The sequence below is a fragment of the Gemmatimonadales bacterium genome, from assembly GCA_035502185.1.
Taxonomy (GTDB): domain Bacteria; phylum Gemmatimonadota; class Gemmatimonadetes; order Gemmatimonadales; family JACORV01; genus Fen-1245.
This window is the reverse complement of the sequence record DATJUT010000025.1, coordinates 1-52,839: the sequence shown is the minus strand read 5'-3', so window position 1 is coordinate 52,839 and position 52,839 is coordinate 1. Positions and strand designations below refer to the sequence as shown.

At 72.7% G+C, this 52,839-nt stretch carries 56 protein-coding genes and 1 tRNA gene; 44 read left to right on the top strand and 13 right to left on the bottom strand.

From position 1 onward, the window contains the following. The 43 genes from VMF70_03525 to dapF form a co-directional block, all read left to right on the top strand. The coding region (locus tag VMF70_03525) for a proton-conducting transporter membrane subunit (protein HTT67078.1) at positions 1 to 914 on the top strand (914 nt) is incomplete at its 5' end. A 6-nt stretch (positions 915 to 920) separates the two neighbouring features. Next, positions 921 to 2,618, top strand: a complete 1,698-nt coding sequence (locus VMF70_03520) for an NADH-quinone oxidoreductase subunit M (protein ID HTT67077.1) — start codon at positions 921 to 923, stop codon at positions 2,616 to 2,618. A gap of 2 nt (positions 2,619 to 2,620) precedes the next feature. After that, positions 2,621 to 4,144, top strand: coding sequence for an NADH-quinone oxidoreductase subunit N (locus tag VMF70_03515; protein ID HTT67076.1), 1,524 nt, complete (start codon positions 2,621 to 2,623; stop codon positions 4,142 to 4,144). Between the two features lie 38 nt (positions 4,145 to 4,182). Beyond that, on the top strand, positions 4,183 to 5,565 hold the full coding sequence (locus tag VMF70_03510) for a phosphomannomutase/phosphoglucomutase (protein ID HTT67075.1): 1,383 nt from the start codon (positions 4,183 to 4,185) through the stop codon (positions 5,563 to 5,565). Next, entirely contained in the window at positions 5,562 to 8,222 is a 2,661-nt protein-coding gene (locus VMF70_03505) for a UPF0182 family protein (GenBank protein HTT67074.1), read from the top strand. Before VMF70_03510 ends, VMF70_03505 begins: the two co-directional genes overlap by 4 nt. 46 nt (positions 8,223 to 8,268) lie before the next feature. After that, positions 8,269 to 9,213 carry a carbamate kinase gene (locus tag VMF70_03500; protein HTT67073.1) on the top strand — a complete coding sequence of 315 codons (945 nt, stop codon included), beginning with the start codon at positions 8,269 to 8,271 and terminating at the stop codon, positions 9,211 to 9,213. After that, positions 9,213 to 10,361, top strand: coding sequence for an ADP-forming succinate--CoA ligase subunit beta (sucC, locus tag VMF70_03495; GenBank protein HTT67072.1), 1,149 nt, complete (start codon positions 9,213 to 9,215; stop codon positions 10,359 to 10,361). Before VMF70_03500 ends, sucC begins: the two co-directional genes overlap by 1 nt. Then, positions 10,358 to 11,227 (top strand): succinate--CoA ligase subunit alpha, encoded by an 870-nt coding sequence (gene sucD / locus VMF70_03490; GenBank protein HTT67071.1) that lies wholly within the window; start codon positions 10,358 to 10,360, stop codon positions 11,225 to 11,227. The genes sucC and sucD overlap by 4 nt, the downstream gene beginning before the upstream one ends. Further along, the gene (locus VMF70_03485) at positions 11,224 to 12,132 is read left to right on the top strand and encodes a CBS domain-containing protein (GenBank protein HTT67070.1); all 909 of its coding nucleotides are present in this window, start codon (positions 11,224 to 11,226) and stop codon (positions 12,130 to 12,132) included. The genes sucD and VMF70_03485 overlap by 4 nt, the downstream gene beginning before the upstream one ends. Positions 12,133 to 12,139: 7 nt before the next feature. Continuing rightward, entirely contained in the window at positions 12,140 to 12,550 is a 411-nt protein-coding gene (gene ndk / locus VMF70_03480; protein ID HTT67069.1) for a nucleoside-diphosphate kinase, read from the top strand. A 62-nt stretch (positions 12,551 to 12,612) separates the two neighbouring features. Further along, positions 12,613 to 13,116, top strand: a complete 504-nt coding sequence (locus VMF70_03475) for a DUF177 domain-containing protein (protein ID HTT67068.1) — start codon at positions 12,613 to 12,615, stop codon at positions 13,114 to 13,116. A 3-nt stretch (positions 13,117 to 13,119) separates the two neighbouring features. Further along, positions 13,120 to 13,302, top strand: coding sequence for a 50S ribosomal protein L32 (gene rpmF, locus VMF70_03470; GenBank protein ID HTT67067.1), 183 nt, complete (start codon positions 13,120 to 13,122; stop codon positions 13,300 to 13,302). Continuing rightward, complete coding sequence (gene plsX, locus VMF70_03465; protein ID HTT67066.1) at positions 13,299 to 14,303, top strand: phosphate acyltransferase PlsX; 1,005 nt, start codon at positions 13,299 to 13,301, stop codon at positions 14,301 to 14,303. The genes rpmF and plsX overlap by 4 nt, the downstream gene beginning before the upstream one ends. Next, positions 14,300 to 15,286, top strand: a complete 987-nt coding sequence (locus VMF70_03460) for a beta-ketoacyl-ACP synthase III (protein HTT67065.1) — start codon at positions 14,300 to 14,302, stop codon at positions 15,284 to 15,286. Before plsX ends, VMF70_03460 begins: the two co-directional genes overlap by 4 nt. Continuing rightward, on the top strand, positions 15,199 to 16,299 hold the full coding sequence (gene fabD / locus VMF70_03455) for an ACP S-malonyltransferase (protein ID HTT67064.1): 1,101 nt from the start codon (positions 15,199 to 15,201) through the stop codon (positions 16,297 to 16,299). The genes VMF70_03460 and fabD overlap by 88 nt, the downstream gene beginning before the upstream one ends. After that, a complete protein-coding gene (gene fabG / locus VMF70_03450) occupies positions 16,296 to 17,036 on the top strand; it encodes a 3-oxoacyl-[acyl-carrier-protein] reductase (protein ID HTT67063.1) in 741 nt (246 codons plus the stop codon). The genes fabD and fabG overlap by 4 nt, the downstream gene beginning before the upstream one ends. Before the next feature lie 40 nt (positions 17,037 to 17,076). Continuing rightward, positions 17,077 to 17,319 (top strand): acyl carrier protein, encoded by a 243-nt coding sequence (locus VMF70_03445; protein HTT67062.1) that lies wholly within the window; start codon positions 17,077 to 17,079, stop codon positions 17,317 to 17,319. Further along, positions 17,319 to 18,560, top strand: a complete 1,242-nt coding sequence (fabF, locus tag VMF70_03440; protein ID HTT67061.1) for a beta-ketoacyl-ACP synthase II — start codon at positions 17,319 to 17,321, stop codon at positions 18,558 to 18,560. Before VMF70_03445 ends, fabF begins: the two co-directional genes overlap by 1 nt. Before the next feature lie 13 nt (positions 18,561 to 18,573). Next, positions 18,574 to 19,716, top strand: a complete 1,143-nt coding sequence (gene mqnE, locus VMF70_03435) for an aminofutalosine synthase MqnE (protein HTT67060.1) — start codon at positions 18,574 to 18,576, stop codon at positions 19,714 to 19,716. Beyond that, complete coding sequence (locus VMF70_03430; protein HTT67059.1) at positions 19,716 to 20,537, top strand: menaquinone biosynthesis protein; 822 nt, start codon at positions 19,716 to 19,718, stop codon at positions 20,535 to 20,537. The genes mqnE and VMF70_03430 overlap by 1 nt, the downstream gene beginning before the upstream one ends. Before the next feature lie 2 nt (positions 20,538 to 20,539). Continuing rightward, on the top strand, positions 20,540 to 21,568 hold the full coding sequence (gene mqnC / locus VMF70_03425; GenBank protein ID HTT67058.1) for a cyclic dehypoxanthinyl futalosine synthase: 1,029 nt from the start codon (positions 20,540 to 20,542) through the stop codon (positions 21,566 to 21,568). After that, on the top strand, positions 21,565 to 21,972 hold the full coding sequence (locus tag VMF70_03420) for an AIR carboxylase family protein (GenBank protein ID HTT67057.1): 408 nt from the start codon (positions 21,565 to 21,567) through the stop codon (positions 21,970 to 21,972). The genes mqnC and VMF70_03420 overlap by 4 nt, the downstream gene beginning before the upstream one ends. Further along, positions 21,969 to 22,457, top strand: a complete 489-nt coding sequence (ispF, locus tag VMF70_03415) for a 2-C-methyl-D-erythritol 2,4-cyclodiphosphate synthase (protein ID HTT67056.1) — start codon at positions 21,969 to 21,971, stop codon at positions 22,455 to 22,457. Before VMF70_03420 ends, ispF begins: the two co-directional genes overlap by 4 nt. A 53-nt stretch (positions 22,458 to 22,510) precedes the next feature. Further along, positions 22,511 to 23,071: a DedA family protein gene (locus VMF70_03410; protein HTT67055.1), complete on the top strand. Its 561-nt coding sequence runs from the start codon at positions 22,511 to 22,513 to the stop codon at positions 23,069 to 23,071. Continuing rightward, positions 23,061 to 23,969 carry a site-specific tyrosine recombinase XerD gene (gene xerD / locus VMF70_03405; protein ID HTT67054.1) on the top strand — a complete coding sequence of 303 codons (909 nt, stop codon included), beginning with the start codon at positions 23,061 to 23,063 and terminating at the stop codon, positions 23,967 to 23,969. Before VMF70_03410 ends, xerD begins: the two co-directional genes overlap by 11 nt. 58 nt (positions 23,970 to 24,027) lie before the next feature. Next, positions 24,028 to 24,765 carry a hypothetical protein gene (locus tag VMF70_03400; GenBank protein ID HTT67053.1) on the top strand — a complete coding sequence of 246 codons (738 nt, stop codon included), beginning with the start codon at positions 24,028 to 24,030 and terminating at the stop codon, positions 24,763 to 24,765. A gap of 8 nt (positions 24,766 to 24,773) precedes the next feature. After that, positions 24,774 to 25,364, top strand: a complete 591-nt coding sequence (locus VMF70_03395) for an aminodeoxychorismate/anthranilate synthase component II (GenBank protein ID HTT67052.1) — start codon at positions 24,774 to 24,776, stop codon at positions 25,362 to 25,364. Positions 25,365 to 25,494: 130 nt separating this feature from the next. Further along, positions 25,495 to 26,244, top strand: coding sequence for a 3-deoxy-manno-octulosonate cytidylyltransferase (kdsB, locus tag VMF70_03390; GenBank protein HTT67051.1), 750 nt, complete (start codon positions 25,495 to 25,497; stop codon positions 26,242 to 26,244). A 1-nt stretch (position 26,245) separates the two neighbouring features. Continuing rightward, positions 26,246 to 27,925 (top strand): CTP synthase, encoded by a 1,680-nt coding sequence (locus VMF70_03385; GenBank protein ID HTT67050.1) that lies wholly within the window; start codon positions 26,246 to 26,248, stop codon positions 27,923 to 27,925. Further along, on the top strand, positions 27,925 to 28,752 hold the full coding sequence (gene kdsA, locus VMF70_03380) for a 3-deoxy-8-phosphooctulonate synthase (protein ID HTT67049.1): 828 nt from the start codon (positions 27,925 to 27,927) through the stop codon (positions 28,750 to 28,752). The genes VMF70_03385 and kdsA overlap by 1 nt, the downstream gene beginning before the upstream one ends. Beyond that, a complete protein-coding gene (locus VMF70_03375) occupies positions 28,745 to 29,302 on the top strand; it encodes an HAD hydrolase family protein (GenBank protein ID HTT67048.1) in 558 nt (185 codons plus the stop codon). The genes kdsA and VMF70_03375 overlap by 8 nt, the downstream gene beginning before the upstream one ends. After that, the gene (locus VMF70_03370) at positions 29,286 to 30,266 is read left to right on the top strand and encodes a KpsF/GutQ family sugar-phosphate isomerase (GenBank protein HTT67047.1); all 981 of its coding nucleotides are present in this window, start codon (positions 29,286 to 29,288) and stop codon (positions 30,264 to 30,266) included. The genes VMF70_03375 and VMF70_03370 overlap by 17 nt, the downstream gene beginning before the upstream one ends. Next, entirely contained in the window at positions 30,263 to 30,826 is a 564-nt protein-coding gene (gene lptC, locus VMF70_03365) for an LPS export ABC transporter periplasmic protein LptC (GenBank protein ID HTT67046.1), read from the top strand. The genes VMF70_03370 and lptC overlap by 4 nt, the downstream gene beginning before the upstream one ends. Before the next feature lies 1 nt (position 30,827). Further along, the gene (locus VMF70_03360) at positions 30,828 to 32,369 is read left to right on the top strand and encodes a hypothetical protein (protein ID HTT67045.1); all 1,542 of its coding nucleotides are present in this window, start codon (positions 30,828 to 30,830) and stop codon (positions 32,367 to 32,369) included. Then, complete coding sequence (lptB, locus tag VMF70_03355; GenBank protein HTT67044.1) at positions 32,366 to 33,559, top strand: LPS export ABC transporter ATP-binding protein; 1,194 nt, start codon at positions 32,366 to 32,368, stop codon at positions 33,557 to 33,559. The genes VMF70_03360 and lptB overlap by 4 nt, the downstream gene beginning before the upstream one ends. Further along, positions 33,556 to 35,010, top strand: coding sequence for an RNA polymerase factor sigma-54 (rpoN, locus tag VMF70_03350; protein HTT67043.1), 1,455 nt, complete (start codon positions 33,556 to 33,558; stop codon positions 35,008 to 35,010). Before lptB ends, rpoN begins: the two co-directional genes overlap by 4 nt. Further along, positions 35,007 to 35,996 carry a glycosyltransferase family 2 protein gene (locus VMF70_03345; GenBank protein ID HTT67042.1) on the top strand — a complete coding sequence of 330 codons (990 nt, stop codon included), beginning with the start codon at positions 35,007 to 35,009 and terminating at the stop codon, positions 35,994 to 35,996. Before rpoN ends, VMF70_03345 begins: the two co-directional genes overlap by 4 nt. After that, entirely contained in the window at positions 35,993 to 36,604 is a 612-nt protein-coding gene (locus tag VMF70_03340; protein HTT67041.1) for a class I SAM-dependent methyltransferase, read from the top strand. Before VMF70_03345 ends, VMF70_03340 begins: the two co-directional genes overlap by 4 nt. Positions 36,605 to 36,644: 40 nt before the next feature. Beyond that, positions 36,645 to 37,823: a glycosyltransferase family 4 protein gene (locus VMF70_03335; protein HTT67040.1), complete on the top strand. Its 1,179-nt coding sequence runs from the start codon at positions 36,645 to 36,647 to the stop codon at positions 37,821 to 37,823. Continuing rightward, positions 37,816 to 38,733: a lysylphosphatidylglycerol synthase domain-containing protein gene (locus VMF70_03330; GenBank protein HTT67039.1), complete on the top strand. Its 918-nt coding sequence runs from the start codon at positions 37,816 to 37,818 to the stop codon at positions 38,731 to 38,733. The genes VMF70_03335 and VMF70_03330 overlap by 8 nt, the downstream gene beginning before the upstream one ends. Next, entirely contained in the window at positions 38,717 to 41,104 is a 2,388-nt protein-coding gene (locus VMF70_03325) for a YfhO family protein (GenBank protein ID HTT67038.1), read from the top strand. The genes VMF70_03330 and VMF70_03325 overlap by 17 nt, the downstream gene beginning before the upstream one ends. Beyond that, on the top strand, positions 41,097 to 41,819 hold the full coding sequence (locus tag VMF70_03320) for a polyprenol monophosphomannose synthase (GenBank protein ID HTT67037.1): 723 nt from the start codon (positions 41,097 to 41,099) through the stop codon (positions 41,817 to 41,819). The genes VMF70_03325 and VMF70_03320 overlap by 8 nt, the downstream gene beginning before the upstream one ends. Beyond that, positions 41,816 to 42,673: a diaminopimelate epimerase gene (gene dapF / locus VMF70_03315; GenBank protein HTT67036.1), complete on the top strand. Its 858-nt coding sequence runs from the start codon at positions 41,816 to 41,818 to the stop codon at positions 42,671 to 42,673. Before VMF70_03320 ends, dapF begins: the two co-directional genes overlap by 4 nt. A gap of 567 nt (positions 42,674 to 43,240) precedes the next feature. Here dapF and VMF70_03310 read toward each other — a convergent pair. Beyond that, on the bottom strand, positions 43,241 to 43,609 hold the full coding sequence (locus VMF70_03310) for a hypothetical protein (GenBank protein HTT67035.1): 369 nt from the start codon (positions 43,607 to 43,609) through the stop codon (positions 43,241 to 43,243). Between the two features lie 329 nt (positions 43,610 to 43,938). Here VMF70_03310 and VMF70_03305 point away from each other — a divergent pair, with 329 nt between their 5' ends. Then, on the top strand, positions 43,939 to 44,802 hold the full coding sequence (locus tag VMF70_03305; protein ID HTT67034.1) for a hypothetical protein: 864 nt from the start codon (positions 43,939 to 43,941) through the stop codon (positions 44,800 to 44,802). A 63-nt stretch (positions 44,803 to 44,865) separates the two neighbouring features. Here the strand turns inward: VMF70_03305 and VMF70_03300 are convergent, their stop codons facing one another. The 12 genes from VMF70_03300 to VMF70_03245 form a co-directional block, all read right to left on the bottom strand. Next, complete coding sequence (locus VMF70_03300; protein ID HTT67033.1) at positions 44,866 to 45,579, bottom strand: hypothetical protein; 714 nt, start codon at positions 45,577 to 45,579, stop codon at positions 44,866 to 44,868. Positions 45,580 to 45,754: 175 nt separating this feature from the next. Next, positions 45,755 to 45,829: transfer RNA gene (locus VMF70_03295), tRNA-Arg, on the bottom strand. Between the two features lie 100 nt (positions 45,830 to 45,929). Then, on the bottom strand, positions 45,930 to 46,229 hold the full coding sequence (locus VMF70_03290) for an acylphosphatase (GenBank protein ID HTT67032.1): 300 nt from the start codon (positions 46,227 to 46,229) through the stop codon (positions 45,930 to 45,932). Then, positions 46,226 to 46,879, bottom strand: coding sequence for a DedA family protein (locus VMF70_03285; GenBank protein HTT67031.1), 654 nt, complete (start codon positions 46,877 to 46,879; stop codon positions 46,226 to 46,228). The genes VMF70_03290 and VMF70_03285 overlap by 4 nt, the downstream gene beginning before the upstream one ends. Then, entirely contained in the window at positions 46,872 to 47,528 is a 657-nt protein-coding gene (locus VMF70_03280; protein ID HTT67030.1) for a protein-L-isoaspartate(D-aspartate) O-methyltransferase, read from the bottom strand. The genes VMF70_03285 and VMF70_03280 overlap by 8 nt, the downstream gene beginning before the upstream one ends. Continuing rightward, positions 47,525 to 48,274: a 5'/3'-nucleotidase SurE gene (surE, locus tag VMF70_03275; protein HTT67029.1), complete on the bottom strand. Its 750-nt coding sequence runs from the start codon at positions 48,272 to 48,274 to the stop codon at positions 47,525 to 47,527. Before surE ends, VMF70_03280 begins: the two co-directional genes overlap by 4 nt. After that, positions 48,271 to 48,999: a glycosyltransferase family 2 protein gene (locus tag VMF70_03270; GenBank protein HTT67028.1), complete on the bottom strand. Its 729-nt coding sequence runs from the start codon at positions 48,997 to 48,999 to the stop codon at positions 48,271 to 48,273. The genes surE and VMF70_03270 overlap by 4 nt, the downstream gene beginning before the upstream one ends. Next, positions 48,992 to 49,357, bottom strand: a complete 366-nt coding sequence (locus VMF70_03265) for a MerR family transcriptional regulator (protein HTT67027.1) — start codon at positions 49,355 to 49,357, stop codon at positions 48,992 to 48,994. Before VMF70_03265 ends, VMF70_03270 begins: the two co-directional genes overlap by 8 nt. A 2-nt stretch (positions 49,358 to 49,359) precedes the next feature. Beyond that, positions 49,360 to 50,361: an NAD(P)H-dependent glycerol-3-phosphate dehydrogenase gene (locus VMF70_03260; protein ID HTT67026.1), complete on the bottom strand. Its 1,002-nt coding sequence runs from the start codon at positions 50,359 to 50,361 to the stop codon at positions 49,360 to 49,362. Next, positions 50,358 to 50,978: a glycerol-3-phosphate 1-O-acyltransferase PlsY gene (gene plsY / locus VMF70_03255; GenBank protein HTT67025.1), complete on the bottom strand. Its 621-nt coding sequence runs from the start codon at positions 50,976 to 50,978 to the stop codon at positions 50,358 to 50,360. The genes VMF70_03260 and plsY overlap by 4 nt, the downstream gene beginning before the upstream one ends. Next, positions 50,978 to 52,288, bottom strand: a complete 1,311-nt coding sequence (gene der, locus VMF70_03250; protein HTT67024.1) for a ribosome biogenesis GTPase Der — start codon at positions 52,286 to 52,288, stop codon at positions 50,978 to 50,980. Before der ends, plsY begins: the two co-directional genes overlap by 1 nt. 89 nt (positions 52,289 to 52,377) lie before the next feature. Beyond that, positions 52,378 to 52,839 (bottom strand): DUF512 domain-containing protein (locus VMF70_03245; protein ID HTT67023.1); only part of this gene is annotated, 462 nt, incomplete at its 5' end.

Genomic DNA, 52,839 nt, shown 5'->3' with positions numbered 1-52,839 from the left:
TGCTGTTCCTGGGGGCGGGCAGCGTGATCCACGTGCTGCACCGCGCCTACCACCACACCCACCGCACAGCCGACGCCCAGGACATGCGCAACATGGGCGGGCTGATGGCGTACCTCCCGTGGACCTCGCGGGTGATGTGGGTGGCGACGCTGGCCATCGCGGGCATTCCCCCGCTGGCCGGCTTCTTCTCGAAGGACGAGATCCTCGGCGCAGCGTTCGCGCGCGGGGCGGCGGACCCGTTCTACCGGGTGGTGTGGGCGTTCGGGCTCGTGGCGGCCTTCCTCACCGCGTTCTACATGGCGCGGCTGATGCTGTACACGTTCCACGGCCCCAACCGAACCGGCGACCTGGAGCGGCCGCACCTGGCGGAGGCGCCGTGGGTCATGACCTGGCCGCTGGTGGTGCTGGCGGGGCTCACGGTCCTGGGGGGCGCGCTCAACCTGCCGCACGTCGGCACGCTGCACCGCTGGCTGGAGCCGGTCACCGAGCGGAGCGCGGCGCTGCTGCCGAACCTCGCGCCGGCCACCGGGGTCGAGATCGGGCTGATGGTGCTGGCGGCGCTCATCGGGGTCGGCGGCATCTGGCTCGCGACCCGGATCCTGAGACCCGAGGCCCTGGTGCCGCCCGAGCGCGCGCCCGCCGAGACCGGGTTCGCGAAGCTGCTGCTGGAGAAGTACCGCGTGGACGAGCTGTACGACACGGTCATCGTGCGGCCGCTGGTGTGGCTGGCGCGGGTGGTCCTGTGGAAGGGACTGGACGCCGGCATCATCGACACGGCGGGCGTGAACGGCTCGGCCGCCGTGGCCCGCGGCCTGGGCTGGCTCGGGAGCCGCCTGCAGACGGGGCAGGTGGGCACGTACGTCTTCTTCTTCGTGGTCGGAGCCGTCGCGCTGCTCGCGGCGCTGCTCCGCTAGGGCACCGTGATCGCGCTGCTGGCCTCGCTCCACTACGCCCGCTGGGCGCTCAGTGCCCTGCTGCTGATCCCCCTCGTGGGAGCGCTGGCGATCTGGCCGGCGCAGGCATCCGCCGCCAGGCGCATCGCGCTGTGGGTCGCGGTGGTCGAGTTCGTCGTCTCGCTGGGCCTGTGGTGGGCGTACGATCCGGCGATGACCGGGATGCAGGTGGGCGGCTGGCTGCCCTGGATCCCGGCGTGGGGCATCACCTACCGCGTCGGCATCGACGGCATCTCCCTGTTCATGGTACTGCTCACGACCTTCCTGATGCCGCTGGCGGTCCTGGGCAGCTGGTCGGGCATCACCCGGCGCGAGAAGGGCTACTACGCGCTGCTGCTGGTGCTGGAGACCGGGATGCTCGGCGTGTTCGTCGCCACCGACCTGTTCCTGTTCTACGTGTTCTGGGAGATGATGCTGATCCCGATGTACTTCATCATCGGGATCTGGGGCGGCAAGGGACGGCTGTACGCGAGCATCAAGTTCTTCATCTACACCTTCCTCGGCTCGCTGCTGATGCTGGTGGCGATCCTGGTGCTGTACTTCAACGCGGGGCGCTCGGCCGGCGGGCTGTACTCCTTCGCCTACGAGCACGTGCTGCGCTACGCGACGCTGCCGGTCTCGACCCAGTTCTGGCTGTTCGGGGCCTTCTTCCTGGCGTTCGCGATCAAGGTGCCGATGGTCCCGTTCCACACCTGGCTGCCCGACGCGCACGTCGAGGCGCCCACGGCGGGCTCGGTGATCCTGGCCGGGATCCTGCTCAAGATGGGGACGTACGGCTTCCTGCGGTTCGCGCTGCCGCTGTTCCCGGCCGTCGCCATGCAGCGGACCGTGAGCGCGATCGTGGTGACCCTGGCGGTGGTGGGCATCATCTACGGCGCCCTGGTGGCGATGGTGCAGCCCGACTTCAAGAAGCTGATCGCCTACTCGTCGGTGAGCCACCTCGGCTTCGTGGTCCTCGGCATCTGGGCGCTCACGGTCCAGAGCGTCCAGGGCGCGCTGATGGTCATGATCAACCACGGGATCTCGACCGGCGCGCTGTTCTTCCTGGTGGGCATGATCTACGAGCGCCGGCACAGCCGGCTGGTGGCCGACTTCGGCGGCATCGCCAGGGTGGTGCCCGCCTACGCGGCGGTGCTGACGCTGGTGAGCCTGTCGTCGATCGGGCTGCCGGGCACCAACGGCTTCGTGGGGGAGTTCCTGGTGCTGCTGGGGACGTTCCGCACCCATCCCGTCGCGGCCGCGATCGCCGCGACCGGCGTGATCTTCGCGGCGGCCTACCTGCTGTGGGCGCTGCAGCGCGTGATCTACTACAAGCTCGACAAGCCCGAGAACCGTGAGCTGACCGACCTCACCGGCCGGGAGTGGGGCGTGCTGGTGCCGCTGGTGGCCGTGATCCTGTGGCTCGGGCTCGCGCCCGGCCCGGTGCTGCGGCGCATGGAGCCGTCGGCGCGGCAGTTCATCGCGGCGGTGCACGGCCGCTCGGCGCCCGCGGTGGCCGAGGCGGCAGCCCGCGAATCCGTGCGGGCGGCGCACGCAACGACGGCGTCGCCGGACGCAGCCTCCTCCAGCGTGGTGGCACTGGCGGCACCGGCCGGGCTCGTGCGGGCGGCGCGCGCAGCGCCTTCGTCCCGCGACAGCGCCGCCACGGGCGCGAGGCTCCCGTAGCCATGCCGCTCGATCTGGATCGCGCCGCGGGCCTGTTGCAGGCCGCCCTCCCCGAGGTCGTGCTCACGGTCTGGGCGATGCTGCTGCTCCTCGACGCCGCCTGGCACCACCGGGAGCCGGGAGCCCAGCGGCGGTCCGGGATGCTGGCCCTAGCCGGCCTCGCGCTCGCCGCGGCCGCCACGGTGTGGCTGTGGGCCTCGGGTGCCCGCGTCGTGGGACTCCCCACCAGCCTGGCGCTCGATCCGTTCCGCTACGCGGTGGACCTCATCGTCCTGCTCGCGGCCGCCCTGGCGATCCTGCTGTCGGTCGACTACCTCGAGCGCGAGGGGATCCGGATCCCCGAGTACCACGTGCTGATCCTGTTCGCGACCGTGGGGATGATGCTGCTCGCCGGCGGCGAGGACCTGTTCGTGCTTTTCCTCGGCCTCGAGCTGATGTCCATCTCGGTATACGTCCTCTCCGGGATCGACCGCCGCAGCCCGGTCGGCGGGGAGGCGGCGCTGAAGTACTTCCTGCTCGGGGCGTTCGCCTCCGCGTTCCTGCTGTATGGCATCGCGCTGCTGTACGGGGCCACCGGCACGACCAAGCTGTACCTGATCGCGGCTCAGATCGGGCCGCTGCAGCTCGAGCACCACCCGATGCTGCTCGCCGGCCTCGCGCTGCTGCTGGTGGGCTTCGGCTTCAAGGTGGCCGCCGTGCCGTTCCACATGTGGACGCCCGACGTGTACGACGGCGCGCCCACGCCGGTGACCGCCTTCATGTCCACGGCGGTGAAGGCCGCGGCGTTCGCCGCCCTGGTGCGGATCCTGCTCCAGGCGTTTGCCGGCGTGCACCCGGCCTGGGAGCAGGCGCTGTGGTGGCTGGCCGCGGTCACGATGGTGGTGGGGAATCTGATCGCGCTGGCCCAGCGCTCGGTCAAGCGGATGCTGGCGTACTCCAGCATCGCGCACGCCGGGTACCTGCTGACCGCGCTGGTGGCCTGCTCGACCGCGGGGGCCGCGGCGTTCCTGTTCTACCTGCTGTTCTACACGCTGATGACCGTGGGCGCCTTCGCGATCCTCGCCCTCAAGGGCCGCGCCGGCGAGCGCGACGTGCTGATCGACGACCTGGCCGGGCTGGCGGAGTCGCATCCCTGGCTCGCCTTCGGGATGGCGGTGTGCATGCTCTCCCTGCTCGGGTTCCCGGGCACCGCGGGCTTCATCGGCAAGTGGTACATCCTGGTCACCGCCACCGGCGGCGGCTACGGCGTCCTGGCGGCGATCCTGGTGCTGACCAGCGTCGTGTCGGCGGGGTACTACCTGCCGGTGGTGATGGCGATGTACATGAAGCCGCGGAGCCACGACCTGGCGCACGCCGGCGTGCTCGTGCCGCGGCTGGTCGGCGTCACGCTGACCGTGATGGTGGTGGCGCTGCTCGTGTTCGGGTTCTGGCCCAATGCGGCGCTCGCCGCCGCACGCGCCGGCTCGCACGCGTTCCTGCCGGCCGGGGTCCCGACCATCTCGGCACCCGTCCCGGTCGGCAACTAGGGAGGCCGGCCGCGCCGGCGGCCGGAGACCGCACCTCGATGCGCATCGATCCCGTGATCTTCCGCCAGTACGACATCCGGGGCACCGTCGGCGCCGACCTCACGCCCGACGTCGCCCGCGCGGTGGGCGCCGCCGCCGGGTCGGAGGCGCGGGAACGGCTCGGCCGCCCCGCGACCGTGGCGGTCGGCCGCGACAACCGTCCCAGCGGCGCGGAGCTGCTGGCGGCGCTCACCGGGGGCCTGGTGGCCACCGGCACCAAGGTGCTCGACGTCGGCCCGGTGCCGACGCCGGCCCTGTACTTCGCGATCCACCACCTCCAGGCCGACGGCGGGGTCCAGGTCACCGGCTCGCACAACCCGCCGGAGATGAACGGCTTCAAGTTGGTCCTCGGCGGCCTGCCGTTCGCCGGCGACGACATCCAGACGCTGCGCGAGCGCATCGAGCGGGATCGCTTCGCCACGGGCAAGGGCACGCGTGCCGCCCACGACGTGCTGGAGGCGTACCGCCGGGAGATCGTCACGCGCATCGGGGCGCTCGCGCGGCCGCTCCACGTGGTGGTGGACTGCGGCAACGGCGTGCCCGGCCTGACCTACCCGGATGCGCTCGAGGCGCTCGGTGCGCGGGTGGACCGCCTGTATTGCGAATCGGACGGCCGCTTCCCGCACCACCACCCGGATCCGACCGTCCTCGCCAACCTGCGCGACCTCCAGGCACGGGTGGCCGCCGCGCACGCCGATGCCGGCATCGCGTTCGACGGGGACGGGGACCGCATCGGCGCGGTGGACGAGGGTGGCACGGTCCTGTTCGGCGACCAGATCCTCGCGCTGCTGGGGATCGACCTCGTGCAGCGACTCGGCAAGGGCCGCGAGGTGATCTTCGACGTGAAGTGCTCCGACGCGCTGGTCGAGGCCCTCGAGAGCGCCGGCGCCAAGCCGACGATGTGGATGACGGGCCACTCCTTCATCAAGAAGAAGATGAAGGAGAGCGGCGCCGTCTTGGCCGGCGAGATGAGTGGCCACATGTTCTTCGGCTTGCCCGACTACCTCGGCTTCGACGACGCCCTGTACGCCGCCGCGCGGCTGCTCAAGATCCTCGCCGGCCAGCCCCGGCCGCTCTCGGCCCTGCGCGCCGCCCTGCCGCAGTACGTCTCGACGCCGGAGATCCGCGTGGAGTGCGCGGAGGAGCGGAAGCCGGCGATCGTCGCGGCGGCCGCCCGCTACTTCGGCCAGCGCTATCCGACGGTCACGATCGACGGTGTGCGCTGGCGCACCGGCGAGGGGTGGGGGCTGATCCGGGCGTCGAACACGCAGCCCCTCCTGGTGCTGCGGTTCGAGGCCCGCACCGAGCCGTCCCTGGCCGCCATCCGGCGCGAGGCGGACCAGGTGCTGCGCGCCGAGGGGGTCGGCGGCCTCGGGTCATGAGCCGCCGGCGGGTGGTACTGTACGCCGTCGCGGCCGTGCTGCTCCTGCTGTTCGGCGGCCGCTGGGTCGCCATCCGCTTCACCGAGGCCTCGTGGTACGCAGATCTCGGCCTGGGCCGCCTGTACCGCTTCCGCCTGGTCCACGACACCCTGTGGCAGGTGGCCGTGGCGGCCGCCGCCACGGCGTGGTACGCCCTGCAGACGCTCGCGGTCTACCGCTCCATCGGCGCGGTCCACCTGCCGCGCCGCGTCGGCAACCTCGAGATCGCCGAGGCCGTGCCGCAGCGGGTGCTGCGCTGGATCGCCATCGCACTCGCCGTGCTGCTCGGCCTCGTCACGGCCGCCACCTTCACGGATCTGCCCGACCTGATCACGCTGTACCGCGCCGCGGTCCCGCTGGGATTCGTGGAGCCGGTCCTGGGCCGCGACGCGTCCTTCTACCTCGCCAAGCTCCCGCTGCTCGAGGCCTTGCACCTGGCGGCGCTGCTGCTGGTGGTGTTCGGGGCCTTCGTGGCCACGGCGCTCTATGCGATGACCGGCAGCATCACGGTCGCGGGGCGGCGGCTCCGGATGACCCCGCACGCCCGCGGGCATCTGCTGGCGCTGGCAGCCCTGCTCGCGCTGGTGGTGGCCTGGGGATTCCAGCTCGACGCCTACGGCATCGTCGCCGGCGGCGGGAGCGCGGACGGGGCCCTGGACGTCGCCGATCGGGCGATCCGGGTCCCGGCCGCCACGGCCCTCGCCGCCCTGGCGCTGGTGGTGTCGGCGGGCACGGCCGCGATGATGCGCTGGAGCCGCCCGGGCTTCCTGGTCGGGATGTGGGCCGCGCTCGCGATCGGCGCCCTGGTCGGACGATACGCCGCGCCCTACCTCTCCGACGCCTGGCGCGGGCAGCCGGACCCGGCCGTCGCGCTCGGCCTCGCGCAGTACGCCGATCGGTACTCGCGGGCCGGGCTCGGCATCCTGACCGGCGTGCGGGACGAGCCCGGGCCCTCGGCATCCGCGGTGCCCGCCGAGAGCCTGGAGGCCCTGCGCCGGGGCCTCGAAGGGCTGTCGCCCTGGGACGGCGAGCCGGGGCTCCTCGATGCCGCGCTCGAGGCGGCGGCGGGAGATTCCTCGCGCAAGGACGCCTGGAGCACGACCCTCGACCGCTACGCCGGTCGGGGCACGCCGCCGGTGCTGGTGGCGCTGGCCGTCCCCGAGACGGACGTGCTGGCGCTGCGGCGCGCCGGCCGGCCGGCGGACTGGGCGACGCTGCATCGCGGCGCGCTCACCTGGGCGGGGGACCCGGTGGCGCTCGCCGCCGCCGCGCCGCCCGACGGCCAGCTGCGCTACTTCGAGGAGCTGAGTCCGCCGGGCCCGGCGCTCGTCTCGCCCACGCCGGTGGACCGGGGGGCGGGCCGCATCCGCTTCCTCGCCCACGGGGCGGAGCCCGCCGTGGTCGGGCCCGACGAGCCGGCGGCCCCGGGCTCGCCGGCCGGCCTGCGGCTGAGCGGGCAGCTGCGCCGGCTGCTTCTGGCCTGGGCGCTGCAGGCGCCGCCGCTGCTGGACCGGCGCACGAGCATGGCGGACCGCCTGCTCATCTGGCGCGACGTCCCCGACCGGCTGGCGCGGCTGTACCCGTTCACGACCTTCGACCCGCCGCGCGCGGTGCTCGCGGGCGGCCGGCTGTTCTGGCTCGCGGACGGGTACCTCGCATCGGCCCGCTTCCCGCTGGCGGACCACGTGGTCTGGAACGGAGACGAGGTCAACTTCCTGTGCGCGCCCTACGTCGCGGTCGTGGACGCGGTGAGCGGGGCTACCCGGCTGTTCCTGCGGCCCCCGGACTCGCCGTTCGCGGCTCGACTCGCGGCCGGCGCGGGCGCCACCCCCTTGCCGAGCGACAGCCTCGACCCCGACCTGCGCCAGCACCTTGGCTACCCCGAGGGACTGTTCGTGGCGCAGGCCCAGATGCTCGCCCGGCACCGCGGGGACACGGGCGGCGCGGCGCGCCCCTGGATCCTGGCGCCGCCGGCGGCCTCCGCGCCCAAGGGAGCGGAGCCCGCGGTGCCGCGGCCTACGCTCGCGCTGCTGGCCCTGGCCGCCGAGCCGCCGCGATTGTGGCGGATGCTGCCGTTCGCCGACGGCTCGGGCAACGCCCTGGTCGGGATCCTGGCGGGGGCGGCGCGCCCGGACGGCGGCCTGGCGCTGCGGCTGCTGCGGCTCCCGGCCGACCGGTTCCCCACGCCCGCCGCGGCCCAGAGCCGGATGTCGCTCCCGCCGGGGATGGTGGGCGCCGCGGCGGAGGCGGCCGGCTCCGCGGGCGCCGTGCGGCGCGGCCAGCCGCTCCTGCTTCCCGCGGCGGGAACCGTCGCCTACGCGCAGTTTCTGTTCGCCGCATCCGGGGCGAACGCACCGCTGATGCCCCGCTCGCTCACGGTGCTCGCGGCCGGCCGCGTCGGCACCGGCGACGACGCACCGAGCGCCGTGCGGGCGCTCGGTGCCGCCAGGGAGGGGCCCGCCGCCGACGCTCGCGCCAGCACCGCGATCGCCGAGGCGCGGGCGGCGTTCCTGGCACTCGATACCGCCGCGCACCGCGAGGACTGGGTGCGGTTCGGCCGCGCCTGGCAGGCACTGCGCCGGGCGCTGGGCATCGACACCACGCCGCGGCGGCCTTGAAGACCGTGCGCGCCGTCCCTAGGTTCGGCTCCCTGCCGGAGGCCTCGTGACGGGACAGACGCTCGTCGTCGCCCTGGGCGGCAACGCGCTGGCGCCGCCGGGCGAGCGCGCCACCATCGCCAACCAGTTCCGCCACACGCGCGAGAGCCTCGCCCCCATCGTGGACCTGGCGCGCGAGGGGTGGCGGATCGCGGTGGTGCACGGCAACGGCCCCCAGGTCGGCGATTCGCTGGCGAGGAACGAGCTGGCCGCCCACGACGTCGAGCCCCTGCCGCTCGGCGTGCTGGTCGCCGAGACCGCGGGCTGGATCGGCTACATGATCCAGCAGTCGCTGCAGAACGCCCTGGAGCGGGCGGGGATCGCGCGCGAGGTGGTCACGGTCATCACCCAGACCCTGGTCGCCCGCGACGATCCGACGCTCGCGGCGCCGGTGAAGCCGATCGGCCACGCCCTGTCGCCCGAGCGCCGCGCGCGCCTGGTGGCGCAGGACATTCCCGTGGCGGCGGACCCGCTCGGCCGGTGGCGGCGGCTCGCGGCGAGCCCGATCCCCATCGGTGTCGTGGAGGCGCCCGTCGTCCGGCGGCTGGTCGAGCAGGGCACGATCGTCGTCGCCGCGGGGGGCGGCGGGCCGCCGGTGTATCGCGATCCGGTGCTGCGGACCGAGGGCGTGGACGCGGTGGTCGACAAGGACCGCACGGCCGCCATCCTGGCGCGGGAGCTCGGAGCGGACTTGCTGCTCATTCTCACCGACATCGACGCGGTCTACCGGGACTACGGCACGCCGCGTGCAGCACCGATACGCCGCATCACGGCCGCCGAAGCGGAAAGACTGCAGGCGGCCGGGCAATTCGGGGCGGGGAGCATGCGCCCCAAGGTCGAGGCCGCCGTCGCCTTCGCCCGCACGGGCGGCCGGGCGATCATTGCGGAGCTGAGCCAGGGACTGGCCGCGATCCGCGGCGAAACGGGTACCACCATCCTGCTCGAGGACTGATGAACATACACGAGTACCAGGCCCGTGAATTGCTGGCGCGCGCGGGGATCGCCGTGCCGCCGGGCATCGTGGCCACGACCGCGGCGGAGGCCAAGCGCGCGATGGAGCGGCTGGGTGTCCCGAAAGTCGTCGTCAAGGCCCAGGTGCACGCGGGCGGCCGCGGGAAGGCCGGCGGGGTGAAGCTCGCCGCGACGCCCGAGCAGGCCGAGCGCTTCGCGTCCCAGATCCTGGGGATGAAGATCAAGGGCCTGACGGTCACCAAGGTGCTGGTGGTGCCGGCGACCGACATCGCCAGCGAGGCCTACGTGGGCGTGATCGTGGACCGCGTGACGCATTCGCCCGTGTTCATGGTGAGCCCGGCCGGCGGCATCGACATCGAAGAAGTCGCGGCCAAGACGCCCGAGAAGATCTTCAAGACCACCGTGGACGCGCGCTACGGGCTGCTGCCGCACCAGGCCATGGCCCTCGCGTTCCGGCTCTACCGCGACCTGGGGCAGGTGCGCCAGGCGGCGGACATCCTCCAGAAGCTGTACCGCGCGTTCGTGGACGCGGGCGCCTCGCTGGCGGAGATCAACCCGCTGGTGGTGACGCCGAAGGGCGAGGTGGTGGCGCTCGACGCCAAGATCGCGGTGGACGACAACGAGCTGGAGCGGCGGCCGGCGATCGAGGCGCTGCGCGACGTCGCCGCGGAGAACCCGATGGAGGTCCAGGCCCGCGAGGCGAACCTCACCTACATCAAGCTCGACGGCAACGTGGGCTGCTGCGTGAACGGCGCCGGCCTCGCGATGGCGACGATGGACCTGGTGAAGTACTACGGCGGCGACCCGGCCAACTTCCTGGACATCGGCGGCTCGTCGAACCCGGAGAAGGTCGTGACCGCGCTCAAGATCATCACGGCGGACGCCAACGTGAAGGCGATCCTGTTCAATATCTTCGGCGGCATCACCCGCTGCGACGACGTGGCCAACGGCATCGTGGCGGCGACCAAGCAGTTCAAGGTGGACCGCCCGCTGGTGATCCGCCTGACGGGCACCAACGAGGCGGAAGCGGTGAAGATCCTCGAGGGCGTCGGGATGCGGGCCCTCACCGACATGGACGCCGCGGTGGAGCAGGCGGTGAAGCTGGCCAAGGGAGGGGCGGCGGCGTGAGCATCTTCGTCGACAAGAGCACCCGGCTGCTGGTGCAGGGCATCACGGGCCGCGACGGCTCGTTCCACACCCGGCAGATGATCGCGTACGGGACCCCGGTCGTGGCGGGCGTGACGCCCGGCAAGGGCGGGCAGAAGTTCGAGGAGCGGGTCCCGATCTTCGACACCGTCGCCGAGGCCGTGGCGGCCACCGGCGCCAATACGTCGGTGATCTACGTGCCGGCCCGCTTCGCCGCCGACGCCGTGTTCGAGGCGGCCGACGCCGGCGTCAAGCTGGTGGTGTGCATCAGCGAAGGCGTGCCGGTTCTCGACATGACGCGGGTCTGGCCGTTCCTGGCCGAGCGCGGCGTGCGGCTGATCGGGCCCAACTGCCCGGGCATCATCTCGCCGGGCGCCGCCAAGGTGGGCATCATCCCGGGGAACATCTGCGCCAGCGGCCCGGTGGGCGTCGTGTCCCGCTCCGGGACCCTGACCTACGAGGTGGTCTTCCAGCTCACCCGCGCCGGCCTCGGCCAGACCACCTGCGTGGGCATCGGCGGCGACCCGATCATCGGCACCAACTTCATCGACTGCCTCGACGCGTTCGAGGCGGACCCCGCGACCCGGGCCGTCGTGATGATCGGCGAGATCGGGGGCACCGACGAGCAGAGCGCCGCCGAGTTCGTGAAGCAGAAGATGAAGAAGCCGGTGGTGGGGTTCATCGCCGGCCAGACCGCGCCGCCGGGCCGCCGGATGGGGCACGCCGGCGCCATCATCTCGGGCAGCTCGGGCACGGCCACCGAGAAGATCGCGGCGTTCGAGCGGGCCGGCATCGCGGTGATGAAGCGGCCCGCCGACGTGGTGTCGCTGGTGAAGCCGAAGCTGTGAGGCTCGCCGATCTCCTCGACCGGCGGCGGGTGGTGGTGCCGCTGGAATCCCGGAGCGTGCGCGAGGCCACGACCCAGCTGGCGCGGGCGCTGGCCAGCGCCGGCGCCGTCGCCGACGAGGCGCGGCTGGGCGAGATCCTCCAGAGCGAGTGGCCGGAGGACGTGGTGATGGTCGGCGGCCGCGCCTTCCTGCCGCACTTCCGCACCGACGCCGCGGCGGAGCTGGCCCTGGCGATCGGCGTCGCCCCGCAGCCGATCTGCCGCTCCAACGATCCCAACCGCTGCGCCAGGGTCGTGGTGCTCATCGTGGCCCCCACCCGGGATGCGTCGGAGTACCTGCGGGCGATGAGCGCGGTCGCCCGCGCCCTCGCCTCCGACGAGGTGCTGGCCGGCCTCCACGCGGCCCGCTCCCCGGACGACGTGCTCGCGCTCGCCGGCTTGCGCGAGACGCCCGTGCCCGCCGACGTGACGGTGCGGGACCTCATGACGATGAGCGTGACGACGGTGGGCCCCGACACCACCCTCAACGAGGCGGCCCGCGTGATGCTGGGCCGCGGGGTCCGGGCGCTCCCCGTCACCGGGGACAACGGGGAAGTGCTCGGCCTCCTGACCGACGGGCACCTGCTCAAGCACCTCCTGCCTCAGACCGTGCAGCAGCTGTCCACCGGCCAGATGAAGGCCGTCAAGCGGCGCACCACGCGCGCCTCGCCCACCTCGCCGCGCGACCTGCCGGTGCGCGAGGCGATGGACCGCACCGTCCTGTGCCTGGCGGAAGACCAGACCATCGCGGACGTGGCCGCGCTGATGCTCGCCAAGGACGTCGACCGCTTTCCCGTCACGCGCGATGGAGCCCTGGTCGGCTTCCTGACGCGCGGCGACATCGTCCGCAAACTCCTGGGGTACTGACCAGCCGATGCTCACCCTCGCGATCATCAAGCCCGACGCCATGGCCTCGGGCAAGGCGGGGAAGGTCCTCGCCCACCTGGAAGCCGCCGGCTTCCGGATCCGCGCCGCGCGCCTGGTGCGCCTCGCCGTGCCGCAGGCCGAGTCGTTCTACGCCGTCCACCGCGAGCGGCCGTTCTTCCGGCCGCTCGTCACGTTCATGACCTCGGGGCCGTGCCTGCCGCTCGCCCTCGAGCGCGACGATGCCGTGGCGAAGCTCCGCGAGGTGATCGGCGCCACCGACCCCAGGGAGGCCGCGGCGGGCACGGTCCGCGCGCTCTACGCCGAATCCAAGGAGCGCAACGCGATCCACGCCTCCGACAGCCCCGAGAACGCCGCCCGCGAGGTGGCCTTCTTCTTCTCCGACTTGGACTTGGGGTGAGGCCTCGCGCTGGTCTGCCGCATCGTTGACCCAAGTCTGACAAGGAGTTAGCTTCACCGGCCATGTTGCGTATCGACCTCGCGGCGGTGCGCGAGGGCCCGGTCGCCGTCGCCGACCGGATCGCCCCGGACGACCCGCTCGTGGCGGCCACCGGCCTGGCGCTCGCAACCCCCCTCGCCGTGGCCGGCCGGCTCAGCAGCGCCGGTGAGGGCAGGTTCTACTTGCAGGCGTCGATCGAGACCGTGGTCAGGGCGGAGTGCCGCCGCTGCCTGACGCCCGTGGACGTCCCGATATCAGAATCGCTCGGCCTGGTGTTCGTGACCGAGGAAGACGCCGCCGACGAAGACGACTGCTACCTCGTGCCCCGGCGCTCGGCCGTCCTGGACCTCTCCGAGGCCGTGCGGGAGGAGTTGCTGCTGGCCGCCCCGCAGTTCGTCGAGTGCCGCGAGGACTGTCGCGGCTTGTGCAAGCGCTGCGGCGCCGATCTGAACGCCGGCCCGTGCGGCTGCAGCACCGAGATGGACCCGCGGTGGGAAGCGCTCACGAAGTTACCTCGAGGGGAATGAAGCATGGCTGTCCCGAAGCGAAGGACATCGAAGTCCAAGAAGCGGATGCGCCGTACGCACTTCAAGGCCCAGGCCCCGACGCTCTCTCCTTGCCCGAAGTGCGGCGAGATGCGCATCCCGCACCGCGTGTGCCCCAACTGCGGCTACTACAAGGGCGAGAGGCGGATCGAGATCGAGGACGAGTGATCCGGATCGCCATCGACGCGATGGGGGGCGACCACGCCCCGGCCGTGCCGGTCGCCGGGGCCGCCCTCGCCCTCGGCGAGCTGCCGGACGACGTCACGGTCCAGCTCGTGGGCCAGCAGCGGCTCGTGGAGCGGGAGCTGGAGCGGCACGCGGTGGACCGCGACCGCCTCCAGGTCATCGACGCTCCCGAGACCATCGCGATGGGCGAGAAACCACTTCACGCGATCAAGTCCAAGCGTAATTCCTCCATCGTGTTAGGCATTGGCCTGCAGAAGACCGCCCAGTCCGATGCCTTCATCAGCGCCGGCAATACCGGCGCGGTGATGGCGGGTTCGACCCTGATCCTCGGCCTGTACGACGGGTTTGGGCGGCCCGCCATCGGGACCACGTTCCCCACCAGCCGGCAGTCGGTCCTGGTGCTGGACGCCGGGGCGAACGTGGACTGCACGGCCGCGGAGCTGGTGGGCTTCGCGCACTTGGGCGTGCTGTACGCGCGGGACGTCATGGGCCGCACGAACCCGGCGGTGGGACTGCTCAACATCGGCGAGGAGGAGGAGAAGGGCAGCGCGGCCGCCAAGGAGGCGTACGGGCTCCTCCGGGCGAGCGGCCTGCCGTTCATCGGGAACGTGGAGGGCCGGCACATCCTGCTCGGCCGCTCGGAGCAGGGCGACTTCGACGTGGTGGTGTGCGATGGTTTCGTGGGCAACGTGCTGCTCAAGTTCTACGAATCGCTGGGGCGCCTGTTCCACGCGCTCGCGGAGCGCGAGCTGGGCGCCGAGGCGGTGGCGGGGGAGGCGATGTCGCGGATCTGGCGCGCACTGGACTACTCGGAGTACGGCGGGGCCCCGCTGCTCGGCGTGCGGGGCGTCTCGATCATCTGCCACGGCCGCTCCACGGCCAACGCCATCCGCCACGCCATCCGCCTGGCGGTGGACGCCGCGCAGCACCAGCTCGTGCAGCACATGGCCCGCGAGTTCGCCGTGACCGGACCGGCGACGTGAACCGACCCGAATTCGCCTTCGCCGGCCTGGGCTCCTACGTGCCGCCCAAGGTGCTGACCAACGCCGACTTCGAGCGGATGCTCGAGACCTCGGACACCTGGATCCGCGAGCGCACCGGGATCCGGGAGCGCCACATCGCGGGTCCGGACGACACCACCGCGGGGATGGCGCAGAAGGCGAGCCTGAAGGCCCTGGAGGAGGCCGGCCTGGGCCCGCTCGACGTGGACCTGCTGGTGGCGGCGACGGCGACGCCCGACCGCCTGCTGCCCTCGACGGCGTGCGACGTCCAGGCGCTGCTGGGCGCCCGGAACGCCACGGCGTTCGACGTCGGCGCGGCGTGCCCCGGGTGGATCTACGCGCTGGTGGTGGCCGAATCGATGCTGATCGCGGGGCGCGCCCAGCGGGCGCTGGTGATCGGCACCGAGAAGCTGAGCGCGATCACGGACTACACCGACCGCTCCACGGCGGTGCTGTTCGGCGACGCGGCCGGGGCCGTGGTGCTGACCCGGGGCGACGGCTCGCGCGGCATCCTCTCGACCTATCTGATGAGCGACGGGACGCTGGGCGACCTGCTGCACCGTCCGGGCGGCGGGGCGCTCCACCCACCCGACGAGGCGCTGCTCAAGGACCGGAGCTACTACCTCAAGATGGCCGGCCGCGAGGTGTTCAAGGCGGCGGTGCGCGCGATGGCGGACGCGGCCAGCAAGGCGCTGGAGCGCGCCGGCGTCACCGGCGCCCAGGTGGACCTGCTGGTGCCGCACCAGGCGAACATCCGGATCATCGAGGCCACCGCGAGCCATGCCGGCATCCCGATGGAGCGCGTGTACGTGAACGTGGACCGCTACGGCAACACCAGCTCGGCGTCCATCCCCCTGGCGCTGGACGAGGCCCGGCGGTGCGGGCGGCTCCAGCCGGGGATGATCACGCTGCTGGTGACGTTCGGAGCGGGCTTCACCTGGGGCGCGGTGGTCCTGAAGTGGTGAAGGCGCCGGGCGCGCGTTCACCTGCGTCGGAGGCCTCTGTCGCGCCGCCCACTCGGTCTAGCCCCGGGCCGAGGGCCGCCGCGGCCCTGCTCTGTCCGGGGCAAGGCTCGCAGCGCGTCGGGATGTCGAAGGACCTCGCGGACGCGTTCCCCGAGGCGCGGTCGGCGCTGGAGGCGGTGGACGAGGCGCTGGGCTTCCGGCTCTCGGCCGTGATGTGGGAGGGCCCGGAGGACCTGCTGACCCGCACCGACCATGCGCAGCCCGCGATCCTGGCGCACACGGCGGCGGTGTGGGCCGTGGCCGGGCCGAAGCTGGCAGGTCGGGTGGCCGGCGCGGCGGGACACTCCCTGGGCGAGTACAGCGCCTACGTCGCGGCGGGCGCGGTGGGCGTGGCGGACGCGGCGCGCCTGGTGCGGCGGCGCGGCGAGCTGATGCACGAGGCCGGGACGGCGCGGCCGGGCACGATGGCCGCGGTGATGGGCCTGGCGCCCGACCGCGTGGCGGCCGCGTGCCGCGAGGCGAGCGGCGCGGGCGGCGTCGCGGTGGCCGCGAACCTCAACGCCCCCGATCAGGTCGTGATCTCGGGCGATCCGGCGGCGGTGGCGCGGGCCGGCGAGCTGCTCAAGGCGGCCGGTGCGAAGCGGGTGATCCCGCTCAAGGTGAGCGGCGCGTTCCACTCGCCGCTGATGGAGCCGGCCGCCGCGCGTTTCGGCGCGGCGCTGGCGGCGGCGCCGCTCGTCGACCCGGCCTTCGCGGTGGTGGCGAACGCGAGCGCCGAGCCGGTCCGGGACGCCGGCACCGCGCGGCGGCGCCTGGCCGAGCAGCTCACGAGCCCGGTGCGGTGGGTGGAGTCGGTGCAGGCGCTGGGGGCCCTGGCGGGCGAGGGCGCGACGTTCGTGGAGCTGGGCCCCGGCGCGGTGCTCACCGGCCTGGCGAAGCGGATCCTGGCGGGCTGTCGGACGCTCAACCTCGGCACCGCGGCCGAAGTGGCGGCGTTCCTGGAGGCGGCGTGAATTTCGGGATCGACGACAAGGTCGCCATGGTGACGGGCGCGGGCCGCGGCATCGGCCGGGCGATCGCGACGGAGCTGGCCTGCGGGATGGGCGCGCACGTGGCGGTCCTGGACCGCGACTACGAGCACGCGCTGGAGGTGGCCGCCGAGATCACCTGCGGTGCGAAGGGGTTCCGGGTGGACGTGGTCGACACCGCGGCGATCGAGGCCTGCGTCGCGGAGGTGGAGCGGGACCTCGGGCCGATCGAGGTCCTGGTCAACAACGCGGGCGTGACGCGCGACAACCTGCTGGCCCGCCTGTCGGACGAGCAGTGGGACACGGTGATGGACGTGAACCTGAAGGGCGCGTACCGGACGATGAAGGCGGTCGCCCGCGGGATGATGAAGCGCCGGTCGGGCCGGATCATCAACGTGGCGAGCGTGGTCGGGCTGGTGGGGAACAAGGGGCAGGCGAACTACGCGGCCTCGAAGGCGGGGCTGATCGGGCTCACCAAGGCCGCGGCGAAGGAGCTGGCGTCCCGGAACATCCGGGTGAACGCGGTCGCCCCCGGGTTCATCGAGACGGACATGACGGCGGGCCTGTCGGCCGAGGCGCGCGGCGCGCTGAGCGCGCAGATCGCGCTGGGACGGCTCGGCGCGCCGCAGGACGTGGCCTCCGCGGTGGCCTTCCTCGCATCGGATGCCGCGTCGTACATTACGGGCCAGGTGATCGTGGTTGACGGCGGGATGGTGATGTAGCGCATTCACCCTTTGGGGGGACGCAACTCTCATGGCCGACATGGCGAATCTCGAAGCGCGAGTGAAGGACATCATTGCCGAGGAGCTGGGTGTCGAGCGGGAGAAGCTCACCAGCGAGGCGAGCTTCATGGAGGATCTCGGCGCCGACAGCCTCGACACCGTGGAGCTCGTGATGGCCTTCGAGAAGGAGTTCGACCTCGACATCCCGGACGAAGAGGCGGAGAAGCTCCGCACCGTCGGGGACGCGCTGAACTACCTGCACCAGCGGATGGGCGCGAAGTAGTGGAGCGTCGGGTCGTCGTCACCGGCCTGGGGCTGGTGACGCCCGTGGGCAACACCGTCGAAGCCACCTGGAGCGCGCTGGTCGCCGGCAAGTCCGGGGCGGCGCGCATTCAGCGTTTCGACCCCTCGGCGCTGGACGTCACGTTCGGCTGCGAGGTGAAGGGGTTCGACCCGCTGGCCTGGATGGAGCGCAAGGAAGCCAAGCGGTGCGACCTGTTCGCGCAGTACGCGATCGCCGCGACCGCCCAGGCCGTGGAGCAGGCGGGGCTAGCGGGCGGCTTCCCGGCCTCCGACCGGACCGGGGTGATCATCGGCAGCGGGATCGGCGGCATCGCGACCTTCGAGGAGCAGTGCCGCACCTTCATCGAGAAGGGCCCGGGGCGGGTGTCGGCGTTCTTCGTGCCGATGTTCATCCCCGACATGGCGTCCGGCCTGGTGGCGATGCGCTACGGCCTGACCGGGCCGAACTTCTGCACGGTGTCGGCCTGCGCCTCCTCGGCACACGCGATCGGCGAGGCGTACCGCACCATCCAGCGCGGCGACGCCGACGCGATGATCGCCGGCGGCGCGGAGGCGGCCATCACGCCCCTGGCGATCGCGGGGTTCGCCAACATGAAGGCGCTGTCGCCGCGCAACGACGACCCCAAGCACGCGTCGCGCCCGTTCGACGCCACCCGCGACGGCTTCGTGCTCGGCGACGGGTCGGGCGTCGTGGTGCTGGAGAGCCTGGAGCACGCCACGGCCCGGGGCGCGGCGATCCTCGCCGAAGTCGCCGGCTTCGGAATGAGCGCCGACGCGTACCACATGACGCAGCCCGCGCCGGAAGGGCGGGGGGCCCAGCAGGCGATGCGGGCGGCGCTCGCCGACGGGTGCGTCCCGGTGGAGCGGATCGGCTACGTCAACGCGCACGGCACGTCCACGCCGGCCGGCGACACGGCCGAGACGCAGGCGGTCAAGGCGGTGTTCGGCGCGGCCGCGAAGCAGCTGATCTTCGGCTCCACCAAGTCCATGACCGGCCACCTGCTCGGCGCGGCCGGCGGCCTGGAGTTCGCCATCTGCACCCTGGTGATCCAGCGCGGGGTGATCCCGCCGACGATCAACTACGTCACCCCCGACCCCGAGTGCGACCTGGATTGCGCGCCGAACCGCGCGATCGAGCGCCGGGTGGACGTGGCCATGTCCAACTCGTTCGGGTTCGGCGGCCACAACGTGACCCTGGTGGCCAAGCGGTTCGCCGCGTAGCGGCGGGCGAGCGATGACCTCCGCGCTGAGCGAACTCCCCGCGCTCGCGGGGCTGGGCGGACCGGTCCGCGCCGTGGCCGACAAGCTCGCCGCCGGCGAGCGACTCGATGCCGACGACGCCGTCGCCCTGTTCGAGAGCCGGGATCTCGTGGCCGTGGGCGCGCTCGCCGACGCCGCGAACCGCGCCCGGAACGGTCGGCGGGTGTTCTTCTCCGCCAACCAGCACATCAACCCCACCAACGTCTGCGTGCTGCGCAACACCTGCGTGTTCTGCTCCTTCGCCCGCACGCCGAAGGAGGAGGGCGCGTACACGCGGACCCTGGAGGAGGTGCTGGCGGAGGCGTCGCGCGCCAAGAGCGCGCCGACCCGCGAGTTCCACATCGTGGGCGGGCTGCACCCCAAGCTCGCTCTGAGCTACTACACCGACATCATCCGCGCCCTGCGCGAGGCGTACCCGGGCGTGCACGTCAAGGCGCTGACCGCGGTGGAGATCGCGCACCTGGCCCGCATCGAGCGGTGCTCGTTCCGCGAGGTGCTGGTCCAGCTCCAGGCGGCCGGACTCACCAGCCTGCCGGGGGGCGGCGCCGAGGTGTTCGGCCGGGCGGTGCGGATGACCATCGCCGACCGCAAGCTGGCGGGAGAGGACTGGCTGGAGGTGCACCGCCAGGCGCACGCGCTCGGCATCCCCTCCAACTGCACGATGCTCTACGGCCACGTCGAGACGCTGCGCGACCGCGCCGAGCACCTGCTGATCCTCCGCGGCCTGCAGGACGAGACCGGCGGCTTCCTCACCTACATCCCGCTCGCCTACCACCCGGACCACAACGCGCTGGGCGAGGAGATGGGCTGGCAGGGCCGGCCGACGATGGGCATCGACGACCTGATGAACGTCGCGGTGGGCCGCCTGGTGCTCGACAACGTCCCCCACGTGAAGACTCACTGGCCGATGGTCTCGCCGTTCGTGTCCCAGGTGGCGCTCGACTTCGGCTGCGACGACGTCGAGGGCACGGTGGTCTACGAGCGCGTCTACCACGAGGCGGGCGCGCGCACGCCGATGGAGCTGGCCTACGACGACCTGGTCGCGCTGATCCAGGGCGCCGGCAAGGTGCCGGTGGAGCGCGACTCGCTCTACCGCGCCGTCCGGACGTTCGACTGATGCGCCTGGGCCGGATCGGCTACGTGAACTGCTACCCGGTCTACGGGGCGATGGACCGCGGCGTGGTCGCGCCGCCGGCCACGCTGGTGACCGGCACGCCCGCCGAGCTGAACGACCGGCTGGCCGACGGCCGCCTCGACGTCAGCGTGATCTCGGCGGTGGCCTACGCGCAGCGGGCCGACGCGTACGAGCTGTTGCCCGACCTCGCCATCAGCTCCGACGGGCCGGTGCGGAGCGTGCTGCTGTTCAGCCGCCGGGCGCCGGAGCGGCTGGGCGGCGCGCGGGTGCTGGTCTCGACCGCGTCCCGGACCTCGGTGCAGCTCCTCGAGCTGCTGGCCCGCGACCGCTGGGGCGTGAGCTTCGCCGCCGAAGGCGCGCCGGCCGAGCGCGCCGACCTGGCGCGGCTGCGGGACATCGAGCACGACGCGGTGCTGGTGATCGGCGACGGCGCCCTGCTGCTGGGCGCGGCGGGCGCCTACCCTCACGTGGTCGACCTGGGGGAGGCCTGGAAGGACTGGACCGGCCTGCCGTTCGTCTTCGCCGTGTGGGCCGCGCGGCGGGCAGTGGACCGCGCCGCGGTCCGCGACGTGCACCGGGCGCTGCTGGCCAGCCGCAAGTGGGGGCTCGCGCACCTGGACGAGCTGGCCGCCGCGGCCGCCTCCGCCACCGGCGTCGAGGCGGGCCGCTGCCGCGAGTACCTCGGCGGCCTCGACTACGGCCTCTCGTACCGGCACCTGGCGGGCCTGTCCGACTTCCTGGGCCGCCTGGCCGCGCGCGGCGTCGTGCCGGACGGCACGCTGTCGTTCCTGGGAGCCGCGTAGCCGTGTCCGAGGCCGCCGAGCTGCTCGAGCTGTACGAGCGCGCGCCGCTGCTCGAGCTGGCCGCACTCGCGGACGGGGAGCGGCGGCGGCGCCACCCGGACGGCGTGGTCACCTACATCGTGGACCGCAACGTCAACTACACCAACGTGTGCGTGGCCGACTGCAAGTTCTGCGCGTTCTACCGCCGGCCGAAGCACGCGGAGGGGTACGTGCTCTCCTTCGAGGAGATCGGCCGCAAGATCGAGGAGGCGAAGGCCATCGGCGCGGTGCAGATCCTGATGCAGGGCGGGCACAATCCCTACATCCCGTTCCAGTGGTACCTGGATCTCCTGCGCTACATCAAGGAGCACCATCCGATCCACGTCCACGGCTTCTCGCCCTCCGAAGTGCAGTTCTTCGCCCGCCGCTTCCGGATGACCGTGGACCAGGTGGTCGAGGCGCTGCAGGGCGCCGGCCTGGACTCGATCCCCGGCGGGGGCGGCGAGATCCTGGTGGACCGGGTCCGCAAGCTGGTGGCCGGCAAGAAGGCGCTGACCGACGAGTGGCTGGAGGTGATGGACTCGGCGCACCGTCACGGGATGCGCACGACCAGCACGATGATGTACGGCATCGGCGAGACCGGCGCCGAGCGCATCGAGCACCTGATGCGCCTCAGGGCGCAGCAGGCGAGGACCGGCGGCTTCACGGCCTTCATCTGCTGGCCGCTGCAGCCCGAGCACAGCGAGATGGCGGGCACCCCGCGCACCGACGCGGTGACCTACCTGCGCACCCTGGCCATCGCGCGGCTGGCCCTCGACAACTTCGACAACCTCCAGGTCTCCTGGGTGACGATGGGGATGAAGATCGGCCAGATCGCGCTGCGCTTCGGCGCCAACGACTTCGGCTCGCTGATGATGGAGGAGAGCGTGGTGTCGGCCGCCGGGACCACCTTCCGCACCACCGCCGAGGAGATGGAGTACCTGATCCGCGGCGCGGGCTTCTCGCCCGTCCGCCGCCGCCAGGACTACAGCCCGGTCCAGGAGGCCGCGTGAGTCCGGCCGCGAAGCCGGTCCTCATCCTCGTGGGCTCGGAGTCGGACCGGCCGAAGATCGAGCCGGCCTTCAAGGTCCTCGACGAGGCGAAGGTCGGCTGGGAGTTCGTGGTCTCCTCCGCCCACCGCGACCCCGAGAAGACGGCCGCCCTGGTGAAGGGCGCCCGGGCCGCGGGCTACCGCGTCCTGATCTGCGGCGCCGGCCTGGCGGCCGCGCTGCCCGGCTTCGCCGCCTCCCAGACCGATCTGCCCGTCGTGGGCGTGCCGTTCGACGTGGGCCCGCTCCGGGGCCAGGACGCCCTGTACGCCATGGTGCAGTTGCCGAGCGGCGTCCCGGTCGGGACCGTCGGCATCGACAACGCGAAGAACGCCGCCCACCTCGCTCTCCGGATCCTGCGCGCATGAACACACGTGTCGGCATCGGCTACGACTCGCACCGCTTCGCCGCCGGCCGCCCGTTCCGGCTCGGCGGCATCACGGTGCCCCACACCCACGGCCTGGCGGGCCACTCCGACGGCGACGCGGCGCTCCACGCGCTCATCGACGCCCTGCTCGGCGCGGCCGCCCTCGGCGACATCGGCCAGCACTTCCCCGACGACGACCCCCAGTGGCGCGGCGCGGACTCCGCGCGGCTCCTCAAGAGCGTGGTCGAGAAGCTCAAGGCCGCCGGCCTCACCGTCGGCCAGGCCGACGTCACCATCATCGCCGAGCGGCCCAAGATCGGCCACCTGATCGGCCCGATGCGCGCCGCGACGGCCAAGGCCCTGGGCCTCGACCAGTCCGCCGTGAGCATCAAAGCCAAGACCAACGAGGGGATGGGCTGGCTGGGCCGCGGCGAGGGCGTCGCCGCGGTGGCGGTGGCCACCGTGCTCCAGGCGGCGAGCGGCTGATCGACCACCTCGTCCTGTGGCTCGCCGGCCTGCCGCCCTCGGGCGTCTACGGCGTGATCGCGCTCCTGGCCGCGCTCGAGAACATCTTCCCCCCGGTGCCCGCCGATTCGGTCGTGGCCCTGGGGGCTTTTCTCGCGGGCGAGGGCGCGGACGTCACGATGGTCGGCGTCTTCCTCGCCACCTGGATCCCCAACGTCGCCACGGCGATCGGCATGTACTGGGTCGCCCGCACCGTCGGCCGCCGGTTCGTGGACTCCCCCACCGGCCGGCGGCTGCTGTCGCCGGCGGCGATGCGGGTGATCGCGCGCGCCTACCGCCGGCACCACGTCTGGGGGATCTTCGTGAGCCGGTTCCTGCCGGGCTACCGCGCGGTCGTGCCGCCGTTCGCCGGCATCGCCGGCCTCGACGCCTGGCGGGCCCTGGCGCCCGTCGTGGTGGCCTCCGGCCTCTGGTACGGCTTCCTGGTCTGGCTCGCCCACCACGTCGGCAGCAACTGGGACGCGCTCCAGCGGGCTCTCGGCCGGCTGGGCTGGGCGTTCGCGGCCGTCGCCCTCGCCGTCACGTCGGTCCTCGCCGTCCTGCTCTGGCGGCGGCGGCAATCCCATGCCCGCTGACGATCCGGCGGCCGCATTCCGGCTGGAGTCGTTCAGGGACCACCTGACGCTCGAGCGCGGCGCGTCCCGCAACACCGTGGCGGCGTACGGCCGTGACCTCCAGCACCTCGTCCAGTTTCTCGGGTCCCGCGGAACCCAGGTGCCCGAGCGCGCCACCACCCCCCAGCTGCGCGACTTCATCTTCCACTTGAAGGACCTCGGCCTCGCCGCGACCAGCATCCGCCGGCACGTCTCGGCGGTCCGTACCTACTACCGGTTCCTGGTGGCCGAGGGCCACGTGGTGCGCGACCCGACGGAGCGGCTGGCGACCCCCAAGAAGTGGCGCGCCCTCCCGACCGTGCTCTCGGTGGCCGAAGTCGAGCGTCTCCTGGCGGCGCCGCACGCGGACGATCCGCTGGCCTGGCGGGACCGCGCGCTGCTCGAGTTCGCCTACGCGACCGGCGCCCGGGTGTCCGAGCTGGTGGGCATCGGCCTCGGCGACGTGCTGTTCGACGAGGGACTGGCCCGCCTGTTCGGCAAGGGCAGCAAGGAGCGCCTGGTGCCGGTGGGCCGCCGCGCGCTGGGGGCCGTGGCGCTGTGGGCGCGCGAGATCCGGCCCCGGCTGGAGAAGGGCGGGGGACGCGGGCGGCTGTTCCTCAACGCCCGCGGCACGCCCCTCTCGCGGGTCGGCGCCTGGGGGATCATCCGGAAGGCGGCCCGGGCGGCCGGCCTCACGAAGCGGGTCACGCCGCACACCCTGCGGCACACTTTCGCCACGCACCTGCTCGAAGGTGGTGCCGATCTTCGCGCGGTCCAGGAGATGTTGGGGCACGCGGACCTGAGCACCACGCAGCTTTACACGCGGGTGGATCGGGAGTATCTCCGGAGTGTTCATCGCACGTATCACCCGCGGGCCTGAGCGCACGGCTCGCGGCCATCGGTTTCCAGGGCAGTCACACCGTCGATCGGAGAGACGCATGAACCGTCACGTCGCACTTCTCGGCACCGGTCTCCTGCTGGCCGCGGCCGGGCAGGCTCACGCGCAGGCCATCCAGCTGCGCTTCACGCCGACCGTGGGCCAGGTGACCCGCTATCGGATGACCAGTCGCACGTGGACCTCGGCCGACACCAGCGGCGCCGCGGCCATGCAGGCCACGATGTACCAGACCCAGACCGTGCTGCCGATGGACGGGCCCAACTACGTGGTGAGGACCACGTTCGACTCCACCGTGCTGGGCGGAGCCGGCGCCGGGCGCCCCGACATGATGCGCGGCATGGCCGTGACCGTGCACCAGGATCCGCAGGGCCACGTGGTGTCGCGCGAAATCACGCCCCCGCCGGGCCTGCCGGCCTTCGTCGCCAACATGATGACCAAGGGCAATACGAGCAACGGACCCAACAGCCGGACCTGGCCCGAGGGCTCGATCAGCCCCGGCTACACCTGGACCGACTCGATGCCGATGACGGTCGGCTCGGGCCGCAATGCCCGGCAGGTGATGTGTCATCTCACCTGGAAGTTCGATCGCGTGGACCACGAGGGCGGCGCCCGGGTGGCCGTCGTCACCACCACCGCCAGCTCGGCCGCCGGCGAGGCGTGCTCGGGCGGCGGCGAGACGCGGTTCGATGTGGACGCCAGCCGCCTCGTGCGCAGCACGATGGACATGACCGTCAGCGGGCAGACCCACGTGAACACGCTGATGGAAACGCTCCCGTAGCCGGGGCGATGATCTTCGTCCTCGACAACTACGACTCGTTCACCTACAACCTCGCCCAGTACCTCGGCGAGCTGGGCGCGGAGCCGCGGGTCGAGCGCAACGACGCCCTCACCGCGCAGGACGTGCTGGCCGCCGGGCCCCGGGGGGTGGTCATCTCCCCCGGGCCCGGCGTGCCGGAGCGCGCGGGGATCTCGGTGAGCCTGGTGCGGGCGGCGGCCGACGCGGGGCTGCCGCTGCTCGGGGTCTGCCTGGGCCACCAGGCCATCGCCGTCGCGTTCGGCGGCCGGGTGGCCCGTGCGACGCGGCTGATGCACGGCAAGTCCTCCCCCGTGCGCCACGACGGCACCGGCGTGCTGGCCGGCGTTCCCTCGCCGTTCGAGGCGATGCGCTACCACTCGCTCGTGGTCGAGCCGGCGGCGCTGCCGGAGGACCTCGTGGCCACCGCCTGGTCGGCGGACCGGGACGACGACCCGGAGCTGATGGCGCTCCGCCACCGCGAGCTGCCGATTCACGGGGTCCAGTTCCACCCCGAGTCCATCGGGACGGCGGTGGGCAAGGGCATCCTGCGCAACTTCCTGGACGGCTGCCGAACCCCCTAGCGCAGCGCCGGCGGAACGCTTAAATTGCAGCCCCCCACCAAGATCGTAAGTAAGCTCCCCACAATGCTTTGACAGTTGTCGCGCTCCCTGTTAGGTTGCGGTGTGATTCTTGCACGCACGCCCCGCTTCCGTGCACGGCGCTAGGGTCCTGGGAGTCGTTCCGGCCCGGCTCGGCGCGGAGCGGCTCCCGGGCAAGCCCCTGCGGCTGCTCGCCGGCAAGCCGCTGATCGAGTGGGTGGTGCGCAACGCGCAGGAGTCGGGTGCGCTCGACACCGTGGTGGTCGCGACCGAGGCGCGGGAGGTGGTGGCCGCGGTCGAGCGGGCGGGATTCCGGGCGGTGATGACCCGGGAGACGCACGCCTCGGGCACGTCGCGCGTGGCCGAGGTGGCGGCGCTGGTGGAGTTCGCCCCGTACCAGGTGATCGTGAACGTGCAGGGCGACGAGCCGTTCCTGCCCCGCGAGGCGATCCGGGGCGCGGTGGCGGAAGTGGAGCGGGGCGCGGACGTGGGGACCGCGGCGGTGCCGGTGGACGCGCGCGCCGCGGCGTCGCCGAACGTGGTCAAGGTGGTCGTCGGTGAGGACGGGCGGGCGCTGTACTTCTCCCGGAGCCTGATCCCGCACCCGCGGGACACCGGGGCGGCGGCGCAGTACTGGCAGCACCTGGGCGTGTACGCGTTCCGGCCCGCGGCGTTGGCGCGCTGGGTCGGTCTGCCGCCCACCGGCCCGGAGCAGGCCGAGAAGCTGGAGCAGCTGCGGCCGCTGGGCCACGGCATGACCATCGGGGTGGCGCGGCTGGCGGAGCCGGCGCTGCCCGGGATCGACACCGAGGACGACTTGCGGCGCGCGGAGGCCCACCTGAGCGCCAGAGGAGGTCCGTAGCGTGGTGGAGCGCGGCGGGACCAAGCAGCAGGCGACCAAGTACGTGTTCGTGACCGGCGGCGTGGTGTCTTCCCTCGGGAAGGGCATCGCCGCCGCTTCGCTGGGGCGCCTCCTGGCGGACCGTGGGCTGCGGGTCACGATCCAGAAGTTCGACCCGTACATCAACGTGGACCCCGGGACGATGTCGCCGTTCCAGCACGGCGAGGTGTACGTCACCGACGACGGCGCCGAGACCGACCTGGACCTGGGTCACTACGAGCGGTTCATCGACCGGTCGCTGTCGCAGGCCAACAACATCACGACCGGGCGGATCTACCAGTCGGTCATCACCAAGGAGCGCCGGGGCGAGTACCTGGGCTCGACGGTGCAGGTCATCCCCCACATCACCGACGAGATCAAGGGCGCGATCCGCCGCCTGGCGCCGGACCACGACGTGGTGATCACGGAGATCGGGGGCACGGTGGGCGACATCGAGTCGCTGCCGTTCCTCGAGGCCATCCGCCAGTTCCGCCAGGAGGTGGGCCGCGACAACTCGCTGTTCATCCACCTCACGCTGGTCCCGTTCATCGCCGCCACGGGCGAGCTCAAGACCAAGCCCACGCAGCACTCGGTGCGCGAGCTGATGGAGATCGGGATCCAGCCCGACATCCTGATCTGCCGCAGCGAGCGTCCGCTGCCCGAGGAGCTGCGGCGCAAGATCGCGCTGTTCTGCAACGTGGACTTCGGCTGCGTGGTCGAGTCGCCGGACGTGAAGAGCATCTACGAGATCCCGCTCCGGCTCCACGAGCAGGGCCTGGACCGCGAGGTGTGCCAGCGGCTGCGGCTCGACACGCCGGAGCCCGATCTCAAGGGCTGGCGCGAGATGGTGGAGAAGATCCTCCGGCCCAACGACCGGGTGCGGATCGCGATCGTGGGCAAGTACACCGAGCTGGTGGACGCGTACAAGTCGGTGCAGGAGGCGCTGACCCACGGCGGCATCGCCAACAACGTCGGCGTGACGATGGAGTGGATCTCCAGCGACCGGTTCACCGACTTCGACACCGCGACGAAGCTGCTCGCCCCCTACGACGGGCTGCTGATCCCCGGCGGCTTCGGGATTCGCGGCATCGAGGGCATGGTGCAGGCGGCGGAGGCGGCGCGCGAGAAGCGGCTGCCGTTCTTCGGCATCTGCCTGGGGATGCAGGTCGCGATCATCGAGTTCGCGCGCAACGTGTGCGGGATCGCGGACGCCAACTCGTCGGAGTTCGAGGCCGAGTGCGGCAACCCGGTGGTCTCGCTGCTGCCCTCGCAGCGCAACGTGCAGGACCTTGGCGGGACGATGCGGCTGGGGGCCTACGCCTGCCGGCTGCGTCCCGGCTCGCAGATCGCCCGGATCTACGGGATCACCGAGACCAGCGAGCGGCACCGCCACCGCTACGAGGTGGACAACGGGTATCGCGACCTGTTCGCGGAGCACGGGATGCGGCTGACGGGGCTCTCGCCCGACGGCTCGCTGGTCGAGATGCTCGAGCTGCCCGATCACCCGTGGTTCATCGGCTGTCAGTTCCACCCCGAGCTGAAGTCGCGGCCGACGCGGCCGCACCCGCTGTTCGCCAGCTTCATCGCGGCCGCGTACGACGTCCGCCGCCGTCGCGGAGAGGCGTCCGCCGCCGCCCAGCCCGCGGCCGCCCTCTCGTCGTAATGGGCACGGCCGCGGCGGCGCCGTTCGGGCCCGGCCCGTTCCTCATCGCCGGCCCGTGCGTGGTCGAGGACGACCGGCTGAACCTCCGGGTCGGCGAGCACCTCGCGGACCTCGCGCGCCGGCTCGGCATCTCCGTCACCTACAAGGCGTCGTACGACAAGGCCAACCGCTCGCGCCTCGCGGCCGCGCGCGGGCCCGGCCTCGAGGCGGGGCTCGCGGCCCTGGACCGCGTGCGCCGGGCCACCGGGCTGCCGGTCCTGACCGATGTGCACGACGCGTCCCAGGTCCCCGCCGCGGCGGCGGTGGCCGACGTGCTGCAGGTCCCGGCCTTCCTGTGCCGGCAGACGGACCTGCTGGTGGCCGTCGGCGGCGCGGGCAAGCCGGTCAACGTCAAGAAGGGGCAGTGGATGTCGCCGGAGGGCATGGCGGGCGCGGTCGAGAAGGTCCGGAGCGGCGGCGCCCCCGCGGTGGCGGTGACGGAGCGCGGGACGTTCTTCGGCTACGGCGACCTGGTGGTGGACATGCGGAACTTCGCGCGGCTGGCCGCCGCGTGCCGCGCCCCGGTCGTGTTCGACGGCACGCACAGCGTGCAGCAGCCCGGCCAGGGGCAGGGGGGCGCCAGCGGGGGCCTGCGGGAGTTCATCCCCGCGCTGCTGATGGCCGCCGCCGCCGCGGGCGCGGACGGGTTCTTCCTCGAGACCCATCCGGACCCGGACCACGCCCCGTCGGACGGGCCGAACATGATTCCGCTCGCCGACCTCGACCGGATCGTGTCCCGGGCCCTGGACGTCTGGCACACCGCCCGGGGAGGGAGGCCGCATGATTGAGCCGGGCATCGCCCGGCGCGTGCGGCTCGTCGGCTTCGACGTCGACGGCACCATGACCGACGGCGGGCTGTACATCGGGAGCGCCGGGGGCCAGCCGGTCGAGCTGAAGCGCTTCGACATCCAGGACGGCCTCGGCGTGCACCTGCTCCGGGTCGCGGGCCTGGTGGTCGCGATCGTGACCGGGCGCGCGGGCGATGCCGCCCGGCTGCGCGCCGAGGAGCTCGAGGTGGACGATTTCGCGGCCGACGCCGGGGCCCGCAAGCTCGCGGCATTCGAGGCCATCCTGGCGAGGCGCCAGACCCGCTGGGAGGAGGCCTGCTTCATCGGCGACGACCTCCCGGACCTGCCGCTCCTCAGGCGCGTCGGCCTCCCGGTCGCGGTCGCCAACGCGTGCCGCGAGGCGAAGGAGGCGGCGCGGTACACCACCGCGGCGGCCGGGGGGCGCGGCGCCGTCCGCGAGTTCGCCGAGGCCTTCCTGCAGGCCCGCGGCGTGTGGGCCGACGCGGTGCGCACCTATCTCCGGGAGCGGGGCGATGTCGCAGCACGCTGACGCGGCCGGCCACGCGCTGGAGCGGGGCCGCCAGGTGCTGGTCCAGGAGGCGGGCGCGGTGGCGGCCCTGGCCCAGCGGCTCGACGGGCGGTTCGCGGACGCCGTACGGCTGGTGGTGGGGTGCCGGGGCCGCATCGTGGTGTCGGGCGTCGGCAAGTCGGGCGTGATCGCGCGCAAGATCGCCGCCACGCTCACCTCGACCGGCTCCCCGGCGACCTACCTCCACGCGGTGGACAGCGTGCACGGCGATCTCGGGATCGTCGGGCGCGACGACGTGGCGATCCTGCTCTCCAAGAGCGGCGAGACGGACGAGCTGTTCCCGCTGGTCGGGTTCCTCAAGCGCCTCGGCGTGCCGATCGTCGCCATCACCGGCGGGCCGGAGTCGACCCTGGCGCACCACGCGGACGTGACGCTCGACGCCTCGATCGCCGAGGAGGCGTGCCCGCTCGATCTCGCGCCCACCACCAGCACCACCGTGGCCCTGGCGCTCGGCGACGCCCTCGCCGTCGCCGTCTTCGAGGCCAAGGGGTTCAAGGAGGAGGACTTCGCCCGGCTGCATCCGGGCGGCGCGCTCGGGCGGCGGCTCCTGCTGCTGGTGCGGGACGTGATGGTGACCCAGAACCTCCCCACGCTCGGAGCCGACGCCAGCATGCGGCAGTGCGTGCTGTTGCTGGCCGAGCGGCGGGGCACGGTGGTCGTGGTGGACGACCGGCGCGGCGTGGCCGGCGTGGTGACGGCCGGCGACCTCACCCGGCTGATGGAGCGCCGGCCCGACTTCCTGGACGTGCCCGTGAGCGAGGTGATGACCCGCACCCCCAAGCTCGCCAAGCCCGACGAGCTGGGGAGCTCCGCCGTGAACCGCCTCGAGCAGCACGGCATCATGGCGATGCCGGTGGTGGACGACGACGGCCTGCTGCTCGGCATCGTCCACCTCCACGACCTGCTGCGGGCGGGGGCGGGATGAGCCGCGGCGTCTGGCGCCGGGCCCGGTGGTGCGCGGGCGCGCTGGCGGCGGTGCTGGTCGCGGCGTGCGGCGGCACCGACCGCAACGTGGCGGCCACGGGCACGGCCGCCGACAGCGCGGACCAGACGATGTGGGGCCTGACCCAGTACCTGACCAAGGAGGGCGTGAAGCAGGCCTTCCTCCAGGCCGACACCGCGTTCATGTACGAGGCGAGCGGGCGGGTGGACCTGGTCCACGTGAAGGTGACGTTCTACTCGGAGCAGGGCGAGGCCGAGTCCGTGCTCACCGGCAGGACCGGCGCGTACTTCACCCGCACCAACCAGATGTGGGCCCGGGACTCGGTGCTGGTGGTCCGCCTGGCGGACCAGGCGCGGCTGCACACGTCCTACCTCGAGTACGATCCGACCAAGAACGAGGTCCGGACAGACCGGCCGTACGTCGCCGACAAGGGGACGCAGCATTTCGAGGGCGTGGGCTTCGTCTGCGACCCGTCGTTCATCAACTGCAGCACCCAGCACGCGAAGGGCACGGCGGGGCAGCTCGTCATGCCGGCGCGCTAGCATGCGGCCCTGCCTGGTGATCGCCCTGGCCCTCGTGGCCGCGCCGGCGCGGGCGCAGCAGGGTCCGGCCGGCTCGACCTGCAACGTCCAGATCGACTCGAGCCGGCACAGCCAGTTCCACCTCGACAACGGCGCCTACGACACCTTCGCCGGCGGGGGCGTGTGGGCCCACTGCCGCGAGCAGCCGACCCGGATGTACGCCGACTCCGTGGCGTGGTATCCCGGGAACGACCTCCTGTACCTGATGCGCCACGTCCGGTTCGAGGACAGCACCTCGATCCTGAACGCGGACAAGGTGACGTACTACCTGAGGCAGGAACGGCTGTACGCGGAGGGCAACGTCTACACCAAGAACCTGCACACGGGCTCGGACCTGCGCGGCCCGAACCTGGACTACTACCGGGCCGCGCCGCCGCTCCGCGACACGGTCGAGACCTACGCCCGCGGGCGGCCCACGATGCACTTCTACTCCGCGCCCAGCGGCACGCGGCCGGACAGTGCCGAGCCGTTCGTGGTCGTGGCCGACCGCTCGCGGATGCGCGGCAACGACCAGATGTGGGGCGGCGGCAACGTGACCATCGACCGGTCCGACCTGGCGGCCCGGGGCGACTCGGCCGAGCTCGACCTCGGGCACGCCGTCGGCGCGCTGCTGGGCCAGCCGCAGGTGAACGGGACCGGCAACGACGCCTACCACCTCGACGGCAACCGGATCACGTTCCGGCTCACGCCCTCGCACGAGATCCGGCGCGTGATCTCCGCGGGCCAGGCGAATGCCCGGGGCACCGACTGGCGCCTCAAGGCCGACACCATCGACATGACCCTCGATAGCGGCAAGGTCCAGCTGGTCGAGGCGTGGGGGCGGCGGCAGCGGCCCGATGCGGTGTCCGGCCTCCACACCATCGTCGCCGACTCCCTGGACATCCACATGCCCGCCCAGCTGCTGCGGCTGGTGTGGGCCTACGGCCACGCGCGGACCACGACCCGCGACACGACGGTGCGGGAGGACACCACGGCCCGCGACACCACCGCCCGCGACACCACGGCGCGCGATACCACGGCGCGGCGCGGCGCGGCGCTGGTGCGGGCCGACGAGGACTGGATCACCGGGGACACGCTGCGGGCGGACTTCGCCGTCGTCCGCGACAGCGCCGCCACCCGGCCCACCTCCGAGCTGCAGCACATGACCGCGTTCGGGTCCGCCCGGGCGCTGTACCACGTGGAGGCCGCCGACACCTCGGCGGCGCGGGGCCGGAAGGGCGTGAACTACTCGCGGGGACGCCGCATCGACATCGCCACGGCCGCGCACTCGAAGGTCCAGACCGTGGACATCGTCGGGACGGCGGACGGCGTGTACCTGGAGCCGCTGCCGCCGCCCCGCGACACGACCCGGGCGCGCGCCGACAGCACCCGCAGCCCGGCGGCCGACACCACGCGTGCGCGGGCCGGCGCGCCCGGCGCCGCCCCGGACACGGGCGCACCCGCGACGCCGGCGCCGCCGCCGCCCGCGGGCCCGGCGCGACCGCCCGGACGGGGACGACCGTGAGCGAAGCCCTGCTCACCCAGCTGCGGGGCCGCGACCCCTCGATCTGCCTGGCGCTCGCCGCGCTGCTGCGGAGCGCCGACGAGGGCGGCACCACGCCGTTCGGCGCCGCGGCCGTCGCCTACCGCGAGGACTACCTCGCCGCGCTCCGCCGCGCCGCCGGCGACGCCGGCCTCACCGACCCCGGCACGCTGTCGGTGGACGACGTGCGTCGCCACCTCGCGGCGTCCGTGCTGCCGCGGCTCGCCACCGAGGCGGTGATCCTCGACGCGGGCCGCGGCTGGGACGAGAGCGCCGTGGTGCAGTTCCATCCGGAGACCTGGGCCACGCTGGCCGCCGACCGCGAGGGCGCGCGGACGATGCTGCTCGAGACGGCGTGGCAGGGCATGGTCACGCACGACACCGGCGACCAGCCCGCGGCCGTCGAGGGCGAGCCGGCGGGCAGCCTGCTCGAGGCCTTCGGCCTGCGCAAGACCTACAGCCGGCGCACGGTGGTGGACGACGTCGACATCCGGCTCGGGCAGGGGGAGATCGTGGGCCTGCTGGGGCCGAACGGGGCCGGCAAGACCACGACCTTCTACATGATGGTGGGCCTGATCACGCCGGAGGCCGGCCGCATCCAGCTGGACGGCCAGGACATCAGCAGCCTGCCGATGTACCTGCGGGCGCGGCAGGGCATCGGCTACCTGGCGCAGGAGCCCTCGGTGTTCCGCAAGCTCACGGTGGAGGAGAACCTCCTCGCCATCCTCGAGACGCTGCCCATCGGCCACGAGGAGCGGATGCACCGGCTGGAGACCCTGCTCGACGAGCTGTCGATCCGGCACCTGCGGCGCAGCAAGGCCTACTCGCTCTCGGGCGGCGAGCGGCGCCGGCTGGAGATCACCCGCGCGCTGGTGACGCGGCCCAAGTTCATGCTGCTGGACGAGCCGTTCTCGGGCGTGGACCCCATCGCCGTGCACGACATCCAGACCATCGTGGCCGGCCTGCGGCGCAAGGGCATCGGGGTGCTCATCACCGACCACAACGTGGAGCAGACGCTCGACATCGTGGACCGCGCCTACATCATGTTCGAGGGCAAGGTCCAGGTCTCCGGCACCGTCCGCGCCCTGGTGTACGACGACCGGGTGGCGGAGCTGTACCTCGGGCCCACCCTCACCGCGCGCCTGCGGGCGCGCCTGTCGCCGGCCGCGTGAAGACGACGCTCGGCCAGCACACGGTCCTTCGGCAGGACCTGCGCATCAATCCGCGCCTCTACCAGGCGATGGACCTGCTGTACATGCCGCTGCTGGACCTGCAGCAGCACCTCAAGCAGGAGCTGACCGCCAATCCGTTCCTCGAGCTGCTCGAGCCCGAGGAGGAGGAGGAGACGCCCGCCACGCTGGCCGAGAAGAAGGAGGCGTCGGAGCCCGCGGACCGGGAAGAGATCAACTGGGAGGACATCCTCCTCGACGGGTTCGACCAGGGCGACTGGCGCGCGCCCACCGAGGAACGCGAGTTCTCCGAGCCCGTGTCGGTGCAGACGCGCGACCTCACCAGCTACCTGCGCGAGCAGCTGCAGCTGCTGGACCTCACCGACCGGCAGCGCCTGCTGGTGGAGGAGTTCCTCGGCAACATCGGCGGCGACGGGTACCTCTCCGCGACGCTGGAGGAGATCGTCGCAGCCACCAACGGCCTCCAGGAGGAGTTCGCGGCCGAGCGCGAGGCGGCGCCCGCCCAGGCCCCGTACACCCTGGAGGAGGCGCAGGCGGTGCTCGCCGTCGTGCAGACGCTCGACCCGCCCGGGGTCGGCGCGCGCGACCTGCGCGAGTGCCTGTTGCTCCAGCTGAAGGACAAGGGCGAGACGGGCTCGCTGGCGTACCGGCTGCTCGACGAGGCGTTCGACGACCTGATCGCGCACCGCTGGAGCGACCTGGCCAAGCGCCTCGGCCTCGACACGGCCGAGGTCCAGGCGGCCGCCGACGAGATCGCCAAGCTCGATCCCAAGCCCGGCCTGCGGTTCAGCTCCTCCGAGGGCGACTACATCATCCCCGACCTGATCGTCGAGAAGATCGACGGCAAGTACCGGGTGTTCCTCAACGACACCAACCTCCCGCGGCTGCGCCTGTCGCGCGCCTACCAGGAGGTGGCGCGGGACAAGAAGAAGTTCGTCGGCGAGAACCGCGAGTTCATCACCCAGCGCCTCAACAGCGCGCAGTGGATGATCCAGGCCATCGAGCAGCGTCGGCAGACCATGCTCAAGGTGATGAACTTCATCGTGGACCGGCAGCACGACTTCTTCGAGAAGGGGATCGAGCACCTCAAGCCGCTGACGCTCCGCGAGGTGGCCGAGGTGATCAACATGCACGAGAGCACCGTGAGCCGGGTGACCAACGAGAAGTACGTGCAGACCCCGCGCGGCGTGCTGCCACTCAAGTTCTTCTTCTCCAGCGCGCTCTCGACCACCAGCGGCGAGGACGCCAGCGCGCGGGCGATCAAGGCGCAGATCCAGAAGCTGGTGGGCGACGAGACGCCCCACGACCCGCTGACCGACCAGCAGATCGTCCAGAAGCTGCGGGAGCGGGGCGTGCGCATCGCGCGCCGCACCGTGGCCAAGTACCGCGACCAGCTCGGCATCCTGTCGGCCCGGATGCGCAAGCGCGTATGAGCCTCGCCGACGGCCGCGGCCCGGTGCAGGTGAGCGTCCTGGTACCGGCCAAGGACGAGGCGGAGAACCTCCCGGAGTTCGTCGCCCAGGCGGCCGCCGCGCTGGCGGCGGCGCCGTTCTCGGCCGAGGTCGTGGTGGTGGACGACGGCAGCGCGGACGCCACGCCCCGGGTGCTGGCCGAGCTCGGGGCGCGGCACGCCTTCCTCCGCTCGGTGCGGCACCGCACCCGGCAGGGCATCGCGGACGCGCTCCGGACGGCGGGGCAGGCCGCGCGCGGCCAGGTGCTGGTCTTCTATCCCGCCGACCTGCAGTACCTCCCGGCGGAGATCCCCTCGCTGGTGGCGCCGATCCTCGCCGGCGAGGCCGACCTGGTGACCGGCACCAAGCAGGGGCGCTACGAGAAGGCGTTCGTCTCCGGCGTCTACAACCGGCTGTGCCGCTGGCTGTTCGGCGTGCGCGTCACCGACCTCAATTCCGTCAAGGCGTACCGCCGGGAGATCATGGACGCGGTGCCCCCGCGCGCCGACTGGCACCGGTTCTTCGCGGTGGTGGCGAGCGCCGAGGGCTTCCGGCTGGCCGAGCGCCCCGTGACGCTGCACCCCCGCCGCGCCGGCACCAGCAAGTTCGGCATCGGCCGCATCCCGGTCGGCGTGATGGACCTCGTCTCGGTGTGGTTCCAGCTCAAGTACGGCCGCAAGCCGATGCTGTTCTTCGGCGTCACCGGCACGCTGCTGTTCCTGCTCGGCTTCCTGGCCGGCGTCGTGGCGCTCGTCATCCGGTTCGGCTTCGGCGTCGGGTTCCGGCCGCTCCTCAACCTGATCGAGATCCTGGTCATCTCGGGGATCGCCCTGTTCGGCTTCGGCTTCATCGGCGAGATGATGGCGGGCCAGCGCGAGGAGACCCGCGAGCTGAGGCGGGAGCTGGCGCGGCTCCGGGACGAGCGGTCCGCGACCGGCCCGGCGGACGGCGCCGGCACGCGGCCGTGACCCGGATCGCCCCCGGCTCGGAGGAGCTGCAAGGCTTCTACCGCCAGCGCGTCGCGTGGCGCAAGACCGGCGAGGAGCGGATGCGCTTCCGCAAGGCCGCGCGGCTCGCGCGCGTGGCGCCGGACGCGGCGGTGCTCGACATCGGCTGCCGCGACGGCGGGCTCAGGCGCTTCCTGCCGCCGGGCGTCCGCTACCAGGGGATGGACATCACCCCCGAGTTCGCCGGCCCCGACATCGTCGTCCGCGACGTCTCCGACGGCATCCCGTTCCCCGACGCCTCGTTCGACCACGTGTTCTGCATCGAGGTGCTGGAGCACGTGCCCAACCCGTACGGCGCCCTGCGGGAGATGCACCGGGTGCTGCGCCCGGGCGGCGTGCTGGTGCTGTCGGTCCCGAACCCGTACCACGTGAAGGAGCTGGTCTGGAACCTGCTGCGCATCCCGGACCGGCAGGGCCACATCTACGGGTGGACGCGCCAGACCATGACCCGGCTCGGCGAGATGAACGGGTTCCGCCTCGACGGGTTCGGCGGCACGTACCTCCACCCGCCGATCCCGATGTTCGCGCTGCTCGCGCGCTCGATCGTGTACCGGTTCGTCAAGGCGTGATCCCGCCGGGCGCCACCGCCAGCGCCGCCGCCGGTCCCCCGTGAGAATCCTCAGCGTCACCCACAACTATCCGCGGTTCGACGGCGACCTCGCCGGTGCGTTCCTCGAGCGGCTCGCCGTGGCGCTCGTCCACCGCGGCCACGCGGTCGAGGTGGTGACGCCCGCCGACCAGGGCGCGGGCGGGCGCGGCGAGCGGCAAGGGGTCCGGGTGACGCGGGTCCGCTACGCGCCCGCCGGCCGGGAGATTCTGGCGCACCGCGGGACGATGGCGTCCGCGCTGCGGTCGCCGGCCGGCGTCGCGGCGCTGGCCTCGCTGGTCGCCGCCCAGGCGCGCGCCCTCCGCGCCGCCGCCCGCGCCGGGCCGCCGGTGGACGCCGTGCACGCGCACTGGTGGGTCCCCGGCGGCGTCAGCGCGTGGCTGGCCCGTGCCGGCGGCGCGCCGTACGTGGTGACGCTGCACGGCACGGACGCCGAGATCCTGCGCCGGTCGGCGGCGGCCCGGGTCGCGGCGCGGCGCGTGCTGCGCGGTGCCGCCGCGGTGACCGCGGTCTCGTCCTACGTGGCGCGGCGGGCGGCGGAGGTCGCGGGTCTGGCGCCCGACGTGGTGCTGGTGCAGCCCATGCCGCTGGACGTGGACCGGTTCTCGCGCGCCAGCCGCGGGGGCGGGGGCGTCGTGACCGTGGGCCGCCTGACCACGCAGAAGCGCCTCGACCTGCTGCTCGACGCCGTCGCCGCGTTCGGGCGCCGGGGCCGCCCGGCTTCCCTCCTGATCGTCGGCGACGGCCCGGAGCGCGGGCCGCTCGAGGCGCGGGCGGGCGCGCTCGGCATCGCGGACCGGGTGCGCTTCGCGGGCCGGCTGGAGCCGTCGCGCGTGCCAGAGGCGATCGGCGACGCGGACGTGTTCGTCTTCACCGGCGTCGGGGAGGGCTTCGGCCTCGCCGCGGCCGAGGCCTTCGCGCTCGGCATCCCCGTGGTGGCCACGGAGGACGGGGGCGGCGTGACCGAGATCGTGCCGCGCAACGGGCCGGGCCGCGTCGTGCCCGCGGGCGACGCCGAGGCGCTCGCCGGCGCGATCGACGAGCTGGCGTGCGACCCCGCGGCGCGGCCGCTCGCCGCCGAGCTGGGCGCCCGGCTGAAGCGCCAGCTGGCGCCGGATGCCGTCGCGGCGCGCTTCGAGGAGCTGTTCGGGCGCCTCGCGCGGGGAGGCCGGCGTGCCTAGACGCTGGCGCCTGGCGCTGGAACTGGTCGTGGCGGTGGTCGTCGTCGCCCTGGTCGCCCGGACCATCGCCGCCAACTGGGACAGCTTCCGCGCGCTGCATTTCACGCTCGTGCTGCGCCCGGCCTGGCTGGCGCTGTCGGTCGTGAGCCTCGCGCTGGTCTCGGCCCTGCAGATCGAATCGTGGCGGCGCCTGCTGGCGGGCTGGGGACAACGGCTACGGTTCGCCGCCGGGGCGCGGATCTGGTTCCTCGCCAACCTCGGCCGCTACGTCCCGGGCAAGGTGTGGAGCGTGGCCGGCATGGTCGTGCTCGCCGAGCGGGAAGGGGTGCAGCGCTGGGCCTCGGCGGCCTCGGCGGTCGCGGTGCAGGCGGTCGGCATCGGGACCGCGGCGGCTCTGGTCGCGGCGGCGACGCCCCACGCGTACTCGCCGGTGCGGGTGGCCGCGGCGGCGCTCCTGGGGCTCGGCACGGTGGCGCTGCTGGCGTGGAAGGGTGCGCTCCCCAGGGTCGGGCGCCTGGTCGGGGCCGCCGGCGAGTGGCGCGCGCTCCCGGCGGGCGCCGTATTCGCCGGCGCGGCGCTCACCCTGCTCAGCTGGGGCGTGTACGGCTTCGCCTTCTGGGCCCTCGGCCGCGGCATCGGGCTGCCGCCCGTGCTGCCGCTGGCCGACGCTGCGGGCGTGTTCGCCCTAGGCTACATTGTTGGCCTCCTGGCGCTGTTTGCGCCCGGCGGCATCGGCTTCAGGGAGGCGACGTTTCTGGCGCTGCTGACCCCGTACCTGGGTGGCGGAGGGGCGCTGGCCCTCAGCCTCGCCTCGCGCCTGGAGCTCACGTTGACCGAGGCAGCGGCCGGCCTCGGAGCGCTCGCGCTCGGCGGCCGCAAGGGAAGGGAGTCGCTTGAACGCCGACCCTGAAACGTCCGCGGCAGGCTACGCGCCGTCGCGGCCCACGCTCGTGGCCACGGGCTTCTTCGTCCTGTGGGTCGCGATCCTCTCGCTCCCGATGCTCGCGGGCGGCTGGCTCGCCGTGGCCCGCTGGAGCGACCAGTACGCGGCCGGCTACGCCTTCCGCACCTGGGGTGCGGAGCAGCTGCGCCGCACCGGGCACGTGCCGCTGTGGAACCCGGAGCTGTTCGGCGGACTGCCGTTCGTGGGCGCCCTGCACGGCGACATCTTCTATCCCACCTCCTGGCTGCGCCTGCTCTTCTCGATGCCCACGGTGATGGACCTGGGCTTCGTGATCCACTACGTGGCCGCGGGCCTGTTCACCTACCTGCTGCTCCGGCGGCTGTCCGTGCCGTGGATCGGAGCGGTGGTGGGCGGCATCGGCTACCAGCTCTCCGGCCTGATCGCGTCGTACCCGCTGCCCGGACACGACGGCAAGCTGTTCGTCTCCGCGCTGCTCCCGCTGGCCTTGCTGGCGCTGGTGCTGGCCCTCAGGGAGCGGCGGTGGAGCGGCTACGCGCTGCTGGCGGTATCGGTGGGCCTCGCCCTGCTGAGCCCGCACTTCCAGATGACGTACTACCTGCTGATCGCGGCGGGCCTGTTCGCGCTGTACCTCACCTTCGGCGAGCCGGGTGAGCGGAGCCGGTCGGCCCGGCTGCGGGACCTCGGGCTGGCGCTGGCCGCGGTCGGGCTCGGCTTCGCGCTCTCGGCCATCCAGGTGCTGCCGTTCGTCCGGTACCTGCCGTTCTCGCCGCGCGCGCAGGGCTTCCACGGCTTCGAGGGCGCGACGAGCTACGCCGTGCCGTGGGTCCACGTCCCGGAGTTCTTCCTCAAGCTCTTCACCGGACTCCAGTCCACGTACTGGGGCCCCAACGGCCTCAAGCTGCACTCGGAGTACCTGGGCCTGCCGGTCGTCGCGCTCGCGGTCCTCGGGGCGGCGTCGGCGCGGCGCCGCCTCGTCCTGTGGCTCGGCGGCATCGGCCTGCTGTTCCTGCTGATCAGCCTCGGCGCGGGGACGCCGTTCTACAGCGTGTGGTGGGCGGTCATGCCGTACGTGAAGGCGACCCGCGCCCCCGGCATGGCGTTCTACGTGGTCGCGCTGGTGGTGGCCCTGCTGGCGGGCCTGGGCGCCGCGCGGCTGGAGCAGAAGGAGGGCGCGAAGCACGTCCGGATCTGGCTCATCGCCGCCGGGGTCGCGCTGCTGCTGGCCCTGGCCGGCGCCTTCGGCGAGATGGCCTTGTCGTACGCTCGCGCGCACGAGCCGGCCACGGGCCTGCCGATGGTGCAGGCGGCCGAGGCGGGGCAGTCGGCCATCCGGTGGGGGGCGGCCAGCAGCGCCGTGGCCCTCGCCCTCGCCGCGGCGGTGGCGCTCGCGTGGCTCCGGGGACGCCTCTCCAGCCTGGCGTTCGGCGCGCTGCTGGTTTGCGTCATCGGCACGGACCTGTGGCTCAACGCCCGCTTGTACTGGCAGTACACCGCCGCGCCGCCGGCCCTGTTCCGGCCGGACCCCGTGACCCAACGCATCAAGCAGGCGCCACTGCCGTTCCGCACGCTGGACTTCTACGGCATCTACGGGGCGCAGGGCGTCGCGTTAATGGCGTTCGACATTCCGGAGGTGCTCGGCCACCACGGCTTCGAGCTGAACGCCTACGACCAGCTGCTGGGTGGCCAGAACGAGTGGCGGAACCTGCAGCGCAGCCTGGCGCTGTGGGACCTGCTGGCGGTGCGGTACGTCGTCTGGCCGGCGGAGGACCAGCAGCTCGGGGAGAACGCCCCGTTCGCGCGGCGCTACCACAAGGTGCTGAGCGCCGTGGTCACGTCGGGCGGCGTCACCGCGGACCTGTACGAGCGCACGGACTCCGTGCGGTACGCCCGGGTCGTGCCGGCGGCCGTCAAGGCGCAGGACGCGCAGATCGTGCCGGCGCTGATGAACCCGCGGTTCGACATCGATCGCCTGGTGCTCGTGCCGCCCGACGCCCCGGTGGCGACGCCGAATCTGGACTCGATGCCGCCGGCCATGGCCAGCCGGGCCACCTTCACGGCCTGGGCGCCGGGGCTGATGACCATCAATCTGGATCCCGTGCCCGAGCACGACGCGTTCGTGGTGATCAGCGAGAACTGGTACCCGGACTGGCACGCCACCGTTGACGGGCGGGACGCGCCGGTCGAGCGCGGGCAGGGTACCCTGCTCACCGTGCCCGTCCCGCGCGGCGCCCGCGTCGTGCAGCTCCGGTTCGCCAGCCGGAGCTACCAGGTGGGGAAGGTCGTCAGCCTCGCCTCGCTGGTGGCGGTCGTCGTGTTGCTCGGCCTCCCGCTCGTCCTCAAGAGGCGCGGTGGCTGAGCGCGCGCTGGTCATCATCCCGACCTACGACGAGCGGGAGAACCTTCCCAAGATCGTCCCGCAGATCTTGCAGCAGGATCCGCGGCTCGAAGTGCTGGTCGTGGACGACAACTCGCCGGACGGCACCGGGAAGCTGGCCGCGGCGCTGGCCGCCGAGGACCCGCGGATCCACGTGCTGCACCGGGCGGGCAAGCTCGGGCTGGGCACCGCGTACGTGGCCGGCTTCCGGTGGGCCCTCGAGGCCGGCTACGACTACGTGTTCGAGATGGACGCCGACTTCTCGCACGACCCGCGCCACCTCCCCACGTTCCTGGCGGAGATCGCCGACGCCGACCTCGTCATCGGCTCCCGCTACCTCAACCGCCGCGTGACGGTCGTCAACTGGCCGATGAGCCGGCTTATGCTGTCGTACTTCGCGAACGTGTACGCCCGCCGGGTCACCGGGCTCAGGCTGTGGGACTCGACCGGCGGGTACAAGTGCTACCGGAAGGCGGTGCTGGCCGAGATCGACCTCGACCAGGTGCGCTCGAACGGCTACTCGTTCCAGATCGAGATGTCGTTCCGCGCCTGGCGGAAGGGCTTCCGCATCCGGGAGATCACCATCACGTTCAGCGACCGCAGTGAAGGCCGCAGCAAGATGTCCGGCAGGATCGTGCGCGAGGCGGTATGGATGGTCTGGCGGCTCAGGTGGTGGGCGCTGGTGGGGAAGGTATGAAGCCCGGCACCGTCTTCTACAAGATGTCCGGCTCCGGCAACGACTTCGTCATGTTCGACGGCCGCCACACCACGGCGGAGGAGCTGACCCGCGAGGCGATCGTGGCCTTGTGCGACCGTCGGCTGGGCGTCGGGGCGGACGGCGTCGGCCTCCTTGAGCCCCCGCCCCCCGAGGGCGACGGGGTCGACTTCCGCTTCCGGTTCTGGAACCGCGACGGCTCGGTCGGCCCGATGTGCGGGAACGGCGCCCTGTGCGCCACGCGGCTCGCCGTCATCCTCGAGTTCGCCAGCCCGGACGCCGAGATACGCTTCTCGACGCCGGCCGGCCTCCATCGGGGCAGGGTGGTGGGCACCCGCTCCGAGATCGCCCTCCCGGACTGCCCGGCACCCACGGCGGCCCCCGAGGTCCGGACCCTTCCGGGCGAAGGCTGCCCGACCCTGGTCCGGCCCTCGGTCCCGCACCTCGTCCTGACCGTGGACGACGTGGAGACGGTGGCCGTGGCCGATCGGGGCCCGGCGCTTCGGTCCGACCCGGCCACAGGGGACGGCGGGGCCAACGTCAACTGGATGTCCCCCCGAGGGGACGGCTCCTGGAAGATGCGCACCTTCGAGCGAGGCGTCGAAGGCGAAACCCTGGCGTGCGGGACCGGGGCGGTCGCCTGCGCCCTGACGCTGGCCAGCCAGGGCCTCGCCAGCTCTCCCGCCCGCCTGTGGACCAGATCCGGCCTCCCGCTCGACGTCGCCTTCGACGCGGGACCTTCAACAGCCTCGTCGATCCGCCTCACCGGCGAGGGGAGACTGGTCTTTCGCGGCCTCTCCGGCTCGCTGCCAACCGACTGTCCCACCGACGGTTAGCAAAGGGCGCCCGAATTTCCACAGTTACAAACAAATCAACTTAACATAACATATCTTATACGAAGTCAGCGTGGCGTGACAGTGCCGTGTAGATGCGGCGCTTTTCCGAACCCACTCGACGCCGACTCAGAGCGTTTCGACGTCCCCGCTACAGGCCGCCAGGCGCCGCACGGAACGCCGCGCCCGGCTCCGGCTGGCGTCGCCGGAGCGATGCCGTCTGGCCAGCTCGGCTGAGCCGTGGATCGTACGCCGCAAGCCCGCGATCCTGCGGCCCGAGGCGCGGACACCGCCCCAGCAGTCGCGCCGGGACGCCTCGGACCGGTCCGGTGTGGGTGGCCGGCCGAGCGCCCGACGGCCACGAGTCCGGTGGGCCGGGCCCTCGGCTAGCCTCCATTGGCCCGGTCGGGGTGCCGGCGTGAAGCAGACCCCAGCCTCGCCGAAGCCGACGGGCTTCCAACCCGTGCCAGCCGGCACGGGTCTCAGGCTGTCCCGGGGCTCCCCCGAAAGACCAGATGCGGCAAGGGAAATCTGGTACCCGGCCCAGCGAGAGCCAGGTGGGGGTTCAAGTCATTTCTCGACAGTGTCCAGAACCTCAAGACTCCGAAGCTGTTGGAGGATCTCAGCCTCCAGGTTATCGAACGCCCGGCCGAACGCCTCGTGGACCGCGTCCTGCTTCCGGAGCGCGGGGCCCTCCCTCGCCGCCTCGGGCCGCTTCCTCGCCTTCGCGAGGTCATCGCGCTGCTGCCGGATTTCCTTGAAGCGCCTCAGCAGCTCGAGGACCCGCGCCGCCCGGTCCTCGACGGTGCCGACGAGCATGGTGGCGGCCACGCGGTCGGCCCCCACGCCGTGAACGAACCGGAGGTGGCCGTTGAGCCCTTGAAGCGTCATCCGGCGCGAGCACTGGGGGCACGCCACGATCTTCTTGCCTGGCCGCATGAGGGCGAATTTGCCCGTTGAGTTCTCTAAAGTCAAGATTCTTAGAGATTGTCGCGCCATCGCGGCGCTTATCCACACGATCCGGCCCGCGTTGCGCCGTCGCGTCAAAACCAGCCGATCTGTGGTCCCTGCGCACCAGGTTTCGAATCCGCCCATGGCCGCAAGCCGCTGGCGAACAACAACTTAGGAACTTCTCCGGCCGGCGCACGAGACGTGCGGAAGGTCACTTGAGTTACGGTCAATACGGTCACAGTGCTCCACTCGAGCGGCGTCGGCGGTACACGCTACGAGCTGGGCACGCTCGGGTCGCGCTCGCATGTGGAGGCCGCATGATCCGCCCACGGCTCATACAGGATCTTCGGGCAGCGATCGACAAGAGCAATTACTTCGTGGCCGATGACTTCCACATCGACACGGAGAACACCAAGGACCAGTCCAGCAACCTCATCGTCAGGTACCGCTTCAACGAATCGTATTACCTCGTCGCGGTCGTTCCCCTGTCCGCCAGCAACGGGCCGTGGTTCGAGATCAGCATGACCGTGAAGCCGGGCTCGATCGCCGACACCGAGGTGCTGACCGTGGGCGCCTGGGACCAGGTGGTCCAGGCGACGCAGAACTGGCTGGCCCGGATCCACGAGGAGCTGCAGGCGGTGCCGGTGGCTCGCGACCTGGCCATGCAGGCCCAGGAGCTCGAGGACCTGCTGCGGAAGTTCACCGACCTGCCCGACGAGTACTTCTCCAAGACCGAGACGGCGGACATGGAGGCGCGGCTCGAGCAGCTCGAGGCGCGCATGGAGGAAGGCCTCCGCGACCAGATCGAGGACCTCGGCCTGCTCAAGTTCAAGACCATCGGGATTCGCCAGGACATCCGCACGCTGAAGGAGACCCTGCCCTCGCTGAAGAAGCAGAGCTGGGCCGGCAAGCTCCTGGTGCGCGTCAACGGCTGGATGCGCGATCCGGACAACCAGCGGGTGCTGAAATCCGGGCCCGAGGTTGCGCGGACCTTGCTGCTCAACGGCACCCCGGTCAAGCCGCGGCCCCGCCGCAGCTGGCCGAACTGGTTCCAGCCCCAGCAGCAGGCCGTGCAGGGCGCCCGGCCTCAGCCCGAGGTCTGGGACCCGCCTACGCTCATGGGGACGAGGGTGAAGCCGCCCGACACCGCCACGGGCGCGTTGCCGGCCGCCGGCGACTAGGGCGGCCGCCCGCGGGCGCGGCCAGGGTCCAGGCCGGCGCCGCCGCGGCTGCAGCGGCCCGGCTCAGCCCGCTCTCTGGTCGCCCGGCGGCTGATCCTTCGCGGCCGGCCCGGTTCCGCCCAGCTCGCCGAGCCGGACGCGCGCTTCCGCGGCCTGGTTGAGGGTGCCGAACTTCGCGATCACCTCGCCGTACACCTTCCGGGCGCCGGCCGAGTCGCCGGCGGTGGCGAGCGTCCGTCCGGCGTCGAGCAGGTTCTGCGCCTTGAGGAAGTCGTAGGGCGTGGTCTCGGAGGCCTTCTGGTAGGCCTCGGCGGCGTCGTGGTACTTCCGCTGCTGCTCGAGCCCGGCGCCGAGCAGCGACCAGGCCGAGGCCAGGATGTACGGCGGGTGGCTGCCCCGGACGAACGCCCGGAGCGACGTCACCGCCTGTTCGACCTGGGCACCGCCCTCCACCAGCCGCACCTGGCCGAGCATCACGATCCCCTCGTCGGCCGACTTCGTGCCGCCGTAGCGGTCGATCAGCTGGCTGAGGTCGTACGCCGCGAGCGGGAGGTCGCCGGCCTCGGCGTCGCCCCGCGCCTTGGTGAGGGCCTGCGCGGCGAACAGCTCCTTCCGGCTCTGCGAGATCACGTACAGCCAGGCGGCAGCGGCCACGATCACCACCGCGCCGAGCGCGAGCGCCACGTCGCGCTGGTGATCCTTGATCCACTGGCCCCAATCGCGCCCCGCGGAAGAAGTCGAACCGGACGGGAGCGGCGTACCTGACGAAGCGGTCATCCCTTCCCCATTCCCCACGATGGTCGGCCCTCGCGGGCCGTCGCCGTTGACACTGATGGCACGGCCGAGACGAGTTCGGCAGGCCCGGCCGGCAGCCTCTAATTCTAGTCCCTTCGACCGGTCGCGAGGAGCCCCCGAGACCTCGAATGGCTGGCGCCTCGGCCTCCTGCTCCAGTGCCCCTGGGGTGACTCGAACACCCGACCAACGGTTTAGGAAACCGCTGCTCTATCCATGCTGAGCTACAGGGGCCAAGCCCGTTAAGCTTCGTCAGCCGCGAACCCGTTCTCAAGCCCGACCGGACAACCAGGAATGAACACGGCAGGCGATGAGTCCTGTTCGCCTTTGCACGTTAGTGACTGATTGTGAACGACTTACCATCCACAAGCTCATGTGGAACATCGGAGCGGTCGAGGCGGACAATCCGCGCACCCGGGGGTCCGGCGGACAGCCTGGCATCCAGCGCATCGATCGTTGCGGCCCGCGCCAGGCCGACCACCTCGACCGAGCCGTCGTCCAGGTTCCGCACCCAGCCGCGCACGCCCAGCGACTGCGCGACGTTGAGCACGAACCAGCGGAAGCCGACCCCCTGCACGCGGCCGACGATGACCCATCGGCGCCCAACGAGGTCGCCCGTCTCCCCGCCGGTCATGCCCCGGCGCCCTTCCCCACCGGCCCGGCGAGCTGGCGCTGCCGGCGCCGGTGCCAGATCACGTAGCCTGCCACCAGCACGGCCACGACCGGGATCAGGATGACGACGGCGCGGTTCGAGTACGCGTACACCAGCTCCCGGTTGAACGCGTGGCGCTCCTTTCCGATCACCCATCCGATGACCATCAGGACCGCCCACCAGATTCCGGCGCCGGTCCCCGTGTACGCGAAGAACCGGCCGAGCGGCATGCGGGCGATGCCGGCCGGGATCGAGATGAGGTGTCGCGCGACCGGGAACAGTCTCGCCACGAAGACCGCGATGGGCCCGTGCCGCTCGAAGAAGCGCTCGGTGCGCTCGAGCGAGTGCTCGCTGACCAGCACCCACCGCCCGTACCGCACGAAGACCCACCGGCCGAGCCGGGCCGCCACCCAGTAGTTCGCGTAGGACCCGATCAGGCTGCCCAGGATCCCGCTGGCGAGTGCGAGCGTGAAGCTCATCTGGCCGGTGGCGGCGAGGTAACCGGCCGGCGCCATCACCAGCTCGGACGGCACGGGGATGATCGAGGACTCGATGGCCATCAGCACCACGATGCCCGGATAGCCGAGCTGGAGGATGGTGCCCACCAGCCACAGCAGGAAGCGCTCAACCATCGAAGCCGAACGTTCCCAGGAGCGGGACGAAGCGCGCGCCCGCGAGCCGGGTCCGCGTCGCGCGGCCGTTCACCTGGCGCACCAGCGTCAGGGCCTGGTCGGCCCGCTCGCCCAGGGGCAGCAGCATCCGGCCGCCGGGCGCGAGCTGCTCCAGGAGCGGTGCGGGCACGTCGGGCGAGGCCGCCGCGACGACGATGGCGTCGTACGGCGCGTAGTCGCGCCAGCCGAGCGTGCCGTCGCCCAGCAGCTGCGAGACGTTCGTCACGCCGGCCGCCTGCAGGGCGGCGCGTGCCTGCTCGGCCAGCAGCGGCACGCGCTCGACCGAGAAGACCTGCGCCACGAGGCGCCCCAGCAGCGCGGTCTGGTAGCCGGAGCCGGTGCCGATCTCCAGCACGCGGTCCGCCGGCGCCAGCCGCAGCGCCTGCAGGCAGCGCGCCTGGGTCGAGGGCTGGCTGATGTTCTGGCCGTGGCCGATGGGGAGCGCCGCATCGTCGTACGCGCGGGCGCGGAGCGCGGGCGGCACGAACAGGTGCCGCGGGACCTCGAGGACGGCGGCGAGCACGGCCGGATCGGTGACGCCCCGGCCGCGCACCGTCTCCACCAGCCGCTCCCGGAGGGCCGCGGGAGCGTCGCGGCCGGCGGCGCTCACTCGCCCAGCCGCCACGAGCGCACCACCTCGAGCAGGCGGTAGTTGGTGAGGTCCACGTGCAGCGGGGTCACCGACACGTAGCGGTCTTCCACGGCCTTGAAGTCCACGTCGTCGCCGCCGGTCCAGTCCAGCCGGCCACCGCCGATCCAGAAGATCTCCCGCCCCCACGGGTCCTTCATCCTCGACAGCGACTCGGCGTAGATGCGCTTGCCGAGCGTCGTGACTCGCACCCCGCGGACCTCGCCGGCCGGCACCGGCGGCAGGTTGACGTTGAGCAGCATGTCCGGCGGGAACGGCTTGGCCTCGACGATGCGGCGCAGCAGCCGCTGCAGGAGGTCGCGGTAGGTCGGGATGAGCTGGTAGTCGTGGCCGGCGAACGAGACCGCGACGCCGGGGACGCCGAGGATCAGGCCCTCCATCGCCGCGGCCACCGTGCCCGAGTAGAGGACGTCCTCGCCCATGTTGGGGCCGTGGTTGATGCCGGCGACCACGAAGTCGGGCGCCGGGGCCAGCAGCGCGCCGAGGGCGAGCACCACGCAGTCGGTGGGCGTGCCGTCCACCTGCCAGCGGTCCGGGCCGCGCGCGATGGGCCGCAGCGGCCGGTGCAGCGTGAGCGAATGGCTGGTGGCGCTCTGCTCGCGGTCCGGCGCGACGCAGCACACCGGAGCGATGGCCGTGCAGACGTCGATCAGGACGTCGAGCCCCAGCGAGTGCAGGCCGTCGTCGTTGGTGCAGAGGATCTTCATCGGTAGCCGGACTCGTGGCCCAGGAGGACGGGCCGCCAGTGACGCAGGAACACCGCCGCGAGCGCCAGGGTGTCGGCGCCGTAGCGGAAGTGGCTCGCGGCGCCCCCGTACACCGTGGGCACCTGGACGGCGGCGATCCGGAAGCCGCGCCGCGCCGCGAGGAACAGGAACTCGGTCTCGTACTCGTAGCGGCCGCCGGCCGGCCGCACCACGTCGGCGACCTCGCGCCGCATCGCCCGGAAGCCCGACTGCGAGTCGGGGACGGCGAAGCCGACGGCGCGCGAGAGCAGCGTGCTGGAGAGCCAGTTGGTCACCCGGCGGCCCAGGGGCATCGCGCCCTCCCGGGCGCGGGCGCCCACGACGAGGTCCGCGGCGCCGGCCGCGATGGGCGCCAGCAGGGCCCCGATCGCCTCGGGCGGGTGCTGCCCGTCCGCATCGAGGGTGACCACGGCGGCCGCGCCGGACCCCACCGCCGCCGCCAGGCCGGTGGCGAGGGCGCGGCCCTTGCCGAGGTTGGCGTCGTGCCGCAGCACCACGGCCCCCGACGCTTCGGCCGCCTCCGCGGTGCCGTCGCCGGACCCGTCGTCCACGACCAGGACCAGGGCGTCCGGGTCGCGGCGCCGCACCCGCTCCACCACGCCCGGGAGCGTGCCGGCCGCGCGGAAGGCGGGGATCACCACGGCGAGCGAAGGGGGAGGCGCGGCGGCCCCTCGCCCGTCACTCACGAGCCTGCGCCCGGTCGCCGTCGAGGATCTTGAGGATCCGCTCCAGCTCGGCCCTCAGGTCCCGCACCGTCTCGAAGGCGAGCGCCTGGCGCGCCTCCGGCTTCAGCTCTCCCGTGCGGCGGTACTGCTCGATGCGCTGGCGCGCGCCCTCGATGGTGTACTTCTCGGTGTAGAGCAGGTGCTTGACCAGCATGATCAGCTCGATCTCGCGGCGCTGGTAGACGCGGTTGCCGGAGCGGTTCTTGGCGGGATTGAGGAACCGGAACTGGCTCTCCCAGTACCGGAGGACGTGCGGCTTGAGGCCCGTGAGGCTGCAGACTTCGCCGATCGAGAAGAACTCCTGTACCGGATCCGCCACGGTCAACCCCACGTCTCGCTCTTCAGCGAACGCTCCATGAGCTGTCCGATCGCCTGACGGAGCGGCTTGCCCTCGAACAGGACGCACACCACCTCGCGCGCGATGGGCAGCTCCACGCCGGCCTGGGCGGCCAGCTCCACCGCCGCGCGCGCGGTCTCGACGCCTTCCGCCACCGACAGGCGCCGCGTCCGCACCTCCTCCAGCGATCGCCCCTTCCCCACCTCGACCCCGAGGCTCCGGTTGCGCGACAGCGGCCCGGTGGAGGTGAGCAGCAGGTCGCCCATCCCGGCCAGGCCGGCGAAGGTGGCCGGCCGCGCGCCCAGGGCGACGCCGAGCCGGGTGATCTCGGCCAGGCCCCGCGTGATCAGCGCGGCCCGGCTGTTGTGCCCCAGGCCCAGCCCGTCCAGGATGCCGGCCGCGATGGCGACCACGTTCTTGAGCGCGCCGGCCAGCTCCACCCCGGTCACGTCGGCGTTGGTGTACAGCCGGAAGTGCGGCACGCCGAGGGCGGCCTGCGCGCGGCGCGCCGTGGCGTCGTCCGCGGCGGCCACCACGGCGGCCGTGGGCTGGCGCTCGTACACCTCCCGCGCGAACGTCGGGCCCGAGAGCGCCGCGACCGCGGTGCCCGGCGGGAGCACCTCGCCCAGCACCTCGGACATCCGCCGGTGCGTGCCGGGCTCGAGTCCCTTCGACGCCCCGATCACCAGCGCGCCCGGCGCGATCCCCGGCGCCGCCGTGCCGACCACCTGCCGCACCGCGTGCGACGGCGCGACCGAGAGGACGAGCGCCGCGCCGCGAACGGCGGCGAGCGCATCGGTGGTCGCGGTCAGCGAGGGCGCCAGCGGCGCGTCCGGCAGGAACAGATCGTTCCGGTGGCGCCGGTTGACCTCGTCGGCCACCTCGGGCTCGTGCGCCCACAGGACGACCTCGTCGCCCTTCGCGCACAGCAGGTCGGCCAGGGTCGTGCCCCAGCTTCCGGCGCCGAGCACCGCCACCCGCGTCACGGCGCCGCCGGCCCTCGCCGCCGGAAGCGCGCCTCGGTGCCCGCGAGCAGCCGGCGGATGTTGCTCCGGTGGTTGAAGATCACGAACAGCGCCACGCAGCCGGCGACCCAGAACGCCGTGGCGCGGCTCGGGTAGAGCAGCCGCACCAGGAACGGGAACGCCATCGCCGCGGCGATCGAGCCGAGCGACACGTACCCCGTCGCCGCCACCAGGCCGATCCACACGACCGCGGCGGCCCCGATCGCCCCCGGCAGATACGCGAGGAACACGCCGGCCGCGGTGGCGACGCCCTTCCCTCCCCGGAAGCTCACGAACGGCGAGAACACGTGGCCCAGCACCGCGGCCGCGCCCACCACCAGCGCCCACCACGACGGCTCGTGCGTGAGGGCGTGGTAGACCAGCACCGGCACCGCGCCCTTCGCCACGTCGAACGCCCCCGCCGGCACCGCCGCCTTCCAGCCCAGCAGCCGGTACAGGTTGGTCGCGCCGAGGTTCTTGCTGCCGTGCTGCCGCAGGTCCACGCCGGCCATCCAGCGCGCCACGAGATACGAGCTCGGCACCGCCCCGAGCAGGTAGGCCGGCACCAGCCAGCCGAGGTGGATCCAGGTGAGCCCCATCAGGCCGCCGAGGCCCGGCGGCGGCGCGTGAAGCGCAGCCGGATGGGCGTGCCATCGAACCCGAACCGGGCCCTCAGGCCGTTGATGACGAACCGCCGGTACGACTCGGGGATGCCGTCCGGGTTCGAGGTGACGATCGCGAACGTCGGCGGCTCCTCCCCGATCTGCGAGCCGTAGAGCAGCTTCACTTCCGAGCCGCCCACCTGCGGCGGCTGCCGTTCCGCGATCATCTCCTTGATCGCGCGGTTCACCTCCGCGGTCTGCACCCGTCCCTTGCGGGCGTCCGCCACCTCGACCACGGTCGCCAGCACCTTCTGCACCCGCTGGCCCGTGAGCGCCGACAGGTACACGAACGGCACGTCGGCGAGGAACGGCGCGCGCTCCACCGCGCGCTTGCGGCCCGCCTCCGCGGTCTTGGTGTCCTTCTCGACCAAATCCCACTTGTTGACGGCGACCACCAGGCCGGTGCCCGCCTCCCACGCCTGCGCCGCCACCTTGAGGTCCTGGGTGTGCAGCCCGTCGGCCGCGTCCACCACGATCACGCACACGTCCGCCCGCTCGATCGCGCGCTGGGTCCGCAGCAGCGCGTAGAACTCCACGGCCTCGTCGATCTTGCCCCGACGCCTGAGGCCGGCGGTGTCCACCAGCGTGAGCGAGCGGCCGCCATGGACGAGCGTGCTGTCGATGGCGTCGCGCGTCGTGCCGGGCTCGGCCGCCACGATGTGCCGCTCCTCGCCCAGGAGCCGGTTCACCAGGCTCGACTTTCCGACGTTGGGCCGGCCCACCACGGCGACGGCGATCGCGTCCTCCGCCTCCTGGGCGGACCCGGTCGGCAGCGCCGCCGCGACGACGTCAAGCAGGTCGCCCACGCCCTTGCCGGTGGCCGCCGAGACGGCGACCGGGTCGCCGAGCCCCAGCTCGTAGAAGACGAGGTGGCGCGTCTCGCGGGCCAGCGCATCGGCCTTGTTCGCCACCAGGACCACGGGCTTGCCACGGCCCCGCAGGTACTCCGCGATCTCCTGGTCCGCGGGCGCGGGCCCGACGTCCACGTCCACCAGCAGCAGCACCACGTCGGCGGCCGCCACCGCCATCTCGACCTGGCGCCGGATCGCCGCGTCCATCGGCTCGTCGGACAACGGGAGGAAGCCGCCCGTGTCCACCAGCCAGAACGTGCGACCGTTCCACTCGGCCTTGGCGAAGTGGCGGTCGCGGGTGGAGCCGGGGCGCTCGTCCACGATGGCCGCGCGGCCGCCGACGATCCGGTTGAAGAGCGTGGACTTGCCCACGTTCGGCCGGCCGATCAGGGCCACCGTGGGCGCGGTGGCCCTCGGGGTGAGGCCAGATCCAGCGGGCGGCGCGACGGACGCCTCCGCTGCGGGTCGGTGCGCGTCCCGCGCGCTCACGCCGCCGCCTCGACGCCCAGTGCGTCGGTGAAGTGATACGACAGCTGGACCGGCACCGGCGCGGCAGCCGCCAGCGAGGCCAGGGACAGATCGTCCACGAACACCCCGTCCTCGTTCACCGCCTCGGCCGGCAGCAGGGCCAGGTCGTAGCCCGGCCGGGACGCCAGCGCCCCGCCCAGGTCCGCCCCGGCCAGGAGGCCCGCGGTGGTCACGCTGGGGCCGAAGTACGTGTTCTCCACCGCGACGCACTCGAACCGGCCGCCGGTCGCGCGCGCGAGCGCCTCGAGCACGGTCGGCATCAGGGGGCCCATCGCCGTGCCGGTCAGCACCAGCACCCGCCGGTCGGTCATGTCCGGCAGGCCGTGGGCCTCGGCTGCGATCAGGCTCTCCAGCCAGCGCACCGACCCGACCCCGTTCTCGACCTGCTCGAAGCCGTCGTACGCCGCGGCCGGCGGGAA

What these genes read in the sequence shown, in the direction of transcription:
- VMF70_03515 (HTT67076.1), top strand. Translation starts at nt 2,621, where the DNA reads ATGCCGCTCGATCTGGATCGCGCCGCGGGCCTGTTGCAGGCCGCCCTC.
- VMF70_03510 (HTT67075.1), top strand. Translation starts at nt 4,183, where the DNA reads ATGCGCATCGATCCCGTGATCTTCCGCCAGTACGACATCCGGGGCACC.
- VMF70_03505 (HTT67074.1), top strand. Translation starts at nt 5,562, where the DNA reads ATGAGCCGCCGGCGGGTGGTACTGTACGCCGTCGCGGCCGTGCTGCTC.
- sucC (HTT67072.1), top strand. Translation starts at nt 9,213, where the DNA reads ATGAACATACACGAGTACCAGGCCCGTGAATTGCTGGCGCGCGCGGGG.
- ndk (HTT67069.1), top strand. Translation starts at nt 12,140, where the DNA reads ATGCTCACCCTCGCGATCATCAAGCCCGACGCCATGGCCTCGGGCAAG.
- VMF70_03475 (HTT67068.1), top strand. Translation starts at nt 12,613, where the DNA reads ATGTTGCGTATCGACCTCGCGGCGGTGCGCGAGGGCCCGGTCGCCGTC.
- rpmF (HTT67067.1), top strand. Translation starts at nt 13,120, where the DNA reads ATGGCTGTCCCGAAGCGAAGGACATCGAAGTCCAAGAAGCGGATGCGC.
- VMF70_03445 (HTT67062.1), top strand. Translation starts at nt 17,077, where the DNA reads ATGGCGAATCTCGAAGCGCGAGTGAAGGACATCATTGCCGAGGAGCTG.
- mqnE (HTT67060.1), top strand. Translation starts at nt 18,574, where the DNA reads ATGACCTCCGCGCTGAGCGAACTCCCCGCGCTCGCGGGGCTGGGCGGA.
- VMF70_03430 (HTT67059.1), top strand. Translation starts at nt 19,716, where the DNA reads ATGCGCCTGGGCCGGATCGGCTACGTGAACTGCTACCCGGTCTACGGG.
- ispF (HTT67056.1), top strand. Translation starts at nt 21,969, where the DNA reads ATGAACACACGTGTCGGCATCGGCTACGACTCGCACCGCTTCGCCGCC.
- xerD (HTT67054.1), top strand. Translation starts at nt 23,061, where the DNA reads ATGCCCGCTGACGATCCGGCGGCCGCATTCCGGCTGGAGTCGTTCAGG.
- VMF70_03400 (HTT67053.1), top strand. Translation starts at nt 24,028, where the DNA reads ATGAACCGTCACGTCGCACTTCTCGGCACCGGTCTCCTGCTGGCCGCG.
- VMF70_03395 (HTT67052.1), top strand. Translation starts at nt 24,774, where the DNA reads ATGATCTTCGTCCTCGACAACTACGACTCGTTCACCTACAACCTCGCC.
- kdsA (HTT67049.1), top strand. Translation starts at nt 27,925, where the DNA reads ATGGGCACGGCCGCGGCGGCGCCGTTCGGGCCCGGCCCGTTCCTCATC.
- VMF70_03375 (HTT67048.1), top strand. Translation starts at nt 28,745, where the DNA reads ATGATTGAGCCGGGCATCGCCCGGCGCGTGCGGCTCGTCGGCTTCGAC.
- VMF70_03370 (HTT67047.1), top strand. Translation starts at nt 29,286, where the DNA reads ATGTCGCAGCACGCTGACGCGGCCGGCCACGCGCTGGAGCGGGGCCGC.
- lptC (HTT67046.1), top strand. Translation starts at nt 30,263, where the DNA reads ATGAGCCGCGGCGTCTGGCGCCGGGCCCGGTGGTGCGCGGGCGCGCTG.
- VMF70_03360 (HTT67045.1), top strand. Translation starts at nt 30,828, where the DNA reads ATGCGGCCCTGCCTGGTGATCGCCCTGGCCCTCGTGGCCGCGCCGGCG.
- VMF70_03345 (HTT67042.1), top strand. Translation starts at nt 35,007, where the DNA reads ATGAGCCTCGCCGACGGCCGCGGCCCGGTGCAGGTGAGCGTCCTGGTA.
- dapF (HTT67036.1), top strand. Translation starts at nt 41,816, where the DNA reads ATGAAGCCCGGCACCGTCTTCTACAAGATGTCCGGCTCCGGCAACGAC.
- VMF70_03310 (HTT67035.1), bottom strand. Translation starts at nt 43,609, where the DNA reads ATGCGGCCAGGCAAGAAGATCGTGGCGTGCCCCCAGTGCTCGCGCCGG.
- VMF70_03305 (HTT67034.1), top strand. Translation starts at nt 43,939, where the DNA reads ATGATCCGCCCACGGCTCATACAGGATCTTCGGGCAGCGATCGACAAG.
- VMF70_03300 (HTT67033.1), bottom strand. Translation starts at nt 45,579, where the DNA reads ATGACCGCTTCGTCAGGTACGCCGCTCCCGTCCGGTTCGACTTCTTCC.
- VMF70_03290 (HTT67032.1), bottom strand. Translation starts at nt 46,229, where the DNA reads ATGACCGGCGGGGAGACGGGCGACCTCGTTGGGCGCCGATGGGTCATC.
- VMF70_03285 (HTT67031.1), bottom strand. Translation starts at nt 46,879, where the DNA reads ATGGTTGAGCGCTTCCTGCTGTGGCTGGTGGGCACCATCCTCCAGCTC.
- surE (HTT67029.1), bottom strand. Translation starts at nt 48,274, where the DNA reads ATGAAGATCCTCTGCACCAACGACGACGGCCTGCACTCGCTGGGGCTC.
- plsY (HTT67025.1), bottom strand. Translation starts at nt 50,978, where the DNA reads ATGGGGCTCACCTGGATCCACCTCGGCTGGCTGGTGCCGGCCTACCTG.